Origin of the sequence: Streptococcus sp. CF8_Ac1-9 (assembly GCF_024295565.1) — a bacterium.
In the GTDB taxonomy this organism is placed as follows: domain Bacteria; phylum Bacillota; class Bacilli; order Lactobacillales; family Streptococcaceae; genus Streptococcus; species Streptococcus parasanguinis_X.
Genome location: NZ_JANCOY010000008.1, coordinates 1 through 56,085, shown reverse-complemented (window position 1 = coordinate 56,085; position 56,085 = coordinate 1). Strand labels below are relative to the sequence as shown.

62 protein-coding genes, 1 pseudogene and 1 other annotated feature (1 of these 64 only partly in view) are annotated in these 56,085 nt (G+C 42.4%); of the genes and pseudogenes, 51 read left to right on the top strand and 12 right to left on the bottom strand.

The annotated features are described in order from the left end of the window. Nucleotides 1–402 carry the 5' portion of a DUF402 domain-containing protein gene (locus NML76_RS09985; protein ID WP_003005798.1) on the bottom strand. The gene continues 132 nt to the left of window position 1, outside the view, so 402 of the gene's 534 nt are visible here — the first part of the coding sequence; its start codon is at nt 400–402; the stop codon falls past the left edge of the window. A gap of 95 nt (nt 403–497) precedes the next feature. Further along, nucleotides 498–1,280, bottom strand: a complete 783-nt coding sequence (gene recX, locus NML76_RS09980; protein WP_254728042.1) for a recombination regulator RecX — start codon at nt 1,278–1,280, stop codon at nt 498–500. Nucleotides 1,281–1,317: 37 nt separating this feature from the next. Here recX and rlmD point away from each other — a divergent pair, with 37 nt between their 5' ends. From rlmD to NML76_RS09920, 12 genes and pseudogenes are all read left to right on the top strand, one after another. Then, complete coding sequence (rlmD, locus tag NML76_RS09975) at nt 1,318–2,670, top strand: 23S rRNA (uracil(1939)-C(5))-methyltransferase RlmD (protein ID WP_254728040.1); 1,353 nt, start codon at nt 1,318–1,320, stop codon at nt 2,668–2,670. A 10-nt stretch (nt 2,671–2,680) separates the two neighbouring features. Continuing rightward, a pseudogene (locus tag NML76_RS09970) lies at nt 2,681–3,125 on the top strand (cytidine deaminase). Nucleotides 3,126–3,138: 13 nt separating this feature from the next. Then, nucleotides 3,139–3,372 (top strand): DUF1858 domain-containing protein, encoded by a 234-nt coding sequence (locus NML76_RS09965; RefSeq protein ID WP_003005810.1) that lies wholly within the window; start codon nt 3,139–3,141, stop codon nt 3,370–3,372. Next, the gene (locus NML76_RS09960) at nt 3,372–4,718 is read left to right on the top strand and encodes a DUF438 domain-containing protein (RefSeq protein WP_070673737.1); all 1,347 of its coding nucleotides are present in this window, start codon (nt 3,372–3,374) and stop codon (nt 4,716–4,718) included. The genes NML76_RS09965 and NML76_RS09960 overlap by 1 nt, the downstream gene beginning before the upstream one ends. 2 nt (nt 4,719–4,720) lie before the next feature. After that, entirely contained in the window at nt 4,721–4,975 is a 255-nt protein-coding gene (locus tag NML76_RS09955; RefSeq protein WP_013903179.1) for a DUF1912 family protein, read from the top strand. Between the two features lie 180 nt (nt 4,976–5,155). Further along, complete coding sequence (locus tag NML76_RS09950; protein ID WP_254733433.1) at nt 5,156–5,503, top strand: helix-hairpin-helix domain-containing protein; 348 nt, start codon at nt 5,156–5,158, stop codon at nt 5,501–5,503. Nucleotides 5,504–5,769: 266 nt separating this feature from the next. Next, a complete protein-coding gene (locus NML76_RS09945) occupies nt 5,770–6,348 on the top strand; it encodes a flavin reductase family protein (RefSeq protein ID WP_254733431.1) in 579 nt (192 codons plus the stop codon). Next, a complete protein-coding gene (locus tag NML76_RS09940; RefSeq protein ID WP_254733429.1) occupies nt 6,335–6,895 on the top strand; it encodes a GNAT family N-acetyltransferase in 561 nt (186 codons plus the stop codon). The genes NML76_RS09945 and NML76_RS09940 overlap by 14 nt, the downstream gene beginning before the upstream one ends. A 62-nt stretch (nt 6,896–6,957) precedes the next feature. After that, a complete protein-coding gene (locus NML76_RS09935) occupies nt 6,958–7,323 on the top strand; it encodes a hypothetical protein (protein ID WP_254733426.1) in 366 nt (121 codons plus the stop codon). A gap of 1 nt (nt 7,324) precedes the next feature. After that, nucleotides 7,325–7,501 carry a hypothetical protein gene (locus tag NML76_RS09930; RefSeq protein ID WP_254733424.1) on the top strand — a complete coding sequence of 59 codons (177 nt, stop codon included), beginning with the start codon at nt 7,325–7,327 and terminating at the stop codon, nt 7,499–7,501. Nucleotides 7,502–7,518: 17 nt separating this feature from the next. Next, nucleotides 7,519–10,170 carry a valine--tRNA ligase gene (locus NML76_RS09925; RefSeq protein ID WP_254733422.1) on the top strand — a complete coding sequence of 884 codons (2,652 nt, stop codon included), beginning with the start codon at nt 7,519–7,521 and terminating at the stop codon, nt 10,168–10,170. 76 nt (nt 10,171–10,246) lie between these two features. After that, a complete protein-coding gene (locus NML76_RS09920; RefSeq protein WP_118228465.1) occupies nt 10,247–13,111 on the top strand; it encodes a DUF3427 domain-containing protein in 2,865 nt (954 codons plus the stop codon). A 12-nt stretch (nt 13,112–13,123) separates the two neighbouring features. Here the strand turns inward: NML76_RS09920 and NML76_RS09915 are convergent, their stop codons facing one another. Together NML76_RS09915 and NML76_RS09905 are read right to left on the bottom strand one after the other, a co-directional pair. Beyond that, a complete protein-coding gene (locus tag NML76_RS09915; protein ID WP_254733420.1) occupies nt 13,124–13,516 on the bottom strand; it encodes a (deoxy)nucleoside triphosphate pyrophosphohydrolase in 393 nt (130 codons plus the stop codon). Between the two features lie 221 nt (nt 13,517–13,737). Next, complete coding sequence (locus tag NML76_RS09905) at nt 13,738–14,352, bottom strand: TVP38/TMEM64 family protein (RefSeq protein WP_003011758.1); 615 nt, start codon at nt 14,350–14,352, stop codon at nt 13,738–13,740. Nucleotides 14,353–14,534: 182 nt separating this feature from the next. Between NML76_RS09905 and NML76_RS09900 the strand changes: the two genes are divergently transcribed. The 10 genes from NML76_RS09900 to NML76_RS09855 all read left to right on the top strand — a co-directional run bounded on the left by NML76_RS09900 (nt 14,535) and on the right by NML76_RS09855 (nt 21,821). Next, nucleotides 14,535–15,062, top strand: coding sequence for a YqeG family HAD IIIA-type phosphatase (locus tag NML76_RS09900; protein ID WP_118095844.1), 528 nt, complete (start codon nt 14,535–14,537; stop codon nt 15,060–15,062). A 2-nt stretch (nt 15,063–15,064) separates the two neighbouring features. Further along, on the top strand, nt 15,065–16,171 hold the full coding sequence (gene yqeH, locus NML76_RS09895) for a ribosome biogenesis GTPase YqeH (RefSeq protein ID WP_031575855.1): 1,107 nt from the start codon (nt 15,065–15,067) through the stop codon (nt 16,169–16,171). Between the two features lie 218 nt (nt 16,172–16,389). After that, a complete protein-coding gene (yhbY, locus tag NML76_RS09890) occupies nt 16,390–16,701 on the top strand; it encodes a ribosome assembly RNA-binding protein YhbY (RefSeq protein ID WP_003005853.1) in 312 nt (103 codons plus the stop codon). Nucleotides 16,702–16,722: 21 nt separating this feature from the next. Next, nucleotides 16,723–17,355 carry a nicotinate-nucleotide adenylyltransferase gene (locus NML76_RS09885; protein ID WP_023917394.1) on the top strand — a complete coding sequence of 211 codons (633 nt, stop codon included), beginning with the start codon at nt 16,723–16,725 and terminating at the stop codon, nt 17,353–17,355. After that, nucleotides 17,352–17,948, top strand: coding sequence for a bis(5'-nucleosyl)-tetraphosphatase (symmetrical) YqeK (yqeK, locus tag NML76_RS09880; protein WP_254733418.1), 597 nt, complete (start codon nt 17,352–17,354; stop codon nt 17,946–17,948). The genes NML76_RS09885 and yqeK overlap by 4 nt, the downstream gene beginning before the upstream one ends. Further along, nucleotides 17,949–18,449, top strand: a complete 501-nt coding sequence (locus NML76_RS09875; RefSeq protein ID WP_254733416.1) for a cysteine hydrolase family protein — start codon at nt 17,949–17,951, stop codon at nt 18,447–18,449. It begins immediately after the preceding gene. Between the two features lie 14 nt (nt 18,450–18,463). Next, nucleotides 18,464–18,817, top strand: coding sequence for a ribosome silencing factor (rsfS, locus tag NML76_RS09870; RefSeq protein ID WP_254733414.1), 354 nt, complete (start codon nt 18,464–18,466; stop codon nt 18,815–18,817). Nucleotides 18,818–19,139: 322 nt separating this feature from the next. Further along, the gene (locus tag NML76_RS09865; RefSeq protein WP_302851201.1) at nt 19,140–19,880 is read left to right on the top strand and encodes a class I SAM-dependent methyltransferase; all 741 of its coding nucleotides are present in this window, start codon (nt 19,140–19,142) and stop codon (nt 19,878–19,880) included. 6 nt (nt 19,881–19,886) lie between these two features. Then, complete coding sequence (locus NML76_RS09860; RefSeq protein WP_070673746.1) at nt 19,887–20,984, top strand: nucleotidyltransferase; 1,098 nt, start codon at nt 19,887–19,889, stop codon at nt 20,982–20,984. A gap of 120 nt (nt 20,985–21,104) precedes the next feature. Further along, nucleotides 21,105–21,821 (top strand): YebC/PmpR family DNA-binding transcriptional regulator, encoded by a 717-nt coding sequence (locus tag NML76_RS09855; protein ID WP_003005873.1) that lies wholly within the window; start codon nt 21,105–21,107, stop codon nt 21,819–21,821. Between the two features lie 52 nt (nt 21,822–21,873). Here the strand turns inward: NML76_RS09855 and NML76_RS09850 are convergent, their stop codons facing one another. The 4 genes from NML76_RS09850 to NML76_RS09835 are packed head-to-tail and all read right to left on the bottom strand — an operon-like array spanning nt 21,874 to nt 24,641. Beyond that, on the bottom strand, nt 21,874–22,200 hold the full coding sequence (locus tag NML76_RS09850) for a DUF5960 family protein (protein ID WP_031575871.1): 327 nt from the start codon (nt 22,198–22,200) through the stop codon (nt 21,874–21,876). After that, the gene (locus tag NML76_RS09845) at nt 22,181–22,552 is read right to left on the bottom strand and encodes a hypothetical protein (RefSeq protein ID WP_070673748.1); all 372 of its coding nucleotides are present in this window, start codon (nt 22,550–22,552) and stop codon (nt 22,181–22,183) included. The genes NML76_RS09850 and NML76_RS09845 overlap by 20 nt, the downstream gene beginning before the upstream one ends. Further along, nucleotides 22,549–23,961 carry a Y-family DNA polymerase gene (locus tag NML76_RS09840; protein ID WP_070673749.1) on the bottom strand — a complete coding sequence of 471 codons (1,413 nt, stop codon included), beginning with the start codon at nt 23,959–23,961 and terminating at the stop codon, nt 22,549–22,551. Before NML76_RS09840 ends, NML76_RS09845 begins: the two co-directional genes overlap by 4 nt. A gap of 2 nt (nt 23,962–23,963) precedes the next feature. Further along, entirely contained in the window at nt 23,964–24,641 is a 678-nt protein-coding gene (locus NML76_RS09835; RefSeq protein WP_031575880.1) for an XRE family transcriptional regulator, read from the bottom strand. A gap of 160 nt (nt 24,642–24,801) precedes the next feature. Here NML76_RS09835 and asnA point away from each other — a divergent pair, with 160 nt between their 5' ends. The 14 genes from asnA to trpB all read left to right on the top strand — a co-directional run bounded on the left by asnA (nt 24,802) and on the right by trpB (nt 37,697). Next, the gene (asnA, locus tag NML76_RS09830) at nt 24,802–25,794 is read left to right on the top strand and encodes an aspartate--ammonia ligase (RefSeq protein ID WP_061455285.1); all 993 of its coding nucleotides are present in this window, start codon (nt 24,802–24,804) and stop codon (nt 25,792–25,794) included. A 248-nt stretch (nt 25,795–26,042) separates the two neighbouring features. Next, on the top strand, nt 26,043–26,582 hold the full coding sequence (rsmD, locus tag NML76_RS09825) for a 16S rRNA (guanine(966)-N(2))-methyltransferase RsmD (protein ID WP_070673750.1): 540 nt from the start codon (nt 26,043–26,045) through the stop codon (nt 26,580–26,582). Further along, nucleotides 26,572–27,060 (top strand): pantetheine-phosphate adenylyltransferase, encoded by a 489-nt coding sequence (gene coaD / locus NML76_RS09820; protein ID WP_070673751.1) that lies wholly within the window; start codon nt 26,572–26,574, stop codon nt 27,058–27,060. The genes rsmD and coaD overlap by 11 nt, the downstream gene beginning before the upstream one ends. After that, nucleotides 27,044–28,126, top strand: coding sequence for a SepM family pheromone-processing serine protease (locus tag NML76_RS09815; protein ID WP_070673752.1), 1,083 nt, complete (start codon nt 27,044–27,046; stop codon nt 28,124–28,126). Before coaD ends, NML76_RS09815 begins: the two co-directional genes overlap by 17 nt. Before the next feature lie 161 nt (nt 28,127–28,287). Next, entirely contained in the window at nt 28,288–28,998 is a 711-nt protein-coding gene (gene ccdA2 / locus NML76_RS09810; protein ID WP_070673753.1) for a thiol-disulfide oxidoreductase-associated membrane protein CcdA2, read from the top strand. Between the two features lie 26 nt (nt 28,999–29,024). Beyond that, a complete protein-coding gene (locus NML76_RS09805) occupies nt 29,025–29,360 on the top strand; it encodes a hypothetical protein (RefSeq protein WP_048715812.1) in 336 nt (111 codons plus the stop codon). 59 nt (nt 29,361–29,419) lie between these two features. Next, a complete protein-coding gene (locus tag NML76_RS09800; RefSeq protein ID WP_070673978.1) occupies nt 29,420–29,980 on the top strand; it encodes a redoxin family protein in 561 nt (186 codons plus the stop codon). A gap of 12 nt (nt 29,981–29,992) precedes the next feature. Further along, complete coding sequence (msrB, locus tag NML76_RS09795) at nt 29,993–31,114, top strand: peptide-methionine (R)-S-oxide reductase MsrB (protein WP_070673754.1); 1,122 nt, start codon at nt 29,993–29,995, stop codon at nt 31,112–31,114. A 58-nt stretch (nt 31,115–31,172) separates the two neighbouring features. After that, nucleotides 31,173–31,907: a response regulator transcription factor gene (locus NML76_RS09790; protein WP_048715808.1), complete on the top strand. Its 735-nt coding sequence runs from the start codon at nt 31,173–31,175 to the stop codon at nt 31,905–31,907. Beyond that, entirely contained in the window at nt 31,904–33,616 is a 1,713-nt protein-coding gene (locus NML76_RS09785; protein WP_070673756.1) for a sensor histidine kinase, read from the top strand. Before NML76_RS09790 ends, NML76_RS09785 begins: the two co-directional genes overlap by 4 nt. Nucleotides 33,617–33,900: 284 nt before the next feature. Beyond that, a complete protein-coding gene (locus NML76_RS09780) occupies nt 33,901–34,476 on the top strand; it encodes a YutD-like domain-containing protein (protein WP_049483935.1) in 576 nt (191 codons plus the stop codon). A 6-nt stretch (nt 34,477–34,482) separates the two neighbouring features. Further along, nucleotides 34,483–35,571, top strand: a complete 1,089-nt coding sequence (gene rlmN / locus NML76_RS09775; protein ID WP_003005918.1) for a 23S rRNA (adenine(2503)-C(2))-methyltransferase RlmN — start codon at nt 34,483–34,485, stop codon at nt 35,569–35,571. Next, nucleotides 35,558–36,085 carry a VanZ family protein gene (locus NML76_RS09770; protein WP_049498546.1) on the top strand — a complete coding sequence of 176 codons (528 nt, stop codon included), beginning with the start codon at nt 35,558–35,560 and terminating at the stop codon, nt 36,083–36,085. Before rlmN ends, NML76_RS09770 begins: the two co-directional genes overlap by 14 nt. A 67-nt stretch (nt 36,086–36,152) precedes the next feature. Then, nucleotides 36,153–36,388, top strand: a binding site (T-box leader). A 121-nt stretch (nt 36,389–36,509) separates the two neighbouring features. Next, entirely contained in the window at nt 36,510–37,697 is a 1,188-nt protein-coding gene (gene trpB / locus NML76_RS09765) for a tryptophan synthase subunit beta (RefSeq protein WP_254733412.1), read from the top strand. 6 nt (nt 37,698–37,703) lie between these two features. Here the strand turns inward: trpB and NML76_RS09760 are convergent, their stop codons facing one another. Next, nucleotides 37,704–38,363 (bottom strand): A24 family peptidase, encoded by a 660-nt coding sequence (locus NML76_RS09760; RefSeq protein ID WP_254733410.1) that lies wholly within the window; start codon nt 38,361–38,363, stop codon nt 37,704–37,706. Nucleotides 38,364–38,450: 87 nt separating this feature from the next. Here NML76_RS09760 and NML76_RS09755 point away from each other — a divergent pair, with 87 nt between their 5' ends. Both NML76_RS09755 and NML76_RS09750 read left to right on the top strand, forming a co-directional pair. Then, nucleotides 38,451–38,669 carry a YqgQ family protein gene (locus NML76_RS09755; protein ID WP_003017930.1) on the top strand — a complete coding sequence of 73 codons (219 nt, stop codon included), beginning with the start codon at nt 38,451–38,453 and terminating at the stop codon, nt 38,667–38,669. Further along, complete coding sequence (locus tag NML76_RS09750) at nt 38,669–39,052, top strand: rhodanese-like domain-containing protein (RefSeq protein WP_070594381.1); 384 nt, start codon at nt 38,669–38,671, stop codon at nt 39,050–39,052. The genes NML76_RS09755 and NML76_RS09750 overlap by 1 nt, the downstream gene beginning before the upstream one ends. A gap of 44 nt (nt 39,053–39,096) precedes the next feature. Here the strand turns inward: NML76_RS09750 and NML76_RS09745 are convergent, their stop codons facing one another. Next, nucleotides 39,097–39,822 carry a 16S rRNA pseudouridine(516) synthase gene (locus tag NML76_RS09745; RefSeq protein ID WP_254733408.1) on the bottom strand — a complete coding sequence of 242 codons (726 nt, stop codon included), beginning with the start codon at nt 39,820–39,822 and terminating at the stop codon, nt 39,097–39,099. Nucleotides 39,823–40,000: 178 nt separating this feature from the next. Here NML76_RS09745 and typA point away from each other — a divergent pair, with 178 nt between their 5' ends. From typA to ileS, 13 genes are all read left to right on the top strand, one after another. Continuing rightward, nucleotides 40,001–41,848: a translational GTPase TypA gene (typA, locus tag NML76_RS09740; RefSeq protein ID WP_003017941.1), complete on the top strand. Its 1,848-nt coding sequence runs from the start codon at nt 40,001–40,003 to the stop codon at nt 41,846–41,848. A 23-nt stretch (nt 41,849–41,871) separates the two neighbouring features. After that, on the top strand, nt 41,872–42,120 hold the full coding sequence (locus tag NML76_RS09735) for a DUF3165 family protein (RefSeq protein WP_004219693.1): 249 nt from the start codon (nt 41,872–41,874) through the stop codon (nt 42,118–42,120). Between the two features lie 90 nt (nt 42,121–42,210). Further along, nucleotides 42,211–43,560, top strand: coding sequence for a UDP-N-acetylmuramoyl-L-alanine--D-glutamate ligase (gene murD, locus NML76_RS09730; RefSeq protein ID WP_004219948.1), 1,350 nt, complete (start codon nt 42,211–42,213; stop codon nt 43,558–43,560). Nucleotide 43,561: 1 nt separating this feature from the next. Continuing rightward, entirely contained in the window at nt 43,562–44,644 is a 1,083-nt protein-coding gene (locus NML76_RS09725) for a UDP-N-acetylglucosamine--N-acetylmuramyl-(pentapeptide) pyrophosphoryl-undecaprenol N-acetylglucosamine transferase (RefSeq protein ID WP_150905496.1), read from the top strand. After that, nucleotides 44,628–45,851 carry a cell division protein FtsQ/DivIB gene (locus tag NML76_RS09720; protein ID WP_254733406.1) on the top strand — a complete coding sequence of 408 codons (1,224 nt, stop codon included), beginning with the start codon at nt 44,628–44,630 and terminating at the stop codon, nt 45,849–45,851. The genes NML76_RS09725 and NML76_RS09720 overlap by 17 nt, the downstream gene beginning before the upstream one ends. 142 nt (nt 45,852–45,993) lie before the next feature. After that, entirely contained in the window at nt 45,994–47,382 is a 1,389-nt protein-coding gene (ftsA, locus tag NML76_RS09715) for a cell division protein FtsA (protein WP_003005953.1), read from the top strand. Nucleotides 47,383–47,397: 15 nt separating this feature from the next. After that, nucleotides 47,398–48,663, top strand: a complete 1,266-nt coding sequence (gene ftsZ / locus NML76_RS09710; RefSeq protein ID WP_003005955.1) for a cell division protein FtsZ — start codon at nt 47,398–47,400, stop codon at nt 48,661–48,663. A gap of 2 nt (nt 48,664–48,665) precedes the next feature. Continuing rightward, a complete protein-coding gene (locus tag NML76_RS09705) occupies nt 48,666–49,334 on the top strand; it encodes a YggS family pyridoxal phosphate-dependent enzyme (RefSeq protein ID WP_003011742.1) in 669 nt (222 codons plus the stop codon). Nucleotides 49,335–49,343: 9 nt separating this feature from the next. Further along, a complete protein-coding gene (locus NML76_RS09700) occupies nt 49,344–49,979 on the top strand; it encodes a cell division protein SepF (protein WP_254733404.1) in 636 nt (211 codons plus the stop codon). Nucleotide 49,980: 1 nt separating this feature from the next. Further along, nucleotides 49,981–50,244 carry a YggT family protein gene (locus tag NML76_RS09695; RefSeq protein ID WP_254733402.1) on the top strand — a complete coding sequence of 88 codons (264 nt, stop codon included), beginning with the start codon at nt 49,981–49,983 and terminating at the stop codon, nt 50,242–50,244. 6 nt (nt 50,245–50,250) lie between these two features. After that, entirely contained in the window at nt 50,251–51,042 is a 792-nt protein-coding gene (locus NML76_RS09690) for an RNA-binding protein (protein WP_254733400.1), read from the top strand. A 9-nt stretch (nt 51,043–51,051) separates the two neighbouring features. Next, entirely contained in the window at nt 51,052–51,879 is an 828-nt protein-coding gene (locus NML76_RS09685; protein WP_227197637.1) for a DivIVA domain-containing protein, read from the top strand. 253 nt (nt 51,880–52,132) lie between these two features. After that, on the top strand, nt 52,133–54,925 hold the full coding sequence (gene ileS / locus NML76_RS09680) for an isoleucine--tRNA ligase (protein WP_254733398.1): 2,793 nt from the start codon (nt 52,133–52,135) through the stop codon (nt 54,923–54,925). Nucleotides 54,926–55,182: 257 nt separating this feature from the next. On the opposite strand, the gene NML76_RS09675 is transcribed toward ileS, so the two are convergent. Both NML76_RS09675 and NML76_RS09670 read right to left on the bottom strand, forming a co-directional pair. Further along, nucleotides 55,183–55,485 (bottom strand): DUF1827 family protein, encoded by a 303-nt coding sequence (locus tag NML76_RS09675; RefSeq protein WP_061590938.1) that lies wholly within the window; start codon nt 55,483–55,485, stop codon nt 55,183–55,185. A gap of 67 nt (nt 55,486–55,552) precedes the next feature. Continuing rightward, complete coding sequence (locus NML76_RS09670) at nt 55,553–56,002, bottom strand: NUDIX hydrolase (protein WP_061590937.1); 450 nt, start codon at nt 56,000–56,002, stop codon at nt 55,553–55,555. Nucleotides 56,003–56,085: the final 83 nt, after the last annotated feature.

The window sequence follows — 56,085 nt, the reverse complement described above, 5'->3', positions numbered from 1 at the left end:
TGAATAGTGCATTTTTTCTTTATGCTGCTCGTATTCTTCAACATCTAACAATTTTTTTTCACCATTGGTAAAGACTTTGACATCGAGATCATAGTCGATATATTTTAAGGCTTCTTGGTCAATGTGAAAAGGACTTGCTAGGTTACAGTAGTAAGACACACCATTGTCACGGATCATGGCGATGATGTTAAACCAATATTTTTTATGGAAATATACGATCGCTGGTTCACGTGTAATCCAACGTCTACCATCACTTTCAGTAACAAGTGTATGATCATTTACTCCAATAATTGCATTTTCGGTTATCTTTAATACCATGGTGTCACGCCATGTACGGTGTAAACTGCCATCATGTTTATAACTTTGAATTGTAATAAAGTCGCCTTCTTTAGGTAGTTTCATAACTTACCAACTTTCTACAATCTAAGTATATCCTCTATATTGTATCATATTTTTTCAAATTTTTTCTTATTTTTCTATTTAATTTTCAATTTGGTTTATGAATCTAAGTATTCTCTAATGGTTGACGTTATATCACTATAATCGTAGCCTTTTCTGGCTAGTGCCTGAGTCAAGCGTTGTTTGAGGTCATAGCCTTCATATTTTTTACTGTATTTACGGTATTGTTTTTCTAACTCTTTTAGAATGAGCTCATTGGTTGTTTCTTCATCTGTTTCGAGCTCGAGATTTTGGAATGCTATCTTTGCTTGGTTGTAAGCAAAGCCTTTTGAAATGAGGGCTTGGATGATTTTCGTTTCAATGGCTTTTAACGGGTATTTTCCTTGGTATTTTTTTAGGAGTTTTATTGCGGTACGGTCGATCACTTCTGAAAAATCATAGTCTGCAAGAATTTCTTGAAGGATAGATTTTGGGATCCCTTTTTGTTGAATTTTTTGTTGTAATAAGATAGGACCCTTATCGCCACTGAGAAGGTTGGCTTCTATCAGGTTTCTTGCATATTGACGATCATCTAACCACTTGTCTTCTTTTAGGTGTTGGACCACTTTATCAATAATGCCACTTTCAATCTCATACTTTGTCAGGTAGTCTCTGACTTCTTTTGTTGTCCGAGCTTTAAAAGAAAGATGGTAAAGGGCCAGGTTTTTACCATAGGAGTATTGAGCAAACTCTTGGATTTCTTTTAGTTCCTCTTCACTGATTTCTTTCTCTTTGGAAAGGAAATATTTGACGATGGTGTCTTCTGTAATATAAAGTTTTTGATCACTGTCTAATTCTAGGAGGTAGAGTCTTTTTTTCTTTTCTAGTTTTGTAATTTTCATGTTTTTATTATACCGAAAAATGTGTTAAGATAGGGATATGAACGTTAAAGTAAAACAAAAAATTCCTTTGAAAATTAAACGAATGGGAATTAATGGAGAAGGGATTGGCTTTTATAAAAAAACACTTGTCTTTGTACCAGGTGCTTTGAAGGGAGAAGATATCTTCTGCCAAATTACAAGTGTCAAGAAAAATTTTGCGGAAGCCAAACTCCTATCTGTGAATAAGGCGTCTAAGTTTCGTGTGACGCCCATGTGTGATATCTATGAGACCTGTGGTGGTTGCCAAATCATGCATTTGAAGTATGACAAGCAGCTGGAGTTTAAGACAGATTTATTGCAACAGGCCTTGAAGAAGTTCTCACCTGAAGGCTTTGAACAGTATGATATTCGGCCGACAATTGGAATGCAGGAGCCGCTTTACTATCGGGCAAAATTGCAATTTCAAACAAGGAAATTCAAAGGCCAGGTGAAGGCAGGACTCTATGCTCAAAATTCACATTATTTGGTGGAATTAAAAGATTGTTTGGTTCAAGATCCGGTTATTCAAGCTATCGCCAACGATCTAGCGGATTTATTGACCTATTATCAGATTCCAATTGCTGATGAGCGTAAAGAACTGGGTGTCAGAACCATGATGGTTCGACGGGCTCGGAAGTCTGGGCAGGTTCAGATCATTGTGGTCACCAGTCGTCAGATTAACGTAAAGAATTTGGTGGAAGACTTGGTCACGAAACACCCTGAGATTGTCACAGTTGCTGTTAATAAAAATACGTCTCGTTCCAGTGAGATCTATGGGGAACAAACGCAGATTATTTGGGGAGAAGAGGCCATTTTGGAAGGTGTTTTGGATTATGAATTCTCCCTATCTCCTCGAGCCTTTTACCAGTTGAATCCGGAACAAACTGAAGTATTGTATAGTGAGGCTGTCAAGGCTCTAGATGTTTCTCCAGAGGATCACCTGATTGATGCCTATTGTGGGGTTGGAACGATTGGGTTTGCTTTTGCGAATAGAGTAAAAAGTGTGCGGGGGATGGATATCATTCCTGAAGCGATTGAAGATGCTAAATACAATGCCAAACGGATGGGATTTGAGAATACCCACTATGAGGCTGGGACAGCAGAAGAGATCATTCCTCGCTGGTACCAGGAAGGCTATCGGGCTAATGCTGTGATCGTGGATCCACCTCGTACGGGCTTGGGGACAAAATTAATCGAGACCTTGTTGCACTATGCACCTGAAAAGATGGTCTATGTCTCTTGTAATGTCTCTACTTTGGCACGGGATCTAGTAGCTTTGACGAAGGTTTATCAGGTTGAATATATTCAATCAGTGGACATGTTTCCCCATACTGCAAGGACGGAAGCAGTTGTGAAGTTAGTGAAGAAGTGAAAGTAGAAGAATGGATATTTGGGAAAAACTTTATCTTGAGGCGAAAGCTCTCTATGCGCCTCAAGAGGTTTCAGATTTTGTCTATGCTCGACATGTGGTTGCTGCTGTTGAGGCTGCAGATGGTCAGATTTTTACGGGCTTTTGTATGGAAGGAACCTGCGGTGTCTTTCATTTATGTGCCGAACGAGCGGCCCTTTTCAACATGTATCAACAATCAGGACAGACCAAGGTCAAGCGCATTATTGCTTTTCGAGACAAGCCTCCTTATGGAGAAGGTTCTGGGATGCCTTGTGGGGCCTGTCGTGAATTTCTCCTTGAGCTAAATGCAAGAGAATCGTCATCTAGAATTTATGGTGGATTATGAGAGTCGCAAGACCATTACTTTAGGTGAATTGATGCCTCTTTGGTGGGGCGAAGAACGGGCTCGTCAGAGAGAGAATAAAGGGAAGAAGTAGAGGAAATAAATAAATGGACAATGTTATTGATGTATCGATTCCAGTTGCTCAAGTTATTGATCAACATCCGGAGGTATTGGATTTGTTGGTGGAGTTGGGCTTTAAACCCTTAGCCAATCCGATCATGCGCAATACAGTTGGGCGCAAGGTTTCCTTAAAACAAGGATCAAAATTAGAAGGTACTCCTATGGAGAAGATTGTGAGAACACTAGAGGCTAATGGCTATGAAGTAGTGGGGCTAGACTAATGAGTGATGAACGAATTCACGTCTTAAGAGATATCTTATTAGAGCTTCATCATGGAGCTTCCCCTGAGTCGGTTCAGGAACGGTTTGATGCGACCTTTGCAGGGGTTTCTGCGATTGAGATCTCTCTTATGGAGCATGAACTGATGAACTCCGATGCAGGTGTTACTTTTGAAGATGTGATGGAGCTTTGTGATGTCCATGCCAATCTCTTTAAAAATGCGGTTCAAGGGGTCGAAGTTGCAGATACCGACCATCCAGGTCATCCGGTTCAAATCTTTAAACAGGAGAACTTAGCCCTTCGTGCGGCTATGATGCGGGTACGTCGCTTGCTAGACAATTATGAGACGACTGAGGATCCTGAGATGATTCAGGAGATTCAGAAGGGCTTGTTACGTCAGCTGGGCTTGGTGGGTCAATTTGATCGGCATTACCGTCGTAAGGAAGAGTTGATGTTTCCGATTATGGAAAAATATGGGCATGATTCCCCACCAAAAGTGATGTGGGGAGTGGATGACCAGATTCGGGAACTCTTTGCGCAAATTTTGGATGCGGCCAAGATATTACCGGATTCTAGTATTTCTGAAGTCAAGGAACGCTTTGAAGCCTTTGCGCAAGAGTTTGAGGGCATGATCTTCAAGGAAGAATCGATCCTCTTGATGATTTTGTTGGAGGCCTTTACCCAGGATGACTGGCTCTCCATTGCAGAAGAAAGTGATGCTTATGGTTATGCCATTATTCTCCCAAGTGAGAAATGGGTGCCGAAACGCGTGGACTTCAAGGAGGAAGCGTCGAAAGAGTCAGAAGGTTCAACTGAACCACTTCCTTCTTCAAAAGGCGATGAGCAACGCCAGGTCATTGAGACTCCTGAGGGGCAATTGACCATTACCTTCACGCCTAAGAAAAAAGAAGAGAGCTTCGACCGTCAGCAACCACAAGCTTTTGGCCATGGCTTTCTATCGGTGGAGCAAGCGAATTTAATCTTGAATCATTTGCCGATGGAGATCACCTTTGTCAATAAGGATGATATTTTCCAATATTACAATGATGCTGCGCCTTTTGAGGAAATGATTTTTAAGAGGACGCCATCGCAGGTAGGACGCAATGTTGAGCTGTGTCACCCACCGAAATATTTGGAGAAGGTCAAAGCGATCATGCAAGGGCTTCGTGAAGGGAAAAAAGACAAGTATGAAATGTGGTTCAAATCAGAATCGCGTGGGAAATTTGTCCATGTCACCTATGCAGCCGTGCGTGATGAAGCTGGAGATTTTCAAGGTGTCTTGGAATATGTTCAGGACATTCAACCTTATCGGGAGATCGATACGGATTTTTATAGAGGAATGGAGTAAAGATGAGTTACGAAACAGAGTTTATGAAGGAGTTTGAGGAGTGGATCAAGACTCAAGTCATGATCAATGAAATGGCTCTAGAAGAGAGTAAGAAGGTTTTTGATGAAGACCAGGATGAGCGAGCTAAAATCGCGATGATTCGCTATGAAAGCCGTTTGGACGCTTATCAGTTCTTGCAAGGGAAGTTTGAAAATTTCCATGCTGGAAAAGGATTTCATGATTTACCAGATGGCCTCTTTGGTGAAAGAAAATATTAAAATGGCCTTATTGAAGGCGTTTTACTAGCTAGATTTACCTGAAAATTGAGCAATGACTTGATTTTTTAGGGGATTGTGATACAATAAAAAAGTTGAAATGACATCAACGGATTTTTGAATGGAATAATGGTGATGAAACCTTGTTGCCTTAGGAATTGATCACTGAATTTAGGAGGAAAAATGGCAAAGAAGAACGTAAACCGTGCGAAACAATACAAACATCAAAATAGACATCTTTTGAAAAAAGCTGTCGCAACTGTAACTGCAGCTGTGAAAGAAGCACCTAAAAAGGTTGAGAAAGCTACAAAAGCAGTGGCGAAAGAAGTGAAACAAGCGGCTTCTTCAGTAGAAGAATTCGCTGCAAGCTTGGAAGGTGTAGCACTAGATCGTGCGCAAACATTCTATGATGAAGGTATTCGCTCTGTTGCGGACTTCGCAAAGTGGACAGAAAAAGAGTTGTTGGCCCTTAAAGGAATCGGCCCAGCTACAATCAAGAAATTGAAAGAACTAGGCGTTAAATTTAAATAATCGCTTTTATGATTTCTTGCTATTTCCAGGAAAACTTGCTAAAATGAACCTATTAGAGGTGTTTTGAATCCCACATTTTACAGAAAGTGGCGGTGCTGAGAAGTCCACAAATGTGTCAAAACTGGTTGCTAATGGATGAAAATGAAATAAACAAAGTTGCGGGCATTGCCCGAAATTGGGTGGTACCGCGGATCAACACATTCGTCCCTGTCAGATTGATGACAGGGGCGATTTTTCTTTTACCCCCCTGGCTGAAGGAGCTTGTCATGAAACAATCTTTTAACACCAGCAAACTTTACTATGGTTTTCCGATATTCATCTTGGGGTATCAGGACAAGAACTTTGGGCACAATATCACGACCTGCAGTTCCTCTTATAGCCTGGGAGATTGGCTGGTCATCGGGGTTGGTGCTGAGGAAAATGCGGCTGACCAGATTAAGCATTATCAACAGTTCAGCGTGAACATCCCTGATGAAAACTTTATGCTTGAGATGGAGCAGGCTGGTTTTATCAGCCATCGGGAGAAATTGAAACACCTAGGGCTTGACTACGAAATTTCTGAACGGACTCAGGCTCCGATTTTAGAGGCTTGTCCAGTCGTATTGGACTGTCAGGTAGATCGGATTATCGAGGAAGATGGCATCTGCCATATCTTTGCTAAGATTCTTGAGCGACTGACTGATCCAGAGCTCTTGGATGACAAGGGCCATTTTAAAAATGACCGTTTTGCTCCGACTTACTTTATGGGGGACGGCCATCAGCGTGTTTACCGTTATCTAGATGACCGAGTCGATCCCATGGGGTGCTTTATCAAGAAAGCGAGGAAGAAGAATGACAAGAGCTGAACTGCCAGAACAAATCGAAACGGAGCGTCTGGTCTTACGAGTCCGAACAGTGGCTGATGCAGAGGACATCCATGCTTACGCTAGTCTTCCAGAAGTCTCTTACCCAGCAGGTTTTCCACCCGTCAAGACCTTGGAAGACGAGATTTATTATCTAGAGCATATCCTTCCCGAGCGCAATGAAAAAGAAAATCTTCCAGCAGGCTACGGAATCGTGGTCAAAGGAACCGATAGAATCATTGGTTCTGTCGATTTCAACCATCGCCATGAGGACGATGTGCTGGAGATTGGCTATACCTTGCACCCAGACTATTGGGGGCGAGGCTATGTGCCCGAAGCAGCACGTGCCTTGATTGATTTAGCTTTTAAAGAATTGAACCTACACAAGATAGAATTGTCTTGCTTTGGTTACAACCTTCAAAGTCAACGAGTCGCTGAGAAACTTGGCTTCACCCTTGAAGCTCGTATCCGTGACCGTAAAGATGCCCAAGGCAATCGTTGTGATGATTTGAGATACGGCTTGCTGAAGAGTAAGTGGGAGAATACATAACTAAGTATAGATACCAAAAAATTTGTAAATTATAAATAGCTTATAAAGTATTGAGGTACAAAATGGAAAATGAAAGTTTGGATTTAATAGTTAAGGAAGTAGAGAATCAACAGGAGAGAGAGTTAGTTCGTTTTGAATCTAACCTATCTGAAGGAATAAATAAGTACAAAGAAGTATTACCTGCTGATCTAATAACACCCCAACTACAAGAAAAAATTGATAACGAAGTGAAATTACAATTAGTTGAATTTCAAAAAAGTATTGATTTGAAACCAAAAGCATTATACCATGCTTTAAAAGTCGAGACTGAACTTAATCCTGATATTGAAAAAGATGACTTGAAACAAAGAGCTTATGATTTTTTGGAAAAAACAACGAAAAACAAATATCTGAAAAAGATTATTCGTGAGCTAAAAAAAGGAGTATAAAATGGCAAATGTTGGGGATTTAGCTGTTAAAGGAGGTAAAGCTGTTATTAAATTTATGTTTGAATTGATAACAGATTTTCTGAAAAGTGAAGAATTTAAAAAACAAATGAAAGTCATGATCGAAACTTTAGTAACTAAGGTAGTTGATAAAGTTATAGAAGAAAAAAAACAGAAATAATTAGAAAGGACACACACATGTCTAAAGAACTTTCACCTAAATACAATCCAGCCGAGGTTGAGGCTGGTCGTTACCAAAAATGGCTTGACGAAGATGTTTTCAAGCCTTCAGGCGATAAAAAGGCTAAGCCTTACTCAATCGTGATTCCACCACCAAACGTAACTGGTAAACTTCACCTTGGTCACGCTTGGGATACAACTTTGCAAGATATCATAATCCGTCAAAAACGGATGCAAGGTTTCGATACGCTTTGGCTTCCCGGTATGGACCATGCCGGGATTGCCACTCAAGCTAAAGTAGAAGCTCGTTTGGCTGAAGAGGGCATCTCTCGTTATGACCTTGGTCGTGAAAAATTTCTTGATAAAGTCTGGGAATGGAAAGACGAGTATGCGACGACTATCAAGCAACAATGGGGCAAGATGGGGCTCTCTGTAGACTATTCTCGTGAGCGTTTCACCCTTGACGAAGGTCTGTCAAAAGCTGTTCGTAAGGTCTTTGTAGAGCTCTACAAGAAGGGCTGGATCTACCGTGGTGAATTTATCATCAACTGGGATCCGAAAGCCCGTACAGCCCTTTCTGATATCGAGGTGATTCACAAGGATGTCGAAGGTGCCTTCTACCACATGAACTACATGTTGGAAGACGGTTCACGTGCCCTTGAAGTAGCAACAACTCGTCCTGAAACGATGTTTGGGGATACAGCCGTAGCGGTTAACCCAAATGATGACCGTTATAAAGACTTGATTGGTCAAAATGTTATCTTGCCAATCTTGAACAAGCCAATCCCAATCGTAGGGGACGAACACGCAGACCCTGAGTTTGGTACTGGTGTAGTGAAGATTACACCTGCCCACGACCCGAATGACTTCTTGGTTGGTCAACGACATAATCTTCCGCAAGTGAACGTTATGAACGATGATGGTACCATGAATGAGTTGGCTGGTGAATTCAACGGTATGGACCGCTTTGAAGCACGTAAGGCTGTTATCAAGAAGTTAGAAGAAATCGGTGCCCTTGTTAAGATTGAGAAGATGACCCACTCAGTTGGTCACTCAGAGCGTACAGGGGTTATGGTTGAGCCACGCTTATCTACGCAATGGTTCGTCAAGATGGATCAATTGGCGAAAAATGCTATTGCTAACCAAGACACAGATGATAAGGTAGAATTCTACCCACCTCGTTTCAACGACACCTTCCTTCAATGGATGGAAAATGTCCATGATTGGGTAATCTCACGTCAGCTCTGGTGGGGTCACCAAATCCCTGCATGGTACAATGCTGAGGGTGAAATGTATGTTGGCGAAGAAGCACCAGAAGGTGACGGATGGAAACAAGACGAAGATGTCTTGGATACTTGGTTTAGTTCAGCCCTTTGGCCATTCTCAACTATGGGCTGGCCTGATGTCGACTCAGAAGACTTCAAACGTTACTTCCCAACGTCAACCTTGGTAACAGGTTACGATATCATCTTCTTCTGGGTATCTCGTATGATCTTCCAATCTTTGGAATTCACTGGTCGTCAACCATTCCAAAATGTCCTTATCCACGGCCTTATCCGTGACGAGCAAGGTCGTAAGATGTCTAAGTCACTCGGTAACGGTATTGACCCAATGGATGTTATCGAGAAATATGGTGCTGACGCCCTTCGTTGGTTCCTTTCAAACGGTTCTGCACCAGGGCAAGACGTGCGTTTCTCTTACGAGAAAATGGATGCGTCATGGAACTTCATTAACAAAATTTGGAACATCTCACGTTACATCCTCATGAACAATGAAGGATTGACCTTGGATGTGGCGCGTGAAAATGTAGCTAAAGTGGCTGCTGGTCAAGCAGGTAACGTGACAGACCGCTGGATTCTCCACAACCTCAATGAAACCATCGGTAAGGTCACTGAAAACTTTGATAAGTTTGAGTTTGGTGTGGCTGGTCACATTCTCTACAACTTCATCTGGGATGAGTTTGCGGACTGGTATGTTGAGTTGACTAAGGAAGTGCTTTATAGCGACAATGAGGACGAAAAAGTAATCACTCGTTCTGTTCTTCTTTATACGTTGGACCAAATCTTGCGTCTCCTTCATCCAATCATGCCATTTGTGACTGAAGAAATTTATGGCCAAATCTCTGAAGGAACGATCGTGACTGCTGAATACCCAGTGGTTCGTCCAGAGTTTGAAAACGAAGAAGCAGCAGCTGGTGTAGAAGCTCTTAAAGATGTGATTCGCTCTGTTCGTAACTCACGTGCAGAAGTGAACGTAGCGCCAAGCAAACCAATCACTATTTTGATTAAGACAAGCGACAGCAAGCTTGATGCCTTCTTCAATGACAATGTCAACTACATCAAACGCTTCACAAACCCAGAACACTTGGAAATTGCAGCAGATGTAGAGGTACCTGATTTGGTTATGTCAAGCATCATCACAGGTGCAGAAATCTACTTGCCACTCGCTGACCTTCTCAATGTCGAAGAAGAATTGGCTCGTCTTGAAAAAGAATTAGCCAAATGGCAAAAAGAACTGGATATGGTCGGTAAGAAGCTCTCTAACGAACGCTTTGTAGCCAATGCCAAACCAGAAGTCGTCCAAAAAGAACGCGACAAACAAGCCGACTACCAAGCCAAATACGACGCGACAGTAGCACGTATTGATGAGATGAAGAAGTTGGTGAAATAAACACAGAAACACGGCGGTATGCCGTGTTTTTTTGGTATAATGAAACTATTAAATAACGGTAGAAAAGAGACGATCTATGCCAGAAGGCGTAACTTTATTTCAAGACACTCTTATTAAATCATTAAAATATGGTTTTGTGGATAATGTACAGTATCAAGAGGGAGGATATTCACCGCAGATTTTGATCAATGATCATGAAATGAAGCGGTATGTTTTGACGGATTTGCAAGAGGAGTTGAGTAAGTGCAAGGCTTTCTACATATCAGTGGCCTTTATTACACAGTCTGGAATTGCCTTAATTAAGTCGCAATTGTCTGATCTGATGGATAAAGGAATAAAAGGTAAAATTCTTATATCTCCTTATCTCGATTTCAATGATCCAATTGCAATGCAAGAATTACTCAAGTTAGAGAATGTAGAAGTCCGTTTGACTCCCGAGAGTTTGCAGATGCATGCCAAGTTTTATCTCTTTGAGCATGAGGGAAGGCAGGTATTGATTTCGGGAAGTTCGAATCTGACCCATAATGCTCTCAAAATAAATTATGAGTGGAATATTAAATTGACATCTACTCATAATGGCGAGCTTATTCGAGCTACTAAAGCTGAATTTGACAAGATTTGGGAGAAGTCGGATCTTTTGACATATGACAAGATTGCTTCTTATGCGCGAAAACGTCAGAATGTCATTCGAGTGGATCAGATTCGCGAAGAGAAGACGGCTCAGTATCAGAGTGAAACAATTAGTCCTAATGAAATGCAAAAGGATGCTTTAAAAGGATTACAAGCAATTCGTGATTCTGGGAAAAAGAAGGCTTTGGTCATCAGTGCCACTGGGACAGGAAAAACCTTTCTATCAGCTTTTGATGTCCAACAGTTTAAGCCAGAAAGAATGCTTTTTATTGTTCATCGAGAGCAGATTCTTCAGAAGTCATTAACGGATTTTCAAAAGGTCTTGCAGTTTTCTGATGAAGAAGGTCTTATTTATCACTCTGGGGCTGATTTGACGGGCAAAAAATATGTGTTTGCTACTATCCAAACCCTTTCACGTGAACAGCATTTAGGCCTATTTTCAAGAGATTATTTTGACTATATTCTGATTGACGAGGTTCATAAAGCTGGTGCAAATTCTTATAAAAAAGTGATGGCGTATTTTCAACCAGAATTCTTTTTGGGGATGACGGCTACTCCAGAGCGGACAGATGGTCAGAATATTTATGAATTGTTTGACTACAATATTGCTTATGAGATTCGTCTACAAAATGCCCTTGACAATGATATGCTTTGCCCATTCATTTATTTTGGGGTAAAGGATATCGAAATCGAAGGACAGTTAATCAATGAGAAAACTACGATTGCGAACTTAACTTCCGAAGAGCGCGTGAAGCATATTATTAAGAAGATTGATTTTTATGGAGTTAGTGGAGAGAAAGTGAAGGGCTTGATGTTCTGTTCTTCTAAGCAAGAAGCCCATGACTTAGCATCCAAACTGAATCAAAAGGGGAAACATTGTCGAGCCTTAACAGGTGAAGATAACATGGAGACCCGGAATGAAGTCGTTGCCCAACTAGAAAAGGGAGAGCTTGACTACATTTTAACAGTAGATATCTTTAACGAAGGGATTGATATTCCATCGGTCAATCAGGTTGTGATGTTGCGGAATACTCAATCTAGCATTGTTTTCGTACAACAGTTAGGTCGAGGACTACGGAAGCATGAGAGTAAAGAATATGTTACCATTATCGACTTTATTGGAAACTATAAGAATAACTATTTAATTCCTATTGCTTTGTTTGGTGATAAATCGATGAATAAAGATAATTATCGTCGAGAGCTTCGAGAACCAAACATTCTAAAAGGATTGACGACCATCAATTTTGAAGAAGTAGCTAAGGAACAAATCTTTAAGTCCATCACTAATACTAATTTATCTAATAAAGTTTTGTTGAAAGAAGCTTATATGGAGACGAAGAACCGGCTAGGTTGTATTCCAAAATTAAGTGATTTTTGGAAATTAGATACTTTGGATCCATACATCTTTTTTGATAGCTTTAATCATTATGGAGAAGTTATCGATTCTTTTGACAAGGATGATTCATTTGTTAAAATTTCTGAGCTAAATGGATTTCTAACTTTTCTTTGTAAAGAGTTATCAAATGGAAAGAGGAAAGCAGATCTTTATCTTTTAAAATTCTTTCTGGAAAAAGAAAAGATTTCGCGTTCGGATTTTGAAAAATTCCTAAAAGAAGAGAATTTAGGAGCTTCTAATGAGTTGTTGAAGTCTATTGAGAATTTCTTGACCTATAGCTTTTTTGTTAAAAGAGATCAGGAAAAGTATGGTGTATCAGCTTTGGCTATCAAGAATAATATTTATCAACTTTCACCATATTTTGCTCAATTTCTGACAAAGGAGTATAAAGATTTTATATTAGATATCATTCAGACGGGTCTTTATCGTTCTGAAAAGTATCCACAGAATCCGTTGACAATCGGGGAAAAGTATTCTCGTAAAGACGCTGTGAGACTACTCAACTGGGATAAGGATGAGAGCTCGACTGTTTATGGTTATAAGGTTAAACATGGAACTTGTCCGATTTTTGTCACTTATCACAAAGAGGATGATATTACTGAAACAACTCAGTATCAAGATGGTTTTTTATCAAATAAAGTCTTTCACTGGTATTCTAGGAGCAACAGGAGTTTCAAGTCAAAAGAAGTAGCCGAGATTATGCAGTCTAATGATACTGGATTGAGCCTTCACCTGTTTATAAAAAAAGAGGATGGTGAAGGAAGTGATTTCTATTATCTTGGACCAGTCTGTTATATTGAGGATAGTGCTCTTGAAACTATAATGCCAGATGGCAAAACGCCTGTAGTGACCATGAATTTTGAACTGATCAATGAAGTTCCTACAACACTTTATGATTATTTAACAAAAAAATAAGAGGTATACCTCTTATTTTTTTGTTAATAATTCTACAGCTGGACGATCGACAGGTGCCCAGTTAAGTGATTTTAATTCATGCGGTGCTAACCAAGTCGAATTTTGGTGTTCTAACAACTCTAGTTTTCCTGAAAGTAGCTTGGCGTGAAAGGTTTTCATAACGACAGTTCCGAAATCATAATCATAGGAGGCTTCATTCACAAAGGAGATAATTTCAATTTCTGAATTTAGTTCTTCCTGTATTTCACGAATGAGCGCTTGTTCAGGAGATTCCCCTGCCTCTAATTTTCCACCTGGGAATTCCCAAAAACCTCCCAAACTTTTTCCTTCGGGTCTCTGAGCACAAAATATTTTTCCATCTTTTTCAATAGCAGCTGCAACAACGTGAATAATTTTTTTTGACATGATTTTCCTCCTCTCTCATTGTAACAGAAATAGGTTGAAAGAATCAATTGCTGAATAAACCTAAATTCAAAAACGGAGAAATTGGCATTGACTTCATCTGGATTGATGTGGACAATCCTCCTGCAGATGCGATTGGTTGGGTTGCGAAATAGAGAGTAAGAAACTATTCATAGGACTACAAAAACACCACCTCCTAGTCAATTAGGAGGTGGTGTTATGCTTTAGACCATTTTCCAGAAATAATCGATGATATAGGTCAGGCCATAGGTGTAGATGACGAGGGTGATGGGTTTGCAGAGGATGATGATGGTCATGTAGCGTTTGAAGGTCATATTGGTCAGACCTGCCAGCATACAGATGAAGTCAGCGGGACTAACCGGCCAGATCATCATGAAGATAAAGAAGCGATCGAACCGCTTGCCTTCATTGAGCCAGCCAATGTACTTGTCGTAGGTCTTCTGACTGACCATAGATTGGACGAACTTAGGCCCGTACATTCTGGCTAGGTGGAAGATAATGGCACAGCCAATCACGATGCCGATGTAATTGTAGATGGTCCCAATGATGTGGCCATAGATAAAGACACCAGCGACAGATGTCAGGGCGCCAGGAATAATAGGGACCACTGTTTGAAGGATCTGAAGAAAGATAAAGAGAGGTGGTCCAAAGATTCCGGCTTGCAAAATAAAAGCTGACAAGGTTTCTTTGGATTGAAGGATACCAGAAAAGTAGGCCCAGATACAAAAGGCCAAGGTCCCAAGAGCACCAATGATAGACGACCAATTAATGATGCGCTGGAGAAGAGGAGAGACCTCTTTTAAGCTTGTTTGTTTCATAAAAAATTCCGAGTTCTTTTTCTTCTACTATACCATGTTTTTGGAACTTTGTAAGGATTTTGTCTATTTTTTGAGTAGTGAAAGCGACCTGATTGGAGCCTGTCGCTGTTTTAGTCGTGAAGCGGGTGCAAAATGGGCCTTTTTATGCTACAATGAAAGGAGTATAAAAAATGGAGAAAAACGTGTCAATCGAAAATTACAAACCAGATTTTGCGGTGGAAGCAGCCTATGATCTCACCGTTACAGACTTAAAAAAACAAGGTATTAAGGCGGTCCTTGTGGATTTGGATAATACCTTGATTGCTTGGAATAATCCGGATGGAACTCCTGAGATGCGCCAGTGGTTGCATGACCTTCGTGATGGAGGGATTCGGGTTATCGTGGTGTCTAATAATAGTCCCAAACGGGTCAAGCGCGCTGTTGAGAAATTTGATATTGACTATGAAGCTTGGTCGCTTAAGCCCTTTACCTTTGGGATTGATCGTGCCCTCAAACGTTTCCACTATGAGAAAAATGAAGTGGTCATGGTCGGGGATCAACTGATGACGGATATCCGAGCTGCCCATCGTGCAGGCATTCGTTCGATTTTGGTCAAGCCTTTGGTTGAGCATGACTCGATCAAGACCCAGATCAACCGGGCGCGTGAACGCCGTGTCATGAAGCAAATGGCCGAAAAATATGGTCCGATTGTATACAAAAAAGGAATTTAAGAATGGAAGAATTATTCTGTATTGGCTGTGGAGCCCCCATTCAGACAGAAAACAAAGAGGGGCTAGGCTATACTCCCCAATCAGCTCTTGAAAAGGGCTTGGAAACAGGCGAGGTTTATTGCCAACGCTGTTTCCGTCTGCGTCACTACAATGAAATCACAGATGTGCATCTGACAGATGATGATTTCCTAAAACTCCTTCACGAAGTAGGAGATAGTGATGCTCTCGTGGTCAATGTAGTGGATATTTTTGATTTTAATGGATCTGTTATCCCAGGCTTACCACGCTTTGTAGCAGGAAATGATGTCCTCTTGGTCGGAAACAAAAAAGACATCTTGCCCAAGTCTGTCAAGGATAGCAAGGTGACCCATTGGTTGATGGAGCGGGCCCACGAAGAAGGCATGCGTCCTGTCGATGTGGTCCTCACCTCTGCTCAAAACAAGAGTGCTATCAAGGACTTAATGGAAAAGATTGAGCAGTACCGCAAGGGCCGTGATGTCTATGTGGTGGGTGTGACCAACGTTGGGAAATCGACCCTCATCAATGCAATCATCCAAGAAATCACTGGAGACAAGGATATCATCACGACCTCTCGCTTCCCAGGGACGACACTGGACAAGATCGAAATCCCACTGGACGATGGATCCTACATCTATGATACACCAGGGATTATCCATCGCCACCAGATGGCTCATTACTTGACAGCAAAAAATCTTAAGTATGTCAGCCCTAAAAAGGAAATCAAACCCAAGACTTATCAGCTTAATCCAGAGCAAACCCTTTTCTTAGGTGGCTTGGGACGTTTTGACTTTATCAAGGGAGAAAAGCAAGGTTTCACTGCCTTCTTTGACAACGAACTCAAGCTTCACAGAACTAAGCTTGAGGGCGCGACCGCTTTTTATGACAAGCATGTCGGTGGCTTACTAACTCCTCCTAATAGCAAGGAAAAAGAAGAATTCCCGCCTTTGATTTCCCATGAGTTTACCATCAAGGACAAGACAGACCTGGTCATCTCAGGACTCGGATGGATCCGCGTCAATGGCGAAGCCAAAGTAGCCGTCTGGGCACCAGAAGGCGTCGCCGTCGTTACCCGCAAAGCTATTATTTAAAAATTTGAAAGGAAATAGTTTCTTTATAGACTGGGCGAGTGCAACGAGCCTAGAAAGGATACTTTTCGCTGTGGTGAAAGCCTAAGTAGATATTTTACTACTTAGGCGCGGAAAATTTGAGACTTTAGGCTCAAATTTAAGTCATGGAACTCCGCTAGGAGGTCGCTGACGACCGCCACCACATCAGAAAAGTATCAAAAAAGAAACAATGAAAAAACATGACATTAACATCTAAACAACGGGCTTTCCTCAATAGCCAAGCCCACAGCCTCAAACCCATTATCCAAATTGGGAAAAATGGGCTCAATGACCAAATCAAAACTAGTGTGCGCCAAGCGCTAGATGCGCGCGAACTGATCAAGGTAACTCTTCTTCAAAATACGGATGAGAATATCCATGAAGTAGCAGAAATCTTGGAAGAAGAAATCGGTGTGGAAACGGTCCAAAAGATTGGTCGGATTCTCATCTTGTTTAAACAATCGAGCAAAAAAGAAAATCGTAAAATTTCAGCGAAGGTAAAAGAAATTTAGGACATCGAGGAGAGCAAACCTATGGCAATTGAACTATTGACTCCCTTTACCAAGGTAGAGTTAGAGCCAGAGATCAAAGACAAGAAACGCAAACAAGTTGGTATTTTGGGTGGAAATTTCAATCCGGTCCACAATGCCCATTTGGTCGTTGCGGATCAAGTGCGCCAACAATTAGGATTAGATAAGGTGCTCTTGATGCCTGAGTATGAGCCACCGCATGTCGATGCCAAGGGGACGATTGCAGAGCACCATCGCCTTAAGATGCTGGAATTAGCCATTGAAGGCATTGAAGGTCTGGAGATCGAGACGATTGAACTCGAGCGGAAAGGGATTTCCTATACCTACGACACCATGCTCTTGCTCAATGAACGGGATCCAGACACAGATTATTACTTCATCATTGGTGCAGATATGGTGGATTATTTACCAAAATGGCACCGCATCGATGAATTGGTGGAGATTGTGCAATTTGTCGGGGTACAGCGACCACGCTATAAGGCAGGGACTTCTTATCCGGTGATCTGGGTGGATGTTCCTCTCATGGACATCTCCTCTAGTATGGTGCGTGATTTTGTAGCCAAGGATCGGACGCCGAATTTTATGTTGCCAAAACCAGTCTTGGACTACATCAAGAAAGAAGGATTGTATCAATGACCTATGAAAACTATCTAGGCTTTTCTCGTGAGGTCTTGCTTGAAAAAATGCGCCAAATCCTGCCAGAAAAGCGGCTTACTCACTGTTTAGGGGTTGAGAAGGCTGCGCGTGACTTGGCCAAACGCTATGGGGCTGACGAAGAGCAGGCTGGCCTAGCAGGTTTGTTACATGACTACGCCAAGAAATTATCGGATCAGGAATTTCTGGACTTGATCGATCGCTATGAGCTGGATCCAGCATTAAAAAACTGGGGAAATAACGTCTGGCATGGGATGGTCGGGATTTATAAGATCCAAGAAGATCTCGGACTGACAGATCCAGCCATTCTTCGCAGTATTGAGATTCATACGGTTGGGAGTGGACGGATGTCAACCTTAGACAAGATCGTCTATGTGGCAGATTATATTGAACACAATCGGGATTTCCCAGGGGTAGATCAAGCGCGGAAAATCGCTCAAGTCTCCTTGGATCGTGCCGTGGCCTATGAGACGGCTCGCACAGTCGAACACCTGGCTCACCAAGGATTGCCGATTTATCCCCAAACCCTTGAAACCTATAATGCATTTGTAAAGTATTTGAAAGAGGAGCAGTGAGTGAAGACAGCTTTTATCATTATTGACGTACAAAATATCTTAGTGGAAACAGGTTTTGAGACAGAAAAACTCTTAGAGAAGATTGCTTATTTGCAAGATCGGGCTAGAAAACAGCAGATTGAAATCATCTATATACAGCATATTGAAACGCCAGAGGCTTTAACGTCGGAAGATTGGCAATTATCTCCTCTGTTGAAAAGACAGGAGAATGAAAAGGTATTTCAGAAGCGATACAATAGCATGTTTAAGGAGACAGGATTAAAAGAATACTTGGATCAACAAGGGATTGAACAACTAGTCCTGTGTGGCATGCAGACAGAATATTGTGTCGATACATCCATCAAAGTGGGGTTTGAATATGGCTACAAGCTGGTCATTCCAGAAGGAGCTGTCACAACCTTTGATGGAGAGGATATTCCGGCAGAAACGCTTAATGAATTTTATGAAAATATTTGGGCAGAACGTTTTGCGGATGTCTTAGATTACAAATCAATTTTTTAAGGAAAGAGGATTACATGAAAGAAAAAGAACTACTTGAATTAGTTGTCAAAGCAGCAGATGAAAAGCGCGCGGAAGACATTGTGGCTTTGGATGTTCAAAGCTTGACCAGTGTGACAGACTACTTTGTCATCGCAAGCTCTATGAATAGCCGCCAGTTGGAAGCTATCGCAGAGAATATTCGTGAGAAAGTCGTTGAAGCTGGTGGCAATGCCAGCCACGTCGAAGGTGATTCAGCTGGAGGTTGGGTCCTTCTTGACTTAGGTAGTGTGGTGGTTCATGTCTTCTCAGAAGAAATGCGTGCCCACTATAACCTAGAAAAGCTATGGCACGAAGCAAGTGCTGTCGATCTTTCGGTAGCCCTAGCATAAGCAGGTAAACTCAGTTGGTAGCAACTGAGTTTTGTTGGTTAAATTGAAATTCTATGGAAAGAAAGGATGGGGCCTCGTGTTTGTTTGTTTTCTTAATTGAACACGAGCTAAAAGCTGTGAGAAAAAGAGTAACTTCCTTTGTATCTGAGGATAGGGCAGAAAGTTTCCTATTTTCTCTTTGCTTTTAACGCTCTTTGTATCTTAGAAAGGATTTGAACCCGTCCTGTAATCCTCGGAAAATAGATAGCTCTCCTTGGAGCTTAGCTCCATCGTCGTGCTCCTAATTTTCTATCGGATTACGGGCGGACTTGGTATCATGAATATGGCGACTTATGAAACCTTTGCGGCGGTCTATGATGCGGTCATGGATGACAGTCTGTATGATTTGTGGACGGATTTTTCCCTCCGCCATCTCCCAAAGACAAAAGATAAGAAAAAATTACTGGAATTGGCTTGTGGGACAGGGATTCAGTCTGTTTGCTTTTCTCAAGCTGGATTTGATGTGACAGGGTTAGACCTGAGTGCTGACATGCTGAAAATTGCTGAAAAAAGAGCTGCTTCAGCTAAGCAAAAGATTGATTTTATCGAGGGCAATATGCTGGACCTGTCACAAGCAGGCACTTATGACTTTGTAACCTGCTATTCCGATTCTATCTGTTATATGCAGGACGAGGTGGAAGTAGGAGACGTCTTTAAAGAAGTCTACAATGCCCTCAATGAGGACGGGGTCTTTATCTTTGATGTCCATTCGACCTACCAGACGGATGAGGTCTTTCCAGGCTATTCTTATCATGAGAATGCGGAAGATTTTGCCATGCTCTGGGATACCTATGAGGATGCGGCCCCTCACTCGATCGTCCATGAGTTAACCTTCTTTGTCCAAGAAGAGGATGGCTCCTTTAGTCGCCACGATGAAGTTCATGAGGAACGCACTTATGAAGTTTTAACCTATGACATCTTATTGGAGCAGGCTGGCTTTAAATCCTTTAAACTCTATGCAGACTTTGAAGATAAAGCGCCAACAAAGACCAGCAAACGATGGTTTTTTGTAGCACAGAAGTAGGAAAACATGACAGTTACAGGAATTATTGCAGAATTTAATCCCTTTCATAATGGACACAAGTACCTGCTGGAACAGGCAGAAGGGCTGAAGATTGTGGCCATGTCCGGAAATTTTGTTCAACGTGGCGAGCCTGCCATTGTTGACAAGTGGATTCGCGCGCAGATGGCTTTGGAAAATGGAGCGGATCTGGTGGTCGAGCTCCCCTTTCTCGTGGCTGTTCAGTCGGCGGATCATTTTGCCAAGGGAGCGGTAGAAATCTTGTCCCGTCTAGGAATTGACCAATTGATTTTTGGGACAGAAGAAGTTCTAGATTACCAAGCGATTGCTACAGTTTATGCGGAGAAAGAGGCGGAAATGGAAGCTTTCTTGCGAAGCCTTCCAGAAGATTTATCCTATCCACAGAAGACCCAAAAAATGTGGGAAACCTTTGCTGGAGTGGAGGTCACAGGAGCTACTCCCAATCATATCCTGGGCTTGGCTTATGCCAAGGCTTGTGCTGGGAAGGGGATTGCGCTCAAGGCTATCCAACGCCAGGGAGCAGGCTACCATTCAGAAGAAAAAGAGGTGGCCTATGCTTCTGCCACTAGTCTACGCCTGCACAAGGAAGATCAGGGCTTTGTCGCTAGATTCATGCCTAATAGCCAACTCTTTCAGTCGGCTCCACAGGTATCTTGGGAGAATTATGACCAACTGCTCCGTTATCAAATCCTAACCCGTCCGGATTTGACACAGATTTTTCAGGTCAATGAGGAACTGGCCAATCGGATAAAGGATGCGGTTCGAAGTGCTAGCTCTGTGGAAGACCTGGTGGAGAAAGTCGCAACCAAGCGCTATACCAAGGCGCGCGTGCGCCGCATCTTGACCTACATCTTGGTAGGGGCGATGGATCAAGCTCTTCCCGATGCCATTCATGTCTTAGGATTTTCCGCAAAGGGACAAGCTCACCTCAAAGGCTTGAAAAAATCAGTAGAAATCGTGACTCGAATCGGTAAGGAACCTTGGGATGACTTGACCCAGCAAGCCGATCAGGTGTATCAGCTAGGCCATCCCCAATTGCCAGAACAGATCTGGGGTCGAGTGCCCGTGAGAGTGGAAGATCAATAAAGGGTGAATAGCCGAGCAACTCCAATTGGAAGGATACGCAAAAAACTCTTCCAAGTCTTGTGATTTGTGATATAATATAAAAGATTGAAAATAATTTGAAAAAATTTAAGGAGAATCCTCATGGGACGTAAATGGGCCAATATTGTTGCCAAGAAAACTGCCAAAGATGGTGCCAACTCAAAAGTGTATGCCAAATTTGGTGTGGAGATCTATGTAGCTGCTAAAAAGGGTGAACCAGATCCAGAACTAAATACTGCTTTGAGATTCGTTATTGACCGTGCCAAACAAGCGCAAGTGCCAAAACACGTGATTGATAAAGCGATCGATAAGGCAAAAGGAAACACTGACGAAACCTTTACAGAAGGACGTTACGAAGGATTTGGACCAAATGGTTCGATGTTGATCGTTGATACTTTGACTTCAAACGTTAACCGTACAGCTGCCAATGTCCGTGCTGCTTTTGGTAAAAACGGTGGGAACATGGGAGCTTCAGGTTCTGTATCTTACCTCTTTGACAACAAAGGTGTTATCGTCTTTGCTGGTGATGATGCTGATGCGATCTTTGAACTTTTGCTTGAAGCAGATGTGGATGTAGATGATGTCGAAGCAGAAGAAGGAACGATCACAGTCTACACTGCTCCAACTGATCTTCACAAAGCAATCGTTGCTTTGCGTGAATCAGGTGTCGAAGAATTCCAAGTAACAGAATTGGAAATGATTCCTCAATCAGAAGTTGAGTTGTCAGGTGAAGATTTGGAAACATTTGAAAAACTTTACAGCGTTCTTGAAGACGACGAGGACGTACAAAAAATCTACACAAACGTAGATGGATTCTAATCACTCGTAAGGACTGTAGTGAATCCCATAAATCAAGAAAAAGGATAGCTTCTTAGATCAAGCTATCCTTTTTCTCTGTCTGATGAGGATCTATCTTTTGTAAGTGATGTCCTGTATAAGCGTAAATACGGGTCAGGGGTGATTGGGAGAGTGTGGAAACTTTAAAATAGAAATAATGGTCTCGATGATCCCGACTTTTGGTGTGGTGAAGACGAAAGTAGTTTCGCTGGCCTGCTGCCATAGAGTGGAGAATATCGTCTTCTAAAAAGACGAGCGGCGTAGAAGTAGCGGCCCACTTGTAAAAGTCCATCTCAAATTGGTGGTAATTCTCCGAAAAATAATCAAATTGTAATTCGTGTTTATTCTGAATAGGTTTCATAGGGTGTTTCCTCAGATTCAATAAAAATGATAGAGTCTACGAGGAGACGGTGGTAGTGGCCATCGCTTTTGAGAAGAAGCTCAGAAGCAGATAAGGTGTGAATCGAACCTGTGTAGGTTGCAAATTGATTCCCCTCTAGAGTCGTGATCGAGATCGTCGTTTGTTGTTGGAAGGCCTGCTCGAGGAGCTGAATCTGTTCAGCAAATGGAAGAACCGTGAGCTGACTGCGGTTGATTTCTTTGGTGTGAAGGGCAGTTGTGTGCTCAGATAAAAAGAAGCCGGCCCATTTGGCCATGCCACGGTCTTGAAATTCGCGTGCGGATTGATAAGGGAGATAAGAACGGTCGATCATGTTAATCCATCTAAGCCTCCTGCGGAATGTCCGCCTGTTAGTTTACTGCGTGCAATGGCGCGTGAGTTTTCTAGTAATGAGGAGCCTTTCTGAAGAGAGGTAAAGCCAAATTGGTCCCGAATGCGATCAATCGTCTGCTGGAGTTTCTCCTCTTTTTCCAAGGCTACTGGATCATCGAAGAGAGAAAAGAGTTGAAGAGACTCCTCGACAAGTTCTCCATAAAAAACACCAATCTGCCGAATGGCGCCTCCTTCGTACTTGGAGCGAAAGAGCCGCAGAACCGTATCGGATAAAACCTTGGTGGATTGGGTGGGCTCAATCTTTTGCTGGCAGTGAATGGACGGAAGCCCCTCGATTTTGGAGTAGGAGGCATGAATGGAGACCAGTTGGGTCTTCTTTTTTTTCCGTCGCAAGCGAATAGCCACCTGTTCAGCCATCTCCCGAAATACCAGTTCAATGTCGGCTTGTAGATAGTAGTCATAGGGCAAGATTTGAGAGTTACCAATGCCTCGTGATTTCGGACGATAAGGCTTGTGGACATTGCTTTCATCAATGCCATGAGCATGGAACCACAGTTGAAGACCCATGACTCCGAATTCTTTCTTTAAGAGATCTGGGTGAGCCTGGGCTAGTTCAGCAATCGACGTGATCCCGATCCCTTGCAATCGTTTTTCAGTGCGACGTCCAATACCCCAAAAATCAGTGAGCTGGGGCAGTTTCCAGACCTTACTTTCTACATCTTCATAAGACCAATTGGAGCGCATATTTCGACAATGCTTGGCTTCATTGTCCAAGGCTAGCTTGGCAAGAAGGGGATTGGCGTTGCTGAGGCCGATGGTAGAGTAGATTCCAGTTTCCTGCCAGATCCTTTTTTGGATTCTGGCAGAAAGGAGATCCAGTTTTTCCTTTCGAGAGAGGGAGGAATCTGGAATAAAATAATTTAAGGAAGAAGTCAGATCGATAAAGCCTTCGTCAATCGAGTAAGGGAAAATATCATCTGGTGCCGCAAATTCCTGAAAGACCTTCTGAATCTCCATATTGACCTGAATGTAGGCATTCATCCGTGGAGGCACAATCAGAGTCCTCTTGGCCCAGGATTCAATGGATGCAATAAAGGCTGGATCTGTTGGCAATCCTTGCTTTTCGGCGACGTAGCTATTAAATTTTCTGGTTTTGAGATCAAAAGGTAGGTCGTAGCTCCGGCTGACATTTTTCTTGCCAAAGACTTGTTTGAAAACGGGAGAGCTGGCCAAAATCAGGCCAGCAGAATTGTCGCTTCGGCTCATGACACAAAGGGAAGTGGTCAAGGGATTGAGCCCCAGACGGACACACTCACAGCTAGCATAAAAACTTTTCATATCCACAAAAGCAATATCAGAATGAGGCTCACGTGAATAATCAAATAGCATACTTACACCTCAAGTGGAAGAAAATGCCCGACTACAATACCGACGATTTTGGGCTCGTCTTCATAAGGAGCAAATAAATCGTCATAATCAGGGTTGATGGATTCTAAGCGCAAGCCTTCCGCTTCCCGATAGACTTTCTTGATGTAAGTTTTTCCATTCCAGATGAGGGCGTAGACAGCTCCATCATAGTCAAATCCGGTCTGCTTCATGAGGGCAACAGAGCCATTGGGGTAGAGAGGTTCCATGGAATTTCCGGATACCCAAGATGCGAAGTCATGCTGGATCTCTTTGTCAAAATAGACGGTTTCATAGTCTGTTTCGTTATCATAAAAGGTATGTCCTAAACCAGCTGCCAGCTCAATTGAAAGAACCTTATAAGCCGTCAAGGAAACAACTTTTTGCTGCTGCTCTAATAACTGGCTGGCCAATTGGTCGACTTTCTTTTGATGAGGTGGGGTTAATAAAGGGTAGGTGTAGAGTGCAGACTCTTTGTTAATAAAGTAGTCCTCTTTAACGGAGAGGCGCTTGGCCAACCTCCTGAGATTTTTTTCGTGTGGCTCCGCTAAGCCATTCTCCCAACTGGAGTAAGTCTTGCGAGAAATTTTGAGATCCTCGTAGACATCTGCTTGGGTCAAGCCTTTTTCCAGGCGTCTTTCTTTTAGTTTTTTTGCATCAAACATGTCGCTTCTCCTACGTAACGTTTTAAAAGTTACATATAGTTTATCAAAAATAAAATCCTTTTGCAAGAGAAAAATTCCGTTATAAGGGGATGGAAAGACTTGGATTTTAAGTGAAAAAAGAGTATAATCAGTTTTACAACTTCTATCAACGAGGGATTATATGAAAAAAAGTTTTATACACCAACAAAAAGAAATTTCGTTTGTTAAAACGACTTTTACACAATATTTAAAAGATAAATTGGACATCATTGAAGTCCAAGGGCCAATTTTGAGCAAGGTCGGAGACGGGATGCAAGATAACCTTTCTGGGATTGAACATCCGGTATCTGTAAAGGTCCTTCAAATTCCTGATGAGACTTATGAAGTCGTGCATTCACTTGCGAAATGGAAACGCCATACCTTGGCACGTTTTGGGTTTGGCGAAGGCGAAGGCCTCTTCGTCCATATGAAGGCTCTTCGTCCAGATGAAGATTCGCTAGACGCCATCCACTCTGTTTATGTAGACCAATGGGATTGGGAAAAAGTCATTCCAAATGGTCAACGCAACATCGCCTACCTTAAAGAAACAGTTGAAAAAATTTACAAGGCGATTCGGTTAACAGAACTAGCAGTAGAAGCGCGTTATGATATTGAGTCTGTCCTTCCAAAACAAATCACCTTCATTCACACTGAAGAATTGGTGGAACGCTATCCAGACTTAACTCCAAAAGAGCGTGAAAATGCCATTGCCAAAGAATTCGGAGCTGTTTTCTTGATTGGGATTGGTGGAGAGCTGGCAGATGGCAAACCACACGATGGACGCGCACCTGACTACGATGACTGGACAACAGAATCTGAAAATGGCTACAAGGGATTGAATGGTGATATCCTTGTATGGAATGATGTCCTAGGTTCAGCCTTTGAGTTGTCTTCAATGGGGATCCGTGTCGATGAAGATACGCTTCGCCGTCAAGTTGCGATCACAGGGGACGAGGATCGTCTCCAATTAGAGTGGCACAAAGCTTTGTTAAATGGTCTTTTCCCACTTACAATTGGTGGAGGGATCGGACAATCTCGTTTGGCGATGTTCTTGCTTCGTAAGAAACATATCGGTGAAGTCCAAACCAGTGTCTGGCCTCAATCTGTCCGTGATGAATATGAAAATATCCTATAAGGAAAGAAAGAGAGTGGGACAGAAATCGGTAATTCGTTAGAATTCGATTTCGTCGTCCCACCTCCGCACAGTTGAGTAGGGCTGTAAAAGCTGATGAAATCAGCGTAGTAGAGCCCACTCAACCACTGCGTCTTGCTCGACAATGCAAAAATAATTGAGAGGCTAGGACTTTTGTCCCAGCCTCTTTTAATTGTCGCTTAACCATATCAAATCGCAATTTTCTGATTTTTTTTGGTATAATGGTCCCTATGAAAATAGTATCTGGAACCTATGGGGGACGTCCCCTCAAAACACTTGAAGGAAAAACAACCAGGCCGACTTCTGATAAGGTCAGAGGGGCCATGTTCAATATGATTGGTCCTTACTTTGATGGCGGAAGAGTGCTGGATCTCTATGCAGGAAGCGGTGGTCTCTCTATTGAGGCAGTCTCTCGAGGCATGTCAGAGGCGGTTCTAGTGGAAAGAGATCGTCGAGCGCAGGAGATTGTGGCAGCTAATATTGCCATGACCAAGGAAAAGGAACGGTTTCAACTACTAAAAATGGAGGCCAAGCAAGCCTTGTGGCTTCTAACGGGCACCTTTGATCTGGTTTTCTTAGACCCGCCTTATGCCAAGGAAGAGATTGTCCGCGATATCGAAACCTTGTGCGAGCGCCATCTCTTATCAGAAAACATCATGATTGTGTGCGAAACAGATAAACATGTAGAACTTCCTGAGGAAATCGGACAGGTGGGAATTTGGAAAGAAAAAATCTATGGAATTAGTAAGGTAACAGTATATGTCAGATAGAACTGGATTGTTTACAGGATCGTTTGATCCGATTACCATTGGGCATGTGCAATTGATCGAGCGGGCGAGCCGCTTGTTTGACCGTGTCTATGTCGGAATTTTTTATAATCCGGAAAAAGTCGGACTCTTTTCCATTGAGCAGCGCGTGCGCATGGTGGAAGGGGCCTTGGCTCATTTGGAAAATATTGAAATTGTGACGTCGACCCAAGAGTTGGCTGTGACAGTGGCACGTAATCTTGGTGTCATCACCTTGATCCGGGGCTTGCGCAATGCACAGGATTTGGTTTACGAAGCCAATATGGATTATTTTAATCACCAGTTGGCACCTGAATTGGAGACGGTTTATCTTTATGCCCAGCCTCCTTACCAGGCCATTAGTTCAACGCGTATTCGAGAGTTGCTGGCTTTTCAGCAGGATATCTCACCTTATGTCCCAGAGAGTGTAATGGAGGAAATTAAAGATGACACAAGCGAATAAACCAAGCTTGACCCCTAAAAAGAAAAAAGGACGGTTGAAAGAATACCGATGGCCGATTGCAGGAGTTCTTTTCTTGCTTCTCTTGCTAGCTGCTTTTGTGATCCGCCTTCCCTATTATATTGAGATGCCGGGAACGGCAGAAGATATTCGATCCGTCATGACAGTGGATGGAAAAATGGATACCAAGTCAGGATCCTATGATTTTGTAACCGTGGCAGTGAAAGAAGCAACTCCGGCTGATTTGATCTATGCCTGGATGACTCCTTTTACAGATATCCACTCTAAACAAGAAATGACTGGTGGCAGTTCCAGTGAGGAATTTTTCAGGATGAATCAATTCTATATGGAAACCTCGCAAAATATGGCCAAATACCAAGGGTTGAAAACTGCTGGTAAAGAGACAGAGATGGAATTCTTGGGTGTCTACGTCATGGAAGTCATGGAGGATTCTACTTTTAAAGGTATTTTAAATGTTACGGATACAGTTATCGCTGTGAATGACAAAACCTTCAAGAGCTCAAAAGAGCTCATCGAGTATGTTGGTTCCCAAAAAATTGGGGACAAGGTCTCAGTGACCTACACAGAAGATGGCCAGACCAAGACTGCTGAAGGAAAGATTATTAAGTTGGTCAATGGCAAGAATGGGATTGGGATTAGCTTGATTGACCGGACAGAAGTGAAGAGTGATGTACCGATTGAATTTGCGACAGCTGGCATCGGTGGTCCAAGTGCCGGGATGATGTTTAGTTTGTCCATCTATACCCAAGTAGCGGATCCAGACCTTCGTCAGGGACGCCATATCGCGGGGACAGGGACCATTAACCATGATGGGACTGTCGGAGATATCGGTGGAGTGGATAAAAAAGTCGTAGCAGCAGATCGCGCTGGTGCTGAAATCTTCTTTGCCCCTGATAATCCAGTGACAGAAGAAGTCAAAAAGAACAATCCGAATGCCAAGAGCAACTACGACGAAGCGGTAGAAACAGCTAAGAAAATTAAAACCAAGATGAAAATTGTTCCTGTCAAAACCTTGCAGGATGCCATTGACTATTTGAAAAAGAATTAAAGTAGCTTGTTTGACAAATTTCGTACTTGAACGTATGACATCGTGTTAGCAGAGGGGAATATTCACCTTCTAATTAAATTCAAGTTTTTGCTTATCAATCTCTCTATTTTTAGAGGGATTTTTTCTTTATACTGGTATCAGAAAGAAAGGGAGGTAGTGAAATGATTCAAACCAGTTTGTTTTCCATTTCAGTATTCTTAGCGGGAGTTCTATCCTTTTTCTCCCCGTGTATTTTGCCACTGATGCCAGTCTATGTAGGGATTCTATTGGATTATGAACGCGTGAAGACGGTTCGAATTTTTGGAAGAGACATTTCTTGGTATGGCCTGGTGAAGACTCTTTGTTTTATCGCAGGTCTATCAACTGTTTTCCTGATTCTAGGATACGGTGCAGGGGCCCTTGGCCAGGTGCTTTATGCTCCCTGGTTCCGTTACCTACTAGGAGGGATTGTCATCTTATTGGGAATCCATCAGATGGGCCTCATCAATCTTCAGCAACTCCAAAAACAAAAGAGTATCCAACTGAAGAAGGATGAAAAACGCAATGAATTCTTCAATGCTTTTCTGATAGGGGTCACCTTCAGTTTTGGTTGGACCCCTTGTGTCGGACCAGTTTTGAGCTCTGTTTTAGCCATTGCAGCTTCTGGAGGAGATGGTGCATTGCAAGGCGCTCTCCTGATGCTGGTCTATACATTAGGCTTGGCGCTGCCTTTCTTGCTTTTGGCCTTGGCTTCTAGCTGGGTTCTACAACATTTTGCTAAACTCAAGCCCCATATGGGAACCTTGAAAAAAATTGGTGGTGCCCTCATCATCTTGATGGGCATCTTGCTGATGCTAGGAAATCTTAATAGCCTCGCATCCCTGTTTCAATAATCTTGAATGATTAAAGGAGAAAAATCATGAAAAAAATTCTTGCACTTTCTATTGCTACACTTAGCATCGTCACTTTAGCAGCTTGTTCTGGACAGAAGTCAGATTCAGACATGAAAAAAACGGACGATAGTAGTATGATGAAGAAGGACGATATGAAGAAGGAAGATATGAAGAAAGATGACATGAAGGATTCATCCATGTCCGATGATAAAATGAAAAAAGAAGACATGAAAGATTCATCTATGATGTCTGACAGCAGTTCTGAAATGAAGGACGATATGAAAAAAGATGAGATGAAATCTAGCGATTCAGAAATGAAAGATGAAAAGAGTGAATCATCTGATATGAAATCAGACAACTAATGAAAGAAGGGAGAGGTCATCTGAGGATGACTTTCTCCTTGTTTAAAGAGGTAATAATGATGAAGAAATTAGCTTTAGTAGCTGCAGGATTCTTGTGTACTGGACTTTTGGGGGCTTGCTCTAACCAAGGAATGGAATCATCCAACAAAAGTGAGACTAAGCAGACATCCACAACGGGATCTTCAGAGCAAGCTGGAAAGAAGGTTCAAGAGTTTAACCTGCAAGGAGTAGACGGTAAGACCTACCGCTTATCTGATTACAAAGGGAAGAAAGTTTACCTCAAATTTTGGGCTTCCTGGTGCTCTATTTGCCTATCGACATTAGAGGATACCAATGAGTTGGCAAAAGAAGAGGCGGGTAAGGATTATGTGGTCTTATCCGTTGTAGCTCCAACTTTTAATGGTGAAAAATCAGAAGCAGATTTCAAAAACTGGTACCAGTCTTTGGATTACAAGGATTTCCCAGTCTTGCTAGATAGTAAAGGGGAGCTGCTAAAAGAGTATGGGATTCGGTCTTATCCATCGGCACTCTTTATCAATAGTGATGGGACTCTCGCTAAGACCCATATCGGTTATATGAGCAAGGAAGACATCGTCCAGACTCTAAAAGAAATGAAGTAAGGAGGACATAAAATGGAAACAAAATGGAAACTCATTTCCATTCTTTTAGTGGGGCTATTTTGTTTTGGAATCTTTTTCCTTGTCAAAGGATCCATGGCCTTGGATACATCAGATGCGACGACTGAGCAGATCAAAAAAGCGTCCATGAGTCAGACACCAGTAGCAAACAAAAAGAAGGAAGAAAAAGTCAATCCAGAAGACCAACGAGAAATCTATCTAGCTGGTGGTTGCTTCTGGGGTGTGGAAGAGTATTTTTCCCGTGTTCCGGGTGTCATTGATGCCGAATCAGGTTATGCCAATGGAAAAGGGGATACCACCAAGTATGAATTAGTCCCTCAAACAGGCCATGCTGAAACAGTTCATATCACTTACAATGTCAAGCAGGTATCTCTGAAAGAATTGCTCCTGCATTATTTCCGGATTATCGACCCAACGTCGAAGAATCGTCAAGGAAATGATCAAGGGACTCAATACCGAACAGGTGTCTATTATGTCTCCCAAGAAGACCTTCCAACCATTAACCAAGTCTTTGAAGAGGTAGCAAAAAAATACGACAAACCGTTAGCAGTGGAAAAAGAGGAACTGAGCAATTTCATCAAGGCTGAGGACTACCACCAGGATTATCTAAAGAAACATCCGAATGGGTACTGCCATATCGATGTCAATCAGGCTTCTTATCCTGTTATTGATGCTAGCCGCTACTCCAAGCCAAGTGATGAGGAAATCAAAAAGAAGTTATCTCCTGAAGAGTATGCGGTGACACAAAAAAATGATACCGAACGAGCCTTCTCCAATCGTTACTGGGATCAGTTTGATGCCGGTATTTATGTAGATGTCGTGACTGGTGAGCCTCTCTTCTCCTCTAAGGATAAATTTGATTCTGGTTGTGGTTGGCCAAGTTTCAGTCGGCCAATTAGTCCTGATGTGGCGATTTATAAGGAGGATAAGAGTTTCAATATGACTCGGACAGAAGTTCGGAGCCGTGTGGGAAATTCTCATCTGGGCCATGTTTTTACCGACGGTCCCAAGGAAAAAGGCGGCCTTCGCTATTGCATCAATAGCTTGTCAATCAAATTCATCCCTAAAGCAGAGATGGTGGAAAAGGGCTACGGTTATTTATTGGACTATGTCTGAGACATTTGGAGCCACAATTTGCTATAATAAGCATAGCAAAGACAAGTAGGTGAAAGACATGTATGCGATCATGATTGTGGAAGATGAAGAGCTTATCCGGCAGGGACTGACTTCCTTAGTGGATTATGAACAGTTTGGAATGACCGTCATCAACCAGGCAGAAAATGGCCGTGAGGCCTGGGAGAAGTTTCAAGATCAACCAGCTGATATCCTTCTAACCGATATCAATATGCCACAAATGAATGGCTTGGATCTGGCCCATCTCGTCAAAGAGCAGTCTCCGTCTTGTCATATCATTTTTTTGACAGGTTATGATGACTTTGAGTTTGCAAGGAAAGCCATCAAGTTAGGTGCAGATGATTATTTGCTGAAGCCTTTTTCAAAAGATGATATTGAAGAGATGTTAGCAAAGGTGAAAGGAAAACTCGATCAAGAGCGAAAAAAGGCACAAGTCGAAGATTTGGTCAGTCATGGTTATTCGACAGACTTGGAAGAAGCTATTCATGCTCGTTTAGCAGATTCCCAGTTAACCCTGAAGGATTTGGCCTATCAACTTGGTTTCAGTCCCTCTTATCTAAGTGTATTGATCAAGAAAAAATTGGGACTTCCCTTTCAAGAATACCTTATCCAGGAGCGAATGAAGAAGGCTCGGCTCTTGCTTCTCACGACAGATTTAAAGATTTATGAGATCGCCGATCAGGTTGGTTTTGAAGATATGAACTATTTTTCTCAACGCTTTAAGCAGGTTGTTGGGGTGACGCCAAGGCAGTACAAAAAAGGAGAGCATGAATGAAACGATATCCTTTGCTGATCCAGCTGGTCCTCTACTTTTTTCTCTTCATTCTCTTGCTGTTTGGTCTTATCGGTAGCCTCTATTATCAAACGAGCTCAGGGACGATCCGCCAGCTAACGGAGCGGACGACAAGAAATAGTATCGATCAAAGCAGTCAGTTTATAACCTCTTATCTAAAAAAATTAAAGCAGACCACAACAGTGCTTAGCAAGGAACAGGCTGTTAGGCAATTTGCCCAAGACAAGAGTGCGGATCAAGAAACGGTTCAGCACTTGATGCGAACGATGATTGAAACGGATCCGGACCTGGTCTCAGCAGTCCTGGTGACTAAGGACGGACGTCTGGTAGCGACAGATACCAAAATCAGCATGCAGACTTCTTCAGATATGATGAATGAAAGTTGGTATCAAGAGGCGATTAAGGAAAGAGCCATGCCGGTCTTGACGCCAGCTCGAAAGGAATCCTTGACCTCGGAAAAAGAAAAATGGGTGGTTTCTATTACCCAAGAAGTGGTCGATCAGACCGGACAAAATCTCGGAGTAGTACGCTTGGATATTGGCTACGATAGCCTTCAGGCTTACTTGGATCACCTTCAACTAGGGAAGCAAGGCTTTAGTTTTATCATTAATCAAAAGCATGAGTTTGTCTACCATCCTAAAAAGGCGGTCTATTCCTCCAGCAAAGAAATGCAGGCCATGCAGCCCTATATTGCTGTGAAAGATGGTTATGCAAAAGGAGGGCAGAATTTTATCTATCAGGTTCCGATTCCAAATAGTGATTGGACCTTGATTGGAGTGGCTTCACTTGAAGGACTTCAGATGCTTCAGTCGCAACTCCTGTACTCTTTTATTGGCCTAGGATTACTAGCTTTGATCATGTGTTTAATAGGAATCGGCTTTGTTCTGCGTTTGTGGATCAAACCCTTACGAGACCTTCAGACTATCATTTTGAGGATTGGAGCAGGAGATGCTCACGTGAGAGCTGCAGCCAAAGGATCTCCAGAATTGGTGGACCTCGCTCAAGCTTTTAATGCCATGTTGGACCAAATCGATAACCTCATGCAACAGGTCAAGGAAGAGGAGCAGAACGCACGGCGTTACGAGTTGCGGGCACTTTCGGCTCAGATTAATCCGCATTTCCTCTATAATACCTTGGATACGATTGTCTGGATGGCGGAGTTTAATGATAGTCGGCGCGTGGTCGACATCACCAAGTCTCTGGCTCAATATTTTCGACTGGCTCTCAACCAAGGCCAGGAACAAATCCTACTGAGAGATGAAATTGACCATGTACGCCAGTATCTTTTCATTCAAAAGCAACGTTATGGTGAAAAGCTCAATTATGAAATTCTAGAAGATGAACGCTTGGGCGACTATCAGCTCCCCAAATTAGTGCTTCAACCCTTAGTGGAAAATGCGATTTACCATGGCATTAAAGAGATCGATCGGCCCGGTCTCATTCGAGTGACGACTGAAGTCAGTGGAGACTCCGCCTGCGTATCGATTTTTGACAATGGACGAGGGTTTGACCGATCAGAGTCAACAGACCAAACCCTTCTTCGTTTAGGAGGTGTTGGCTTGAAAAATGTGGACCAACGATTGCATCTTCAATTTGGCGAAGCCTATCATATGGAGATTGATTCTAAGGCCAATAGCTATACGAAAATCACTCTTTATTTGCCTCTTCCATCCGGCAAAGAATATTCATAGAGGCTGGGACAAAAGTCCTAGCCTCTCAATTATTTTTGGATTGTCGAGCAAGACGCAGTGGCTGAGTGGGCTCTACTACGCTGATTTCATCAGCTTTTACAGCCCTACTCAACTGTGCGGAGGTGGGACGACGAAATCGAATTCTAACGAATTACCGATTTCTGTCCCACTCTCTTTTTGTTCTCAAAGGAATTTCAACTCTTTTCTAGTCAAATCTGACGCAAGTCATCAAATTTGTGATAAAATAAAGTGTTACAGTAAATAGATTTTGATGAAGGAACACTATGCGAAAAGAGATTGACCCTGAATTATATAATTACAATAAATTTCCTGGACCTGTGTTTCGTCAGGTAGGAGACCAGATCCTTTCAGAAAACCTCTCCTTTGAACTGTTGAAAAATGAGAAGGAAGCATTTGATGCGACCGTTTTTGGTCAGCGATTTTCTGAGATTTTAACCAAGTTTGATTACATTGTTGGTGATTGGAGCAATGAGCAGTTGCGCTTGCGTGGCTTTTATAAGGAAGAGCGCGATGTTGCAACGATGGATAAACTAAGTCGCTTAGACGATTATTTGTTAGAATATTGTAGCTATGGTTGTGCTTATTTTGTCCTTGAAAATAAGGAGCCTCATCGTGCTTCTTTTGATAAGAAATCACCGGTCAAAAAAGCTCAATCAGAAGAAAGAGAACCTAAAAAGCGTTCGCGTAATCGCAAACAAAAAGATCGTTTCCAAAAACGAGAACGCGACAAGGGACAACCAGCCAAAAACTCGAAAAAAACAAGACCGTCTGCTGAGACTAAAAAGACAACGAAGACAGACAACAAACGTCATTTTGTGATTCGACAAAAAGAGGAGTAAGAAAGAATGAAACCATCCATTTATAGTTTAACACGCCAGGATATGATTGATTGGGCGGAAGAAAACGGCGAAAAGAAATTCCGTGCAGCACAAATCTGGGAATGGCTCTATCGCAAACGCGTCCAGTCTTTCGAAGAAATGACCAACCTTTCTAAGGACTTGATTGCGAAGTTAAATGATCAATTCGTCGTCAACCCACTCAAGCAACGGATTGTGCAAGAGTCAGCAGATGGAACGGTCAAGTATCTTTTTGAATTGCCAGACGGCATGTTGATTGAAACCGTCTTGATGCGTCAGCACTATGGTTTATCTGTCTGTGTAACGACTCAAGTAGGATGCAATATCGGTTGTACCTTCTGTGCTTCTGGTTTGATCAAAAAACAACGCGATTTGAACAATGGGGAAATCGTGTCTCAAATCATGTTGGTCCAAAAATACTTTGACGAACGTGGCCAAGATGAACGGGTCAGCCATATCGTTGTCATGGGGATCGGAGAACCATTTGACAACTATAACAATGTCTTGAAATTTATCCGGACGGTCAACGATGACAAGGGATTAGCGATTGGTGCTCGCCATATTACCGTGTCAACTTCTGGTTTGGCTCATAAAATTCGTGACTTTGCAAATGAAGGTGTGCAGGTCAATTTGGCAGTGTCCCTTCATGCTCCAAACAATGACTTGCGCTCTAGTATCATGAAGATCAACCGGGCCTTTCCAATTGAAAAATTGTTTGCGGCGATTGAATACTATATTGAGACTACGAATCGTCGGGTGACCTTTGAGTACATCATGCTCAATGAAGTCAATGATGGAGTCGAGCAAGCTTTAGAGTTGGCAGAATTGCTCAAGAATATCAAGAAATTGTCTTATGTCAACTTGATTCCTTATAATCCTGTCAGTGAGCATGACCAATATAGCCGGAGTCCAAAAGAACGGGTCATGGCCTTCTATGATACCTTGAAAAAACAAGGTGTTAACTGTGTAGTGCGTCAAGAGCACGGTACAGATATTGATGCAGCCTGTGGCCAATTGCGTTCAAATACCATGAAACGGGATCGGGAGAAAGCGATTGTTGAACATGCGCAACCTTAAACAAGGGCTGATCGATCATACAGAACTAACAAAAAGAGGAAGAAGGCTGTTACGGAGTGGCAGCTTCTTCTATTTTATCCTCTTGTGTTTGATGTGTTTTTTGCCCCAACAGCCAGAGCCAGGTATGGAAACACCGGGTATTCAACATTTCGGTCGTATCGTCGTCCTGCTGGTTCCTCTTAATTCGGTGATGAATCTTGGCCAGATTACCAGTGTCCTCCAACTCATTAAGGTCATTCTCCAAAACATAGCCAATATCTTTTTGTTAAGCCCGCTGGTCTTTCAACTTCTCTGGCTATGGCCCTGGTTGAGGAGTCGAAAACGGGTCTTGTGCTCCGGCTTTGCGATGAGCTTGTGGATTGAATGTAGCCAAGTTCTGTTAGATCTCTTGTTTGATGCCAATCGTGTCTTTGAGCTAGATGATTTGTGGACCAATACCTTAGGCGCTTATCTGGCTTATTTAGGCTTTCAGTATTGCAGAGCACGATTGCTAGCAAAAAATGGGGAAATGTAAAATCCGAACATTTTAACCACTTTTTAAAATTTTTGTTGACAAAGTCAGAAGCGGGAGCTATAATAGCTTCAAGACATCAGAAAAGTAGAGATTTTTCTCACTTCCAGGGAGCTTGTGGTGATTGCGAACAAGCAGTGGTGAATCTTGAAATGGGCTGATGCGTTTATGATGATGAATTTGAAACAATAAAAATTCGGTGAGCACACCTTATCGTGCACCCTGTTGCTAGACAGGTCAGAGATGTAGGAGAAAGAATGTCTTCCTACAATTGAGGTGGCACCGCGGTATCGAATCGTCCTCACACAGATTTTTCTGTGTGAGGTTTTTTGTATCTCAAAGGAACCCAGTGAGACTGCAGCTCAAAGGACCCGCGAGAGAAAAAGATCATAAACAGGATTAAAGATATAGAAAAGAGGACATAATCATGACAGAAACAAAAGGCTATTTCGGACAATTTGGTGGATCTTTCGTACCAGAACCCATTCAAAACTTGCTCAATCAATTAGAGGAAACCTTTGAACAGTATAAAAATGATCCAGAATTTATCGCAGAATACAAACATTATTTGAAAGATTATTCTGGACGCGAAACACCACTCTACTTTGCGGAAAGTTTGACAGATCATTTAGGTGGAGCAAAAATTTATTTGAAGCGCGAAGACTTGAATCACCTAGGTTCGCATAAATTAAATAACGTCTTGGGGCAAATCCTCTTGGCTAAACGCATGGGCAAAACGCGCGTGATTGCTGAAACAGGAGCCGGTCAACACGGTGTAGCTACAGCAGCTGCGGCAGCTAAGTTTGGCATGGCCTGTGATGTCTACATGGGGGCAGAAGATGTGGAACGCCAACGCTTGAATGTCTTTCGCATGGAAATGATGGGGGCAACCGTTCATGCGGTTGAAACCGGGACTAAGACCTTGAAAGACGCCGTGGATGCTGCGTTTGGAGCATGGATGGCGGATCTGGATGCCTTTTACGTTTTGGGTTCTGCTGTTGGCCCTCACCCTTACCCAACCATTGTGCATGAATTCCAAAAGGTGATCAGTGAAGAATCTAAACGTCAAATCTTGGAAAAAGAAGGTCGTTTGCCGGATTATGTGATTGCCTGTGTCGGTGGTGGCTCCAATGCCATCGGTGCCTTTTCTGAATATGTCGCAGAAGAGGAAGTCGGCTTGATTGGGGTAGAAGCAGCTGGTCATGGCTTGGATACCGATCAGCACGCAGCGACCATGACCAAAGGGACTATCGGTGTGGTTGATGGGATGAAGACCTATGCAGTTTTTGGCGAAGATGGAAAAGTAGCGCCAGTGTACTCGATCTCTGCTGGTTTGGACTACCCAGGGGTTGGTCCAGAGCATGCTTTCTTTAAAGATTCTGGTCGTGTCGAATACGTAGCAGCAACAGATGATGAAGCAGTAGAAGCTCTTCTTCTTCTCAGTAAGACAGAAGGGATCCTCCCAGCTATTGAAAGCTCACACGCGATTGCAGAAGCGGTTAAACGTGCTCCACAATTGGATAAAGACAAGATCATCATCATCAATGTTTCCGGACGTGGGGACAAGGACGTAGCTGCTATTGCTGATTATCTAGAAGCGAAGGCTGCAAATTAAGCAATCTTATCTACAAAACATCGTATAAAGCAGTAAAGCGTGATAACTGAGAAAGAGACAGGGAACAAAGGGAATCCGGTCTCTTTCTTTTTTGAGAGCAAAGATGAGAATGCCTAAGATGGATGCGATCTGAATGAGAACGAGGATCTTGGTAAAAGAAAAGCTGAGCGAAAAGGTGGCGAGTAAGAGGAAATCTCCTGCTCCCATTCCGATAAAGAAAAAGTGAGCTTCGATCGCAAGGAGTAAAAAGACCAGCATGAGGAGATTACTACCGGATAAAAAGAGGACCAGGGTATGGAGACAGCACCAGATGACCAAGGGGTATTCCATAAAGCGAAGGTCATAGATAGCTAAAACGGCAGCTCCCAGTAGTGTTAGAAGCTGAGGCAGAGAAAGGAAACCATTGGCGCAGGCTAAAAAGAGCAGGCCACTCCAGATCTCAAAAAGGCAGTACCAAAATGGGTAGGGCTGATGACAGTAGCGACAGCGAAAGCGATGGAGTAGTTGCGAGATGATGGGGATGAGATCCCAAACTCCAAGGACGTGCTGACAGTGATCACAATGACTGCGAGGAGCGAGAATGGATTGGTTTGGGAAACGATCGACAACTAGTCCCAAAAAAGAGGCGATGCAAGTACCGATGGTAAAAAAATAAAAGTTAATCATACTTATTTATTCGTAAAGCAATCGGAAAATGTCATCATTTGCTTGAAAATCTTGTAAAGCCTTTCTAAATTTGATACAATAATGAACATGAAAAACCTGTATGATGTTCAACAATTTTTAAAACGTTTTGGAATCATCATTTACGTAGGGAAGCGCCTCTATGACATCGAATTGATGAAAATTGAGCTTCAACGTCTTTATGATGCAGGCCTGATGGAGCGGCTCGATTATTTAGAAGCCGATACCGTTTTAAGAAGAGAACACAAGCAAGAATTAGAATTTTTGAAAAAGAGTGAGGTAGAGTAATGGGAAATATCATTGTTTGGTTGGCTATTTTAGGAGCGTTTGGATGGATGGCGTTTAATTATTTCCGCATCCGTAAAGCTGCTAAATTTGTGGACAATGCAACCTTTGAAGAGCTGATTCGTCAAGGGCAGTTGATTGACTTGCGAGAGCCAGCTGAGTTTCATGCCAAGCATATTTTAGGAGCACGCAACATTCCTTCTACTCAGTTGAAATTGAGTCTTGCAGCCTTGCGCAAAGACAAACCAATTTTGCTCTATGAGAATAGCCGTAGTTCGCGTGTAACCAATGCGGCCCTATATCTTAAGAAACAGGGTTATACAGACATTTATGTCTTGTCTTATGGTCTTGATTCTTGGAATGGGAAAGTGAAAAAAGACGCTTAATAAAAAAGAGCTCTAACTGCACAAAGTGTGTGGTTAGAGCTTTTTTATCTCGTTTTTTCAAGGTAGTATTTGACCCATGTGAGCTCTACCTCATTCAAAGGCCGGCTTTCACCAGGGGCTAACTGAGGATCCAAGGTGAAGGGACCAAAAGACAAGCGTTTTAAGGTCATTACTTTGACTCCAATGGCCAAAAACATCTTTTTCACTTGGTGGTATTTTCCTTCTGAGATTCGGACCTGGGCCTTGCTGTAGCTGGGGTTACTTTCTAGAATAGTTAAGGAAGCAGGCTTGCAGATAGGGCCGTCCGTGAATGAAATCCCATTCTGAAATTGCTCGATGTGGGCTGCATAGAGCGGACCATTGACTTCTACCTCATAGACTTTCTCCACATGGTATTGAGGATGGAGCAGTTGAAAGCCTAAGGGACCATTATCTGTGATGAGGAGCAGACCACTGGTATCGCGATCGAGGCGACCAAGCGGATAGAGATCTGGGTACTCTTGCTGGGGGTCCACTAGCTCGATCACCGTTGGATGGTGGGCGTCTCTTTTGGCAGTCACGGCCCCGATAGGTTTATAGAGCATGTAGTAGTGGTGACGCGGTTCTTGAATGATTCGTTCCCCGATTTGAATCTGTTGGAGTCCAGGGTCGATGTTTTGGGATAGCTTTTGAGCTGGTAGGTGATCGACCAAGATTTGCCTTCGGGCCAGAAGTTGTTTGATGTCTTTGCGAGCGTACTGATGGTTTGCCATCAATTGATCTAATCTCATGGGAGCCTCTTTTTCTGAAATTCTTATCATCAGTGTATCATGAAAAGAAAAGGAAATCGAGTCGGAGAAAAGAAATGAAGATGAAAACATTTACAACTAGCTGAACTGTGTTTTTTAGATAGGACTGTGGTATAATTGTTCAGTTAGAAATATTATTTAAAATTTTATAGAGGAAATCATGACAAAATTAAGAGAAGATATTCGTAACGTTGCGATCATTGCCCACGTTGACCATGGTAAAACAACCTTGGTAGACGAATTGTTGAAACAATCGCACACCTTGGATGAACGTAAAGAATTGCAAGAACGTGCAATGGACTCAAACGACCTTGAAAAGGAACGTGGGATCACGATCCTTGCTAAAAATACAGCCGTTGCTTATAACGGAACTCGAATCAATATCATGGACACACCAGGACACGCGGACTTCGGTGGAGAAGTGGAACGGATCATGAAAATGGTCGATGGGGTTGTATTGGTCGTAGATGCCTACGAAGGAACCATGCCTCAGACGCGTTTCGTATTGAAAAAAGCCTTGGAACAAGACCTTGTTCCGATCGTTGTAGTTAACAAAATCGACAAACCATCTGCTCGCCCAGAAGAAGTTGTAGATGAAGTTCTTGAGCTCTTCATCGAATTGGGTGCGGATGATGACCAATTGGAATTCCCAGTTGTTTATGCATCAGCGATCAACGGAACCTCTTCACTTTCAGATGATCCAGCTGATCAAGAGCACACAATGGCACCGATCTTTGATACCATCATTGATCACATCCCAGCTCCAGTTGATAACTCAGATGAGCCCCTTCAATTCCAAGTATCCCTGCTTGATTATAACGACTTCGTTGGACGTATCGGTATCGGACGTGTCTTCCGTGGTACTGTAAAAGTTGGGGACCAAGTAACCCTTTCTAAATTGGATGGAACAACTAAGAACTTCCGTGTTACCAAACTCTTTGGTTTCTTTGGTTTGGAACGTCGTGAAATTCAAGAAGCTAAAGCGGGTGACTTGATCGCTATCTCTGGTATGGAAGATATCTTCGTTGGAGAAACCATCACACCGACAGACGCAGTTGAAGCTCTTCCAATCCTTCACATCGATGAACCAACCCTTCAAATGACCTTCTTGGTTAACAACTCACCATTTGCTGGTCGTGAAGGGAAATGGGTGACCTCTCGTAAAGTTGAAGAACGCTTGCAAGCGGAATTGCAAACAGACGTCTCTCTTCGTGTTGACCCAACTGATTCACCTGATAAATGGACAGTTTCAGGACGTGGGGAATTGCACTTGTCTATCTTGATTGAAACCATGCGTCGTGAAGGATACGAATTGCAAGTATCTCGTCCAGAAGTTATTATCAAGGAAATTGATGGTGTCAAATGTGAACCATTTGAGCGCGTGCAAATCGACACACCAGAAGAATATCAAGGATCTGTTATCCAAAGCCTTTCTGAACGTAAAGGTGAAATGTTGGATATGATCTCAACTGGTAACGGTCAAACTCGTTTGGTCTTCCTTGTTCCAGCGCGTGGTTTGATTGGATACTCAACAGAGTTCTTGTCAATGACACGTGGTTACGGAATCATGAACCACACCTTTGACCAATACTTGCCAGTGATTCCAGGAGAAATCGGTGGACGTCACCGTGGTGCGCTTGTTTCAATCGATAACGGAAAAGCAACCACTTACTCTATTATGTCTATCGAAGAACGTGGTACGATCTTTGTCAATCCAGGTACAGAAGTGTACGAAGGAATGATCATTGGGGAAAACTCTCGTGAGAACGACTTGACCGTAAACATTACGAAAGCAAAACAAATGACCAACGTTCGTTCAGCTACTAAGGACCAAACAGCGGTTATCAAGACTCCTCGTATCTTGACCTTGGAAGAATCTCTTGAGTTCTTGAACGACGATGAGTACATGGAAGTAACACCTGAATCTATCCGTTTGCGGAAACAAATCTTGAACAAAGCAGAACGCGAAAAAGCAAATAAAAAGAAAAAATCAGCAGCTGCTGAATAATACGGAAAGAAAGGAGAAACAAAATGGTCTATTTTATCTTAGGGATTTTGATTCTCCTTTTTTACCTTTTTATGACCCCAAAAAGTATTCGTGGAACCTTAAACAGTGTCACAATGGTGGTCTTGATCGTCTCCATTATCGTACTAACTTGTCTGGCCATTTTTCAGATATTCCAACTACCGTCTGAGTTTTTTGTCGGTGCCTTTCTCGCCTTTGTTGGCTACCTGGCTTTGGTGGATATTTCCAAAATGACGACCAAACAGAAAAAATAAACGGTGACGTGATTTTTAAAGCCCTTTGGGCTTTTTAATTTTGCTAAAAAAAGGTAAAATAGAGAGTGATAAAAATGGAGCGAAGAAATCATGAAATTTGTGAAACAATTTGAAAATAAAAAGGTTCTTGTATTAGGTTTGGCTAAGTCAGGCGAGTCAGCTGCCCGTTTGTTGGATCGCTTAGGAGCGATTGTGACCGTCAATGATGGCAAACCTTTTGAAGAAAATCCAGCAGCACAAAGTTTACTGGAAGAAGGGATTAAAGTTGTGACAGGAGGTCACCCTCTGGAATTGTTGGATGAAGACTTTGCAGTCATGGTCAAAAATCCAGGAATCCCTTATTCCAATCCGATGGTCGAAAAAGCGCTTGAAAAGGGCATTCCAGTCCTCACTGAAGTGGAATTGGCCTATCTGATTTCGGATGCGCCAATTATTGGGATTACAGGATCAAACGGAAAAACGACGACAACAACCATGATCGGGGAAGTCTTGACAGCTGCCGGTCAAGGTGGTCTATTGTCTGGGAATATCGGTTTTCCAGCTAGTCAAGTTGCACAAACAGCAACAGAAAAGGATGTTCTGGTCATGGAATTGTCTTCTTTCCAATTGATGGGAATTGAAGCTTTCCATCCAGAGATTGCAGTGATTACCAACCTCATGCCAACCCATATCGACTATCATGGTTCTTTTGAAAATTATGTAGCTGCTAAATGGAATCTTCAAAAGAATATGACAGAAAAAGATGTCATTGTCTTGAACTTCAACCAAGACTTGGCCAAGGAACTCGCTACAAAAACCAAGGCAAGGGTCCTTCCATTTTCAACGGTCGAAAAAGTGGATGGGGCTTATTTGGAAGATGGACTTCTCAAGTTTAAGGGAGAAGTTGTTATGCGTGCAGATGAACTGGGCGTTCCAGGTAGTCACAATGTAGAAAATGCCTTGGCAACGATTGCGGTTGCAAAAGTCCGGGGTGTGGAGAATGAGGTCATTAAAGAAACCTTGTCGGCCTTTGGAGGAGTGAAACACCGTCTTCAATATGTGGATGAAATTCAAGGTGTCAAATTCTATAATGATAGTAAATCGACCAATATTTTAGCAACACAAAAAGCTCTGTCTGGTTTTGATAACAGCAAGGTGATCTTGATTGCAGGAGGGCTCGATCGTGGCAATGAATTTGATGAATTGGTGCCTCACATTACTGGCTTAAAGGAAATGGTAATTCTAGGGGAATCAGCTCCTCGAGTGAAACGCGTAGCCGATAAAGCAGGCGTCCCTTATGTCGATGCGGCAGATGTAGCAGATGCTACAAAGAAAGCCTTCTACTTGGCTAGCCCTGGCGATGTTGTACTACTAAGTCCTGCCAATGCCAGCTGGGATATGTATCCGAATTTTGAAGTGCGTGGGGATGAATTCCTTGCTACAGTAAAAGGGTTGAAATAAGATGAAAAAAATAATGTTTACTGGTGGGGGAACCGTGGGACATGTGACCCTTAATCTCCTCTTGATTCCAAAATTTATCGAAGATGGATGGGAAGTCCATTATATTGGGGACAAAAAAGGAATCGAATACCAAGAGATCAAAAAGTCTGGCTTAGACGTACGCTTCCATTCAATTGCAACAGGGAAATTGCGCCGCTATTTCTCTTTCCAAAATATGATGGATGTGTTCAAGGTGGCTTGGGGGACGCTCCAGTCCATTGCAATCCTGCTTCGTGTGCGCCCACAAGTTCTCTTCTCAAAAGGAGGATTTGTTTCTGTGCCACCAGTGATCGCAGCCCGACTCACGCGTGTTCCTGTCTATATCCATGAGTCCGATCTTTCTATGGGATTGGCCAATAAAATTGCTTATAAATTTGCTACCAAGATGTACACGACTTTTGAGCAAGCACATGGTTTGACAAAGAGTGAGCATATCGGTGCGGTAACCAAGGTCACAGATCATATTCCGCCAACTTCAGAAGTTTTAGAAGAAAAAACAAAAGGTTTCCGAAAAGACTTGCCTACCCTTCTCTTTGTCGGAGGATCAGCCGGTGCGCGTGTCTTTAATGAATTTGTGACAGAGCACAAAGCAGAGCTCTTGCAGCACTACAATATCATCAATTTGACGGGTGATTCAACTTTGAATCAGGCTGAGGGTGGCTTGTATCGAGTGGATTATGTAACCGATCAGTATTTGCCCATGCTCCAGAAGGCTGATTTAGTGGTGACTAGAGGTGGGGCCAATACCTTATTTGAACTCTTGGCCATGAACAAACTCCATTTGATTGTACCGCTAGGAAAAGAAGCCAGCCGTGGCGATCAGATTGAAAATGCCCAATATTTTGTGGATAAAGGTTACGCAGAGCAATTGCAGGAAGATCAATTGACCCTCGAAACCTTTAATGAAACCATTCAAGAAATGTTGAAGCAAAGTCAAGTCTACCACCAAGCAATGGAAAAATCGACAGAACTCCTTTCACTAGACGATTTTTATGGCCTGCTTCAAAAAGATATCAGTAAGGGAAAAGATGACGGACGACAATAAAAAAACGCCAACGGATGACAAAATTACAGAATTGTCAGCCTGGCAAAAAAGAAACAAAGAATATTTAGAAAAAAAAGCGCTTGAAAAAGCGGAAGAAGCTGAAAAAGAGGAAACTGAAAGAGAAGAAGCACAAGAAGACGAAGACCTTTCAGAAAAAGAAACAGCTTCCGTCTCAGAGGAAGAATCTGACGAACGAAAAGAGTCTGAAGAGGAAGATGAATCTGAGGCCAAAGAGGATCCAGATGCGGATGGAGAAAGCTCAGAAGAGGAAGAAGTTGATCCGGCTAAAGAGGAGCTAGATCCTTCAGAGAAGCAAGAGAAAAAGCCTTCATTTTTTAAAGGCTTGAAGACGAAAAAACCAAAGAAGGAACCGACAGTGGCAAAACGCCACATCTATCGTGCCCTTCCGGTTATCGGAATCAGCTCGATTGTCGCCCTTCTCTCGATCTACTTTTTAAGCCCCTTATCCACACAGAAAGTAATTGAATTTTCAGGGAACAAAGCGGTTGATCAGCAACTCTTGTATGAAAAAAGTCGCATTAAGGAAGAAGATTATACTCTGACGACCTTCCTTCATAAATCGGTCTATGAACAAAATATGAAAACGGCTAGTCCATGGATCAAAGAGGTTCACATGCATTATCAATTCCCGGTGACCTTTAAAGTCAATATCGTGGAACACAAAGTAGTTGCCTATTATGTGACCGGAGAGGACCACTATCCAGTATTGGAAAATGGAGAAGTAGTGGAGACAGTAACTCCAGCTTCGGAATTGCCGTCCTCCTATATTAGCTTGAAATTCTCAGATCGAGAATTGGTTAGACAATTTGTCCAAGAAATGAAGTCTATTTCTTCTTCCATTACGGATAAAATTGTTTCGGTTGATCTGACACCGAGCAAGGTCACCAAGGATCTGGTGACCATCACCATGAAAAACGATAATAAAATCTTGGTGCCTGTTTCCCAAATTACCCGCAAGCTTCCTTATTATAAGGCGATCAGTAAGCAATTAGACGATGATTCCACCATTGATATGGAGGCTGGAGTATTCAGCTATAGTGAACAATCCATTGCAGCTGCCAAAGAGCAAGCTGAAAAAGGAAAGGCTGAAAGTACAGAAAAGCAAGAAGAACATTCTGAGGAAGCAAGCCAAGAACAGAATCCAGAACAGAATCCAGAAGGAGAGAATTCTTCTGGGAATGAGTAAAGCCCATAAATTATCTCAAATAATTGAAGAAAAAATGTCCATTTTAGGCTTCTTTGTGATATAATGAAGTTTGGATAGTTCCAACTAAAAGGGCTATAAATAGATGTAAAGTGAAAACAAATAAAGAGAGAGGACTGGTGTAATGGCTAGAGACGGCTTTTTTACAGGTTTAGATATCGGTACTAGTTCAATAAAAGTATTGGTGGCAGAACATGTCAATGGAGAAATGAATGTAATTGGAGTCAGCAATGCAAAAAGTGCTGGCGTCAAAGATGGAATTATAGTAGATATCGAAGCTGCTTCAAATGCAATTAAAAATGCAATCAGCCAAGCTGAAGAAAAAGCAGGGATTTCAATCAATCTAGTCAATGTTGGGTTGCCTGCAAACTTACTACAAATCGAAGCAACTCAAGGAATGATTCCAGTCACAAGTGATTCGAAAGAAATCACAGATGCAGATGTTGAAAATGTTGTCAAATCTGCACTCACAAAAAGTATGACACCGGATCGTGAAGTAATCACCTTCATTCCTGAAGAATTCACAGTAGATGGTTTCCAAGGAATCCGCGATCCACGCGGAATGATGGGGATCCGACTTGAAATGCGTGGCCTTCTTTATACAGGACCTCGTACAATCTTGCACAATTTGCGTAAAACCGTTGAACGTGCAGGCTTACAAGTTGAAAACATCATCATTTCACCGCTTGCGATGATCAAAACAGTCTTGAATGAAGGCGAACGTGAATTCGGAGCAACGGTGATCGATATGGGTGGTGGCCAAACAACGGTGGCATCTGTTCGTAGCCAAGAACTTCAATTTACAAATATCTACCAAGAAGGTGGCGATTATGTTACCAAAGATATTTCTAAAGTATTGAAAACTTCTCAAAAATTGGCAGAAGGCTTGAAGTTCAACTATGGTGAGGCCTATGTGCCATCTGCTGGAAACGAAGTCTTCCATGTAGAAGTCATCGGTGAAGTAGAGCCAGTTGAAGTGACTGAGAAGTATTTAGCTGAAATCATTTCAGCACGTATCAAACACATCTTTGAGCAAATCAAACAAGACCTTGAGAGAAGACATTTGTTGGATCTTCCTGGTGGTATTGTGATTATCGGTGGAGGGGCGATCCTTCCTGGTGTTGAAGAATTGGCTCAAGAAGTCTTTGGTGTAAATGTGAAATTGTTTGTTCCAAATCAAATTGGAATTCGCAATCCAGCTTTTGCCCATGTAATTAGCTTGTCTGAATATGCAGGCAATTTGACAGATGTGGATATTATTGCTCAGGCTGCGGTTCATGGAGACGAAGTCTTGCGTCAACAACCGATTCAATTTGATCGTCCAGTTCAACCACAAGTACAACCACAACCTGCTGCTCCAGCACAACCGGTAGTACCTGCATACAATGCTGAGAAGATTGAATCTCCAGTGGATGCTCAAGAAATTCCAGCAGCAAGCAATGATAGCAAACAAGAACCAAAAACTACATTCACAGACCGAATGAAAAATTTGATCGGTAATATGTTTGATTAAGGAGTGTAAGTATTTATGACATTTTCATTTGACACAGCAGCGGCACAAGGTGCAGTAATTAAAGTAATCGGTGTCGGTGGCGGTGGCGGTAACGCCATCAATCGTATGATTGACGAAGGCGTTGCCGGTGTAGAATTCATCGCAGCTAATACAGATGTTCAAGCACTTTCAAGTGCAAAAGCTGAAACAGTTATCCAATTGGGTCCAAAATTGACTCGTGGATTGGGTGCTGGAGGTCAACCTGAAGTTGGTCGTAAGGCAGCTGAAGAAAGCGAAGAAGTGTTAACAGAGGCTTTGCAAGGTGCAGACATGGTTTTCATCACTGCAGGGATGGGTGGAGGATCTGGTACAGGTGCTGCACCAGTCATCGCTCGTATTGCTAAAGCTGTAGGTGCTTTGACAGTAGCCGTTGTCACTCGCCCATTCGGGTTTGAAGGTTCAAAACGTGGCAACTTCGCTATTGAAGGGATCAACGAACTTCGCGAACATGTAGATACATTGTTGATTATTTCTAATAACAACTTGCTTGAAATTGTAGACAAGAAGACACCGCTTCTTGAAGCTTTGAGTGAAGCAGATAACGTTCTTCGTCAAGGTGTTCAAGGGATCACTGACTTGATCACAAGTCCTGGATTGATCAACCTTGACTTTGCAGACGTGAAGACTGTTATGGAAAACAAAGGAAATGCCCTCATGGGTATTGGTGTTGGTAGTGGTGAAGAACGCGTTATCGAAGCAGCTCGTAAAGCCATTTACTCTCCACTTCTTGAAACTACAATTGATGGTGCAGAAGACGTGATCGTCAACGTAACAGGTGGTTTGGATATGACATTGATCGAAGCTGAAGAAGCTTCAGAAATTGTAAACCAAGCTGCAGGTCACGGAGTGAACATCTGGTTGGGTACATCTATTGATGAATCTCTTAAAGATGAAATCCGCGTGACGGTTGTTGCAACTGGTGTCCGTCAAGACAAGGTAGAACGCGTTAGCGGGATTGCTTCCTCACAACGTCCTTATAAAACAGGACCACGTGAACAACGCCCACAAGCTGCACCATTTGACCGTGAATTTGATTTGAAACAAGATGTTGAATTGCCAACAACTCCAAGTCGTCCAGCGGTAGAACCAAACCGTGGCTCAGCCTTTGGTGATTGGGATATTCGTCGTGAGAATATCGTTCGCCAAACTGAACCAACATCAACACATCAAGTTGATCGTTACGTAGATTCATCTTCAGATGATGATGAATTGGAAACACCACCATTCTTCCGGAATCGTTAATCATGAATCTGGTAGAGAATGCTGATCTTGTACGGCAACAAGTTGAAACAGCAAGAAACAAAGCTAACCGTCAAGATCAAGTCAATGTGATAGCTGTCACCAAGTATGTAGATGTTGCCACAACAGAAGCACTGGTGAAAACAGGTATCCAACATATCGGTGAAAATCGTGTTGATAAATTCCTAGAAAAGTATCAAGCTCTAAAAGAGTATGATCTCACTTGGCACTTGATTGGGAGCCTCCAACGGCGAAAAGTAAAAGACGTGATCAATCTCGTCGATTACTTTCATGCCTTGGATTCGGTAAAGCTAGCTCAAGAAATTCAAAAGCGAGCAGAACACCCGATCAAGTGTTTCCTCCAAGTGAACATTTCTGGTGAAGAAAGTAAGCATGGATTTGCACCCGATGAACTGGATGATGTTTTAGCGGAAATCGCACAGCTGGACAAAATTGAAATTGTTGGTTTAATGACGATGGCTCCTTTTGAGGCTAGTCAAGAAGAGTTGCAGGATATTTTTTCAAAAACTCACCAACTTCAGAAACAACTAGAAAAGAAACAATTAAAAAATATGCCTTTTTCAGAACTAAGTATGGGTATGAGTCGTGACTTTGAAGTAGCCATTGCGAACGGAGCGACTTATGTTAGAATTGGGACATCATTTTTTAAATAGGAAAGAACTATGTCATTAAAAGATAAATTTAACAACTTTATTGACTACTTCACAGAAGACGGTGAAGAAGTAGAAGTTAGCGAGGCAAAAGCAGCTGGTGCGGAAACACAACCAGTTCCACAGCCACAGCCAACTCCTCAAGTGACTTCTCCACGTCCACAGATTAGTCAAAAAGAACCGGTAAAACCAAAACCAAAACCGACTCCTGTCGCACCTGTTACAACTCCTGTATCTACAGTAGCTGTGAAGGAATCTGTGTCTACAACGAAAAATACATCTGAAAATATCACTCGCTTGCATGAACGTCAACGTGAATTGGCTGCTAATCGTGCAAATACAGATGAAAAGATTACCATTGATGTACGCTATCCCCGTAAATACGAGGAAGCGACTGAAATTGTCGATCTATTACTATCTAATGAGAGTATCTTGATTGACTTCCAATATATGACAGAGGTACAAGCCCGTCGTTGTTTGGATTATTTGGATGGGGCTCGTTATGTTTTGGCAGGAAATCTTCGCCGTGTTGCAAGCACCATGTACTTATTGACTCCAATTAATGTAGTCGTTAATGTGGAAGATATTCGCCTTCCAAATGATGTGGAAGTGACAGAATTCGACTATGATATGAAACGTAATCGCTAAGATGATTATCTTTCAATATCTCTCAAATATTATTCAAATCTATTCCATCATTCTTGTGATCTATGCCTTACTTTTTTGGTTCCCTGGGGCACCTCAGAGTACTCTTGGACAAATGGTTCACCGCCTAGTTGAACCATTTTTGAGCCTTTTTAGAAAGTTACCATTGCAGTTTGGGGGCTTGGATTTTACAGTTCTAGTAGCACTTTTGGTCTTGAACTTGATGAATCAGTTATTAGCCCGCTTGTTCCTACTTTTGATTGGATAGAATACGATGGGACAGACAGAGATTTACCAACATTTCAATCGCGAAGATCACGAATTCATTGATCGTTGTATTGAATTGTCTGAAAGAGTGGTGGAACGCTATTCTGTTGAGGTGACGGGTTTTTTAAACCCTCATCAGGTCACTATTTTACGAAATGTCGCGGCAAGCTACCAATTACAGGTCTTTGCTTCCAGTGATGAGCAGAAAATGGAGTATGCCAAGGTTATTGTTGCTCCAGATTATTACCAATTAGATCCAAGTGACTTTGATCTGGCCTTATTGGAAATGGTCTATGCTTCAAAATTTCATCACTTGACCCATTCCCAGGTACTGGGGACCATTGTTCACCAATTAGGTGTGGAGCGCAAGTCCTTTGGAGATATTCTGACAAGTGATGGAAAGATCCAAGTATTTGTTGAACAGCGTTTTGTTCACTATTTCATGGATCACATCCAGAAAATTTCTCGGGTACCTGTTAAGCTGAGGGAAGTTCCTCTCTCTGAACAAATGATCATAGAGGAAGAAAGCCAGCAGCGAGATATTCTCGTGTCGAGTTATCGGTTAGATAAGGTGATTTCTGGGACCTTCAAGCTTTCGCGCTCACAAGCTAGTCAGTTGATTAGTTCTGGTCTAGTGAAAGTTAACTATGCGACTACTTTCAATGTTAGCTATGCTGTAGGTCTGAATGATTTAGTCAGTGTCCGACGCTTTGGGCGTCTTAAAATTGTTTCTGAAAATGGTATTTCAAAGAGTGGAAAATATAAAGTAACTGTTGAAGTACTCTTAAGTAAAAAATGAGGAGGAGTTATGGCTCTTACTGCTTTAGAAATTAAAGATAAAACTTTTGGCGTTAAATTTAGAGGGTATGATGCGAACGAAGTAGAAGAATTTCTAGATATCGTTGTTCGCGATTATGAAGATCTTGTTCGTTTAAATCATGATCAAGAAGCAAAAATTCAAGCTCTTGAAGAACGCTTAAACTATTTTGATGAAATGAAAGATTCATTGAGTCAATCTGTTTTGATTGCACAAGATACTGCTGAACGTGTCAAACAAGCTGCTAACGAACGTTCTGAAAATATTGTTCGTCAAGCTGAACAAGATGCACAGCACTTAGTAGATGAAGCAAAACAAAAAGCAAATGAAATCCTTCGTCATGCAACGGATAATGCCAAGAAGGTTGCCGTTGAAACAGAGGAATTGAAGAACAAGACACGCGTCTTCCATCAACGTTTGAAATCAACAATCGAAAGCCAATTGAGCATTATCGATACACCTGAATGGGATGAAATTCTTCGCCCAACAGCTATGTACATTCAAACAAGTGATGAAGCTTTCCGTGAAATTGTGGAGAAAGCTTTGGGTGAATCAGTTCACCATCATCATGCAGAAGATGATAACATTGATTTGACTCGTCAATTCTCACCAGCTGAAATCGAAGAATTGCAAAAACGCATCGAAGCTGCTAACTTAGAATTGGGTGCAACACAAGCGTTTGAAGGTTTGAATGAAAAAGTTCAATCTGCTTTAGAAGAAGCAGAGCACGCTCGTCATGAAAATGAAGAAGTTGTTGCGGTTGAAGAAACTGTTCAACCAGAAGATGAAGCAAATCGTGAATCTGTCAATATTTTATAATTTTGTAAAAACAGGTCCATTAATGATAGGTCTAGCGAGCAGATGATGGTGGAAGATCTGCACTCCCTCTTAATGGATGATCCTTTTACAGTATTCGTTCTGAACCCTTGAGTAAGAACGGACGTTTCCCTCGTTACGGGATGAGAGGAGAAGGTCGCTTGCGACTTCTCGAACAAAGGTGGTACCACGAGCAATCGTCCTTTTTAGGATGCTCGTGTTTTTTTTATAGCTTTTAAATCAATAAGGAGACACAATGAAACTCAAAGAAACATTGAATCTTGGGAAAACAGCTTTTCCAATGCGGGCTGGGCTTCCAACGAAAGAACCAGTTTGGCAAAAAGAATGGGAAGATGCAAAATTGTATCAACGCCGTCAAGAGTTGAATGTAGGAAAACCGCATTTTACCCTTCATGATGGCCCTCCCTATGCCAACGGAAATATTCACGTAGGGCATGCCATGAACAAGATCTCAAAAGATATCATTGTTCGTTCTAAGTCTATGTCAGGATTTTATGCCCCTTATATTCCAGGTTGGGATACCCATGGTTTGCCAATTGAGCAAGTCTTGGCTAAACAAGGTGTGAAACGCAAAGAAATGGACTTGGTTGAGTACTTGAAACTCTGCCGTGAATATGCGCTTTCTCAAGTAGATAAACAACGCGAAGACTTTAAACGCTTAGGTGTTTCAGGTGATTGGGATCATCCTTATGTAACCTTGACGCCTGACTATGAAGCAGCGCAAATTCGCGTCTTTGGTGAAATGGCCAATAAAGGCTATATCTACCGTGGAGCTAAGCCAGTTTACTGGTCTTGGTCTTCTGAATCAGCCCTCGCTGAAGCAGAGATTGAATACCATGATTTGGTATCAACGTCTCTTTATTATGCGAACAAGGTTAAAGATGGTAAGGGTATCCTAGATACAGACACTTACATCGTTGTCTGGACAACAACTCCATTTACGGTTACAGCTTCTCGTGGATTGACGGTAGGAGCAGAGTTTGATTATGTCGTAGTGAAACCTGCTGGATCTGACCGCAAGTATGTCGTAGCATCTGAGCTCTTGCCAAGTCTTTCTGAAAAATTCGGTTGGGAAAATGCTGAAGTCCTTGCGACTTACCAAGGAAAAGAATTGAACCATATCGTTACAGAACACCCATGGGATCCTGAAGTGGATGAATTGGTGATCCTTGGTGAGCATGTAACCCTTGATTCAGGTACTGGTATCGTCCATACCGCTCCTGGTTTTGGTGAGGATGACTACAATGTAGGGATTGCCAATGGCCTCGAAGTTGCTGTTACTGTTAACGAACGAGGAATCATGATGGAGAATGCTGGCCCTGACTTTGCAGGTCAGTTCTATGACAAGGTTGTTCCAACGGTTATCGAAAAACTTGGTGATTTGCTCCTTGCTCAAGAAGAAATCTCTCACTCCTACCCATTTGACTGGCGGACGAAAAAACCAATCATCTGGCGTGCAGTGCCACAGTGGTTTGCTTCTGTATCAAAATTCCGTCAAGATATCTTGGACGAAATTGAAAAAGTGAAATTCCACTCAGAATGGGGGAAAGTGCGTCTTTATAACATGATTCGTGACCGTGGTGACTGGGTCATCTCTCGTCAACGTGCCTGGGGTGTGCCTCTTCCAATCTTCTATGCAGAAGACGGAACACCAATCATGACAGCTGAAACCATCGAACATGTGGCTCAACTCTTTGAAGAGCATGGTTCTATTATCTGGTGGCAACGTGAAGCGAAAGACCTCTTGCCAGAAGGATTTACCCATCCGGGTTCACCGAATGGCGAATTTACAAAAGAAACAGATATCATGGACGTCTGGTTTGACTCAGGTTCATCATGGAATGGGGTTGTGGTTAATCGTCCAGAACTCAAATACCCAGCTGATCTTTACCTTGAAGGTTCAGACCAATACCGTGGTTGGTTCAACTCATCTCTTATCACATCTGTGGCGAACCATGGTGTCGCACCATACAAACAAATCTTGTCTCAAGGTTTTGCTTTGGATGGTAAAGGTGAGAAGATGTCTAAATCTCTTGGAAATACCATTGCTCCAAGTGATGTTGAAAAGCAATTTGGTGCAGAAATCTTGCGTCTCTGGGTAACCAGTGTAGACTCAAGCAATGACGTGCGTATCTCAATGGATATCTTGAGCCAAGTGTCTGAAACTTACCGTAAGATTCGGAATACTCTTCGTTTCTTGATTGCCAATACTTCTGACTTTAACCCAGCTGAGGATGCAGTAGCTTACGAAGAACTTCGTTCTGTTGACAAGTACATGACCATTCGCTTTAACCAGCTTGTCAAGATCATCCGTGACGCTTATGAAAACTTTGAGTTCTTGACGATCTACAAAGCGCTAGTCAACTTTATCAACGTTGACCTGTCTGCCTTCTACCTAGATTTTGCCAAGGATGTTGTTTACATCGAAGGAGCTAAATCCCTTGAACGCCGTCAAATGCAAACAGTTTTCTATGATATCCTTGTGAAAATCACGAAACTCTTGACGCCAATTCTTCCTCACACTGCTGAAGAAATCTGGTCTTATCTTGAGTTTGAAGCGGAAGACTTCATTCAATTGTCAGAATTGCCAGAAGCAGAAACGTTTGCCAACCAAGAAGAAATCTTGGATACCTGGTCAGCCTTCATGGACTTCCGTGGTCAAGCGCAAAAGGCCTTGGAAGAAGCACGGAATGAAAAAGTGATTGGTAAATCACTTGAAGCTCACTTGACAGTTTATCCAAACGAAGTCGTGAAAACACTTCTTGGAGCTGTTGATAGCAATGTTGCCCAACTCTTGATTGTTTCTGAGTTGACGATCGCAGAAGGCCCAGCTCCAGAAGGTGCAGTGACCTTTGAAGATGTAGCCTTCACAGTTGAACGTGCCGCTGGTGAAGTTTGTGACCGTTGCCGTCGCATCGATCCAACAACGGCTGAACGTCACTACCACGCAACCATCTGTGATCACTGTGCAAGCATCGTCGAAGAGAACTTTGCAGACGCAGTCGCAGAAGGATTTGAAGCTAAATAAAAGACATTAAAAGAGAGTGGGACAGAAATCGGTAATTCGTTAGAATTCGATTTCGTCGTCCCACCTCCGCACAGTTGAGTAGGGCTGTAAAAGCTGATGAAATCAGTGTGGTATAGCCCACTCAACCACTGCGTCTTGCTCGACAATCCAAAAATAATTGAGAGGCTAGGACTTTTGTCCCAGCCTCTTTTTTTTATGGCTAGAATGGTCTATAAATTCATGCATTAAGGAAATAAAAAAAGTAAGGCAAATTGGCCTTACTTTGTAATTGGAAAGGAAATTTCAATTAGTTTATCGGAGTAGAGGGTTTTAATAGCGGATTGGTCAATGATTTGAAGATCAATCTTACGTTTTAAAAAGAACTCACGAATTAATTCTACTTCAGTTTCACGAATAGCACGGTGTTTGTTACTGATCAATAATTCATAGTGGGTTGGGGCTTGTGTAAAAACAACATCAGTATTGCCCGCGGAATAAACCTCGACAAGCAAGGCGTCAGTGCTGGCAAGTTGGCTCTTGACCAGTGCAGCATGACTATTGGTGGTATTAATGAGCTTCATATGAGTTCCTCCTGACCTCTATCTTCATTTATTATAGCACTTTTTTTTATTTTGTGAAAGAAGTCCTTTAGTTTTTATGGGCAATTTTCCACTGTTCAATGCCCCATTTATGACTGCCACGTTTGAGTTTTTCGATCGCTGCCTCTACTGGGAACCAAGCAAGATTGTTAAAATCTTCCAGTGGTTTTTGAGTTTCTGTGTAGTCGACGACTTCATAAATATAGGCAGGATTGTAGTAGTAGGTATCCCGGTGGCTAGAATAAAAATACTCGTCTGCTTGGCCATAGTATTGCCCTAAAATAGCAGTAAAGCCTAATTCTTCGATCAGTTCCCGTTTCAGAGCTTGCAAGTGATCTTCACCCGCTTCGATTTCCCCGCCAGGTAAGAACCAAGCCCCATTTGGAGCTTGAACGAGGATGATCTGATCCTGGTCCTTATTGGGAATAACAGCGTAGACACCGTATCGGTTCACATACGCAACATCTTGTTTCTTTTCACCAAAACTTGGAATGGTCATGGTTTTCTCTTTTCTTATTTTTTCATCATTATATCATATTTTTTAGCAAAAATCTGGAGGGGAAAAAGAAAGAGAGTGGGACA

What these genes read in the sequence shown, in the direction of transcription:
- recX (WP_254728042.1), bottom strand. Translation starts at nt 1,280, where the DNA reads ATGAAAATTACAAAACTAGAAAAGAAAAAAAGACTCTACCTCCTAGAA.
- rlmD (WP_254728040.1), top strand. Translation starts at nt 1,318, where the DNA reads ATGAACGTTAAAGTAAAACAAAAAATTCCTTTGAAAATTAAACGAATG.
- NML76_RS09965 (WP_003005810.1), top strand. Translation starts at nt 3,139, where the DNA reads ATGGACAATGTTATTGATGTATCGATTCCAGTTGCTCAAGTTATTGAT.
- NML76_RS09960 (WP_070673737.1), top strand. Translation starts at nt 3,372, where the DNA reads ATGAGTGATGAACGAATTCACGTCTTAAGAGATATCTTATTAGAGCTT.
- NML76_RS09955 (WP_013903179.1), top strand. Translation starts at nt 4,721, where the DNA reads ATGAGTTACGAAACAGAGTTTATGAAGGAGTTTGAGGAGTGGATCAAG.
- NML76_RS09950 (WP_254733433.1), top strand. Translation starts at nt 5,156, where the DNA reads ATGGCAAAGAAGAACGTAAACCGTGCGAAACAATACAAACATCAAAAT.
- NML76_RS09945 (WP_254733431.1), top strand. Translation starts at nt 5,770, where the DNA reads ATGAAACAATCTTTTAACACCAGCAAACTTTACTATGGTTTTCCGATA.
- NML76_RS09940 (WP_254733429.1), top strand. Translation starts at nt 6,335, where the DNA reads ATGACAAGAGCTGAACTGCCAGAACAAATCGAAACGGAGCGTCTGGTC.
- NML76_RS09935 (WP_254733426.1), top strand. Translation starts at nt 6,958, where the DNA reads ATGGAAAATGAAAGTTTGGATTTAATAGTTAAGGAAGTAGAGAATCAA.
- NML76_RS09930 (WP_254733424.1), top strand. Translation starts at nt 7,325, where the DNA reads ATGGCAAATGTTGGGGATTTAGCTGTTAAAGGAGGTAAAGCTGTTATT.
- NML76_RS09925 (WP_254733422.1), top strand. Translation starts at nt 7,519, where the DNA reads ATGTCTAAAGAACTTTCACCTAAATACAATCCAGCCGAGGTTGAGGCT.
- NML76_RS09920 (WP_118228465.1), top strand. Translation starts at nt 10,247, where the DNA reads ATGCCAGAAGGCGTAACTTTATTTCAAGACACTCTTATTAAATCATTA.
- NML76_RS09915 (WP_254733420.1), bottom strand. Translation starts at nt 13,516, where the DNA reads ATGTCAAAAAAAATTATTCACGTTGTTGCAGCTGCTATTGAAAAAGAT.
- NML76_RS09905 (WP_003011758.1), bottom strand. Translation starts at nt 14,352, where the DNA reads ATGAAACAAACAAGCTTAAAAGAGGTCTCTCCTCTTCTCCAGCGCATC.
- yqeH (WP_031575855.1), top strand. Translation starts at nt 15,065, where the DNA reads ATGGAAGAATTATTCTGTATTGGCTGTGGAGCCCCCATTCAGACAGAA.
- yhbY (WP_003005853.1), top strand. Translation starts at nt 16,390, where the DNA reads ATGACATTAACATCTAAACAACGGGCTTTCCTCAATAGCCAAGCCCAC.
- NML76_RS09885 (WP_023917394.1), top strand. Translation starts at nt 16,723, where the DNA reads ATGGCAATTGAACTATTGACTCCCTTTACCAAGGTAGAGTTAGAGCCA.
- yqeK (WP_254733418.1), top strand. Translation starts at nt 17,352, where the DNA reads ATGACCTATGAAAACTATCTAGGCTTTTCTCGTGAGGTCTTGCTTGAA.
- rsfS (WP_254733414.1), top strand. Translation starts at nt 18,464, where the DNA reads ATGAAAGAAAAAGAACTACTTGAATTAGTTGTCAAAGCAGCAGATGAA.
- NML76_RS09865 (WP_302851201.1), top strand. Translation starts at nt 19,140, where the DNA reads ATGGCGACTTATGAAACCTTTGCGGCGGTCTATGATGCGGTCATGGAT.
- NML76_RS09860 (WP_070673746.1), top strand. Translation starts at nt 19,887, where the DNA reads ATGACAGTTACAGGAATTATTGCAGAATTTAATCCCTTTCATAATGGA.
- NML76_RS09855 (WP_003005873.1), top strand. Translation starts at nt 21,105, where the DNA reads ATGGGACGTAAATGGGCCAATATTGTTGCCAAGAAAACTGCCAAAGAT.
- NML76_RS09850 (WP_031575871.1), bottom strand. Translation starts at nt 22,200, where the DNA reads ATGAAACCTATTCAGAATAAACACGAATTACAATTTGATTATTTTTCG.
- NML76_RS09845 (WP_070673748.1), bottom strand. Translation starts at nt 22,552, where the DNA reads ATGATCGACCGTTCTTATCTCCCTTATCAATCCGCACGCGAATTTCAA.
- NML76_RS09840 (WP_070673749.1), bottom strand. Translation starts at nt 23,961, where the DNA reads ATGCTATTTGATTATTCACGTGAGCCTCATTCTGATATTGCTTTTGTG.
- NML76_RS09835 (WP_031575880.1), bottom strand. Translation starts at nt 24,641, where the DNA reads ATGTTTGATGCAAAAAAACTAAAAGAAAGACGCCTGGAAAAAGGCTTG.
- asnA (WP_061455285.1), top strand. Translation starts at nt 24,802, where the DNA reads ATGAAAAAAAGTTTTATACACCAACAAAAAGAAATTTCGTTTGTTAAA.
- rsmD (WP_070673750.1), top strand. Translation starts at nt 26,043, where the DNA reads ATGAAAATAGTATCTGGAACCTATGGGGGACGTCCCCTCAAAACACTT.
- coaD (WP_070673751.1), top strand. Translation starts at nt 26,572, where the DNA reads ATGTCAGATAGAACTGGATTGTTTACAGGATCGTTTGATCCGATTACC.
- NML76_RS09815 (WP_070673752.1), top strand. Translation starts at nt 27,044, where the DNA reads ATGACACAAGCGAATAAACCAAGCTTGACCCCTAAAAAGAAAAAAGGA.
- ccdA2 (WP_070673753.1), top strand. Translation starts at nt 28,288, where the DNA reads ATGATTCAAACCAGTTTGTTTTCCATTTCAGTATTCTTAGCGGGAGTT.
- NML76_RS09805 (WP_048715812.1), top strand. Translation starts at nt 29,025, where the DNA reads ATGAAAAAAATTCTTGCACTTTCTATTGCTACACTTAGCATCGTCACT.
- NML76_RS09800 (WP_070673978.1), top strand. Translation starts at nt 29,420, where the DNA reads ATGAAGAAATTAGCTTTAGTAGCTGCAGGATTCTTGTGTACTGGACTT.
- msrB (WP_070673754.1), top strand. Translation starts at nt 29,993, where the DNA reads ATGGAAACAAAATGGAAACTCATTTCCATTCTTTTAGTGGGGCTATTT.
- NML76_RS09790 (WP_048715808.1), top strand. Translation starts at nt 31,173, where the DNA reads ATGTATGCGATCATGATTGTGGAAGATGAAGAGCTTATCCGGCAGGGA.
- NML76_RS09785 (WP_070673756.1), top strand. Translation starts at nt 31,904, where the DNA reads ATGAAACGATATCCTTTGCTGATCCAGCTGGTCCTCTACTTTTTTCTC.
- NML76_RS09780 (WP_049483935.1), top strand. Translation starts at nt 33,901, where the DNA reads ATGCGAAAAGAGATTGACCCTGAATTATATAATTACAATAAATTTCCT.
- rlmN (WP_003005918.1), top strand. Translation starts at nt 34,483, where the DNA reads ATGAAACCATCCATTTATAGTTTAACACGCCAGGATATGATTGATTGG.
- NML76_RS09770 (WP_049498546.1), top strand. Translation starts at nt 35,558, where the DNA reads ATGCGCAACCTTAAACAAGGGCTGATCGATCATACAGAACTAACAAAA.
- trpB (WP_254733412.1), top strand. Translation starts at nt 36,510, where the DNA reads ATGACAGAAACAAAAGGCTATTTCGGACAATTTGGTGGATCTTTCGTA.
- NML76_RS09760 (WP_254733410.1), bottom strand. Translation starts at nt 38,363, where the DNA reads ATGATTAACTTTTATTTTTTTACCATCGGTACTTGCATCGCCTCTTTT.
- NML76_RS09755 (WP_003017930.1), top strand. Translation starts at nt 38,451, where the DNA reads ATGAAAAACCTGTATGATGTTCAACAATTTTTAAAACGTTTTGGAATC.
- NML76_RS09750 (WP_070594381.1), top strand. Translation starts at nt 38,669, where the DNA reads ATGGGAAATATCATTGTTTGGTTGGCTATTTTAGGAGCGTTTGGATGG.
- NML76_RS09745 (WP_254733408.1), bottom strand. Translation starts at nt 39,822, where the DNA reads ATGAGATTAGATCAATTGATGGCAAACCATCAGTACGCTCGCAAAGAC.
- typA (WP_003017941.1), top strand. Translation starts at nt 40,001, where the DNA reads ATGACAAAATTAAGAGAAGATATTCGTAACGTTGCGATCATTGCCCAC.
- NML76_RS09735 (WP_004219693.1), top strand. Translation starts at nt 41,872, where the DNA reads ATGGTCTATTTTATCTTAGGGATTTTGATTCTCCTTTTTTACCTTTTT.
- murD (WP_004219948.1), top strand. Translation starts at nt 42,211, where the DNA reads ATGAAATTTGTGAAACAATTTGAAAATAAAAAGGTTCTTGTATTAGGT.
- NML76_RS09725 (WP_150905496.1), top strand. Translation starts at nt 43,562, where the DNA reads ATGAAAAAAATAATGTTTACTGGTGGGGGAACCGTGGGACATGTGACC.
- NML76_RS09720 (WP_254733406.1), top strand. Translation starts at nt 44,628, where the DNA reads ATGACGGACGACAATAAAAAAACGCCAACGGATGACAAAATTACAGAA.
- ftsA (WP_003005953.1), top strand. Translation starts at nt 45,994, where the DNA reads ATGGCTAGAGACGGCTTTTTTACAGGTTTAGATATCGGTACTAGTTCA.
- ftsZ (WP_003005955.1), top strand. Translation starts at nt 47,398, where the DNA reads ATGACATTTTCATTTGACACAGCAGCGGCACAAGGTGCAGTAATTAAA.
- NML76_RS09705 (WP_003011742.1), top strand. Translation starts at nt 48,666, where the DNA reads ATGAATCTGGTAGAGAATGCTGATCTTGTACGGCAACAAGTTGAAACA.
- NML76_RS09700 (WP_254733404.1), top strand. Translation starts at nt 49,344, where the DNA reads ATGTCATTAAAAGATAAATTTAACAACTTTATTGACTACTTCACAGAA.
- NML76_RS09695 (WP_254733402.1), top strand. Translation starts at nt 49,981, where the DNA reads ATGATTATCTTTCAATATCTCTCAAATATTATTCAAATCTATTCCATC.
- NML76_RS09690 (WP_254733400.1), top strand. Translation starts at nt 50,251, where the DNA reads ATGGGACAGACAGAGATTTACCAACATTTCAATCGCGAAGATCACGAA.
- NML76_RS09685 (WP_227197637.1), top strand. Translation starts at nt 51,052, where the DNA reads ATGGCTCTTACTGCTTTAGAAATTAAAGATAAAACTTTTGGCGTTAAA.
- ileS (WP_254733398.1), top strand. Translation starts at nt 52,133, where the DNA reads ATGAAACTCAAAGAAACATTGAATCTTGGGAAAACAGCTTTTCCAATG.
- NML76_RS09675 (WP_061590938.1), bottom strand. Translation starts at nt 55,485, where the DNA reads ATGAAGCTCATTAATACCACCAATAGTCATGCTGCACTGGTCAAGAGC.
- NML76_RS09670 (WP_061590937.1), bottom strand. Translation starts at nt 56,002, where the DNA reads ATGACCATTCCAAGTTTTGGTGAAAAGAAACAAGATGTTGCGTATGTG.